A 51,877-nucleotide genomic window follows, 5' to 3' on the forward strand; every position below is an offset into this window, starting at 1 on the left:
GCACAAACTTGTATTGCTTGGCACCCACGCCGATCGTGACGATTTGTTGGCCGGCGTATATCTGCATGGCCGCGGGCTTCGAAATTACCAGCGTAGTGTTAATCGGCAGGCCCATCGCACCGAACTGCGCGTGCGCTGCTGTCGGAGCAAGGATCATGAGTGCGGCCACCCATGGCGCCATTCGGAAAATCACTCTCGTAGCGCATTTCATATTGGTACGCCGGACCGTGTTGCCGGCCGATCTTAGAATGTCCTTCCTCAATCCCGCGAGCGACCTAGAGGACCGTAACAATATATATACCCCTTATATATACCCCTTCGATCCTCTGTCGCACCAACCAAAATTCTGGGCACCGCCCGGGCAGTTTAGTCACGCGAACCCGCTCGACGGGAAGGCCTTTTGATTATCCGAACCGATCGGAGTACTGGAAAGGCTAACCGTGCCACTATGCGATGGTTTCCATGATGTCGGGACTATCGTGTTTGTAGAGCTGAGATGTCTATACGCCACTTCGCCGAGAGTCGGACGTTGACAGAATACCCTCGTGGGGCGCGTCGCTGGACTCTGCTCCTGCTCACGGTGCTTGCCGCGGTCCTCGCCGGCTATGAGTTTCAACTCGCTCCAATCCTGCCGCTGCTGCTGCCCTATCTGCACATGGGCCACATTCAGTACGGCTACTACATTACGTTCACGGTTCTGGTTGGAGGCATCTCGGCATTCTTCGGGGGGCCACTGGCCGATCGCTACGGGCGGGTCGTGATTCTTGATGCTTGTCTGGCGGTCATTACGGTCCTGGTCTTTGCGAACCTGCTTATCGTCGGCATCAAGTCGTTCGTAGCCATCCGGACCCTGATGGCTATCGTGGCCGGACTGATGGCCGGCGCAGGCGCGGCCCTGGTCCGCGACATGTCGCCGCGCCTTACCCGCGCCTTAGCTTTCGGCTTGCTCACGATCGGTCCGGTCGGATCCAACTACATGGGCAATTTTATCGCGGGTTTGACCCTTCCCATGTTCCACACCTGGCAATCGCAGATGTGGATCATGGGATTTCTCGCGATTGTCATGTACATGCCGATCGTTCTCTGGCTCAAGGATCTGAGTCCCGAGCTGCGCTTGAAGATCTATCAGACCGAGTTGGCGGCCCTTGAGGTTGCGGGCCGCCGCAGCCCAACCGCCGCGGAGCTGCCATCGAGCGCGCGCCAGGCCTTTGCCATGCTGCTCGGACACATCGAGCCCTGGTTGATGGTGGTTCCTTTTACCATCAGCCTCTCGCTGTACATCGCGATCCAGGCCTTCGGGCCGCTCATGTTCACCGAATCGTTCCATTACACTCCCGCGGACGCGGCGCGGATGAACTCCTATTTCTGGCTTGGAAATATGGGGGCCCTGATCGTGATTGGGGTAATTTCCGATCGCTTGCAAGTGCGCAGGCCCATCTCGACTATTGGCGCGGTGGGAGTCGCGCTGCTGCTGGCGTGGTGGATACCGAGATTCGGCGGGGAGTTACCCCGCCATCTGATGATCATGGTTGCGACCTTGCTCGGTTGCCTGTTGGCGATGATCGCGGTCCCGTGGGCGGCTCAATACTCCGAAACCCTTGAAGACACATCGCCAGGATTGCAAGCGACCGGGTGGGCGTTCTACGGACTCGTCAGCCGCGGCTGGGTCGCGATCTCCGCGCCGCTGATGATCGCCATCGCGGCGCGCTACGGATGGGCGAGCTGGATGAAATTTTCGCTGGGCGCGATGCTTCTGTACGCGGTGGCGACCATCTTCGCCAGCCGCCTGGCCGTCGAGACCCTGACCCCGGCCGAGGCTCGAGCCGGACTGGCAGGGCGCTGATTCGGCCGAACTCGTTTCGGTCCGTAGCTACTATCTCTGCACCGCCGGAATCACTTCTTCGGCAAACGCCTGAAACTCTTCGTCGACGAGAATCGGCCAGCGCACGTTGAAGATGAAGTGGGTCACGCCGATTGCGCGGTACTGCGCGATTTTGTCGAGGCATTCGTCCTTGCCTCCGACCATGATCCGGTCGCGTGCCTGCTCCGGCTGGATTTGGGCCATGCCCGCCACCATCCCGGAAATCATTTGTTGGCGCTCTTTGGGCGCCTTGTAGCATAGCGGCATCATGATGGTTTTTTCGATTTCGTCGGTGTCGCGACCTACCGTGTCGCCGTGGCGCTCGATAACCCCGATCAACCTTTTCATCTCGGCGGGATTCGCGTGCATGGTGTTCCACAGGTCGGCATGCTGTGCGACGATCTTGAGCAGGGATTTTTCTCCGCGTCCGCCGATCATCAAGGGGATATGCGGCTTCTGGAGCGGTTTGGGGTTACACACTGCATCGCTCACGCGATAGTGCTTGCCCGCAAAGGAGGTTCGTTCCTGCGTGAACATTCCTTTGATGATCTGGCATGACTCGTCGAGCGCCTCGAGACGCCCGCGGAGGTTTTTAAAGTCGATCCCGAAGCTCCCGTGCTCGAGTTCATACCATCCGCAGCCGAGCCCAAGATTGAGCCTGCCGCCGCTCACCTGGTCGAGAGTGGCCGCCATTTTTGCCGTTAGGCAGGGGTTGCGGTAGGTGTTGCTGTTGACGAGCGCACCGATGCGGGCGCGCTTGGTATGCTGGCTGAGGGCACTTAACAGGGTCCAGTTCTCCATGCAGGGACCGGCGGGGTCGGGGGTGAAGATCGGATAGAAATGGTCGAAAGCCCAGAGCGAGTCGTAGCCCCAGGCGTCGAGTTTGCTCCACACCTCGCGCATGCGGTCCCAGGTGACGTTCTGCTGTCCGGACTGAAACCCAAATCGAATCGGATGCTTGCTCATTTCTCTTGCCACCTCCGAAGACTAATCTGCAGTCCTGCGGCATCGCCAAAGGAGTCCAGGTGAGACGCCGATCCGGACACTAGTACAGGCAAGGTTGCCGCAGGGCAAATCCTCGTGAACGCAAATCGGGAAGGAGATTGGTGATGGTCGAAGAAGCTCTTGAAATTCGCACCCCCGACGGAACCTCCGACGCATTCCTGTATCGAGCCGACGATGGGGGGCGCCGGCCCGGAGTGATTCACCTGACCGACATCGGCGGCATCCGGCCTTCACATTGCAAGATGGCCCGTCGCCTCGCCGAGAAGGGCTACGCGGTTCTGCTGCCGAACGTTTTCTACCGCACCGGAAAACCTCCGATGTTCGACTTCACGCCTACCATGGGCGAGGAACGCACCATGAAGCGCTTTGCCGAACTGGCCACACCCATGACGCCTGAAGCTACGGAGCGCGACGCGTCTGCGTACGTCGATTTTCTGGCGGCGCAGCCCTCGGTCGGCTTGGGCACCATCGGAGTGGTGGGACACTGCTTCACCGGCGGTATGGCAATGAGGGCCGCGGCGGTACGCCCAGGAAAACTTGCGGCGGCAGCCTCATTCCATGGCGGTGGACTCTACACGAACGCACCGACCAGCCCCCATCTCGTGCTTCCGCGCATCCGGGCCGAGCTCTACTTCGGTCACGCGATCAACGACCAGAGCATGCCCGAGGAAGCCATCAAGAACCTCGAGCAGGCGCTGGCGCGGTGGGGCGGAAAGTATCAGAGCGAGACCTACGCCGGCGCTTATCATGGCTGGACCACGCCGGATACACCCGTCTACAACCAGCAGCAGGCCGACCGGGCCTTTGAAAAACTCGCCGAGCTGTTCGCGCGGACGCTCAAGTAGGTGGCCGCGCGGCGCGGCCCTGGCTGGTCGGGCGGCCATGGTTAGGTCCGACCAATCATAGGCGGCGCGCGCGGTCGAGGGTGGGCGCGATTCGTCTCACGACTTCGAGCGCTCGTCCGTTCGCCATCTTTATCGCATCGCGCTGCGAGAACAGGACCAGACGATCTGCACCGGCCTCCTGGTAGCCTTTGAGATTCTCCGATGAGACTCCGTCCTCGCCGGGGTCGACGAACGCGCTTATCTGCAGGGTATCGGGATTGCGACCGGCCTGGGCGACGACCTGCTTGAGCGCATCGATTTCCTTCTTGAGATTCTGCGGTTTGCCGGCGATCGGGGCCCAGCCATCGTAGCTGCGGGCTATGCGCGCGAACGCCTTGGACCCGCGTGCGCCCAACAGTATCGGAGGTCCGGGTTTCTGGACCGGCTTGGGGTCGCAACGGATTGCTGGGAACTGGACCAGGTCGCCCTGGTAGCTGGGCTCCGCCTGCGTCCACAACGCTCGCATCGCCTCGACCGTCTCGCGCAGCCGCTTCCAACGTTTTCCGAAGCGTGTTCCCATCGCCTCAGTCTCTTCGCGAAGCCATCCGCCGCCAATTCCCAGCACCACGCGGCCGCCCGAGATAACGTCCAAGGTCGCTATAGTCTTGGCGGTGATAATCGGCTCGCGTTCGGGGAGGAGACAGATCCCGGTTCCCAACTTGATTCTCTTCGTGACCGCCGCGGCGGCGCCGAGCGCCACGAAGGGATCCATCCAACGCCCGTAGTGTTCCGGGAGTTCCCCTCCGCCGGGCGGGATGGTTTTAAAAGCGATCGGAATGACCGGATGTTCGGGAATGAAAAGCGATTCAAAGCCGAGGTCCTCGACGGTGCGGGCTATTTCAGTGATGTCTCCCGTTTCCGCGGTTGCCGCAATCATCACGCCGATATCCATCGCGATATGTCTCCTTGTGCTCTCCCGACCGGGTCTCCAGCCCGCCGATCGTGTGAAAGCATTTCAGCACTCGATGACGTCTTTGCCAGGGTCTGTACGAAGGTAACTCGCGGATTGCGCCGCTCGAATCAGCTGGAGCCAGTGTCGCTACACCGTAAGCCCAGAGACGCGGTCCCAGCCGCTTCCGCAGCGCAATGTGCGGTCCCTCCAGACGATGCCTTTACGCCGAGCCAAGCGATTCTGCAATCACCTGAATTCGGTTGCCGGGTTCGTTCTTCGGTGCCATGGTTTCGCTTTAAGGGGCAGCGCTCTATGGAAACGCTCAAGGACAAGACTGCGATCGTCGGGATCGGGCATACCGAATACTCGCGGGATTCGCGACGCAGTGAGATGAGCCTGGCAGTCGAAGCGATCCGCAACGCGGTCGCCGACGCGGGCCTAAAACCGTCAGACATCGATGGAATCGCCAAGTTCAGCATGGACAACAACGACCACGTTTTCCTTGCGGCGAACCTCGGCATCCCCGCCTTACGCTTTTTCGCTGAGGCGCCGTGGGGTGGAGGGGGAGGGCCGGTAGGCTCGGTGTTGTTAGGCGCGATGGCGGTGGCGACTGGAATGGCGAACTGCGTGGTGGCGTTCCGCGCGATGAACGAACGGTCCGGGAGGGGTACTGGGCGCTTCGGACTTGCTGCGGTGCGCGAAGGCGCTCCCGGCGCCAGGGGCTATCTGGAGCCATACGGGTTTTTCAGTCCGGCGCAGGCGGTAGCGTTGAGCGCGCGCCGCCACATGCACTTATACGGAACCAAGAGCGAGCACTTCGGGGCGATCGCGCTCGCGTGCCGAGCCCATGCGCAGACCAATCCGAACGCCGTAATGCGGGGACGGCCGCTGACCCTCGAAGACCACCAGACCTCACGAATGATCGCCGATCCGTTACGGCTGCACGACTGCTGTCTGGAGACCGACGGCGGAGCCGCGGTCGTGATCACGAGCGCGGAACGCGCGCGTGACCTGCGACACAAACCCACCTACATCATGGCGGGCGCGTTTGGCGCCACCGATCGCAACACTCAAGCGGTGGTGAAATTTTTGGAGCATCCGCGTTCGGAATCGACCGTGGTGGCTGACGACCTGTTTCCGCGCGCCGGGATTGCCCACAAGGATATCGATATCTGCTTCCTCTACGACCACTTTACGCCGCTGGTCCTGATGGCCTTCGAGGAATTGGGATTTTGCAAGCGGGGTGAAGGAGGTCCATTCGTGTCGGATGGCAAGCTGCGATGGCCCAACGGCGCGCTGCCCTTCAATACCAGTGGCGGCAATCTCTCGGAGGGCTACATACATGGAATGCAAAACACTATCGAAGCGGTGCGCCAACTCCGGGGCGACGCGATCAATCAGGTAAAAGACGCCGAAATTGCCTTCATCGCATCGGGCAACGCCGTGCCGAACACCGCAATGATCGTGCGTCGATAGCGAAAGCTGAAAGAAGTTAGGGCGAATGGTCGCGGGGCGCGAGCGCGGACTAAACGAGGAATAATGAGCCGCGCATCGGAGTCAACACGGTGCTATCGCTGGCGATGTTGGAATCGTCGCCTAAAAGGTCGACCGCCTGACCGGTGGAGAAGTGCTAATGGACGCGAGATCGAATTTTCCTCGCCCGATTCCCGAATTCGACGCGCAGGAATTCTGGGCCGGCTGCAATCGCGGAGAACTGCTGATGCAGCGCTGCACGTCGTGCAAGAAGTTTCGCTGGCTCCCCCAGCCCATGTGCCCATCGTGTAATTCGCTCGAAAGCGAATGGGTCAAAGTCAGCGGCAAAGGAATCGTCTACTCATACACGATTATTGCGCACCCCGTTCATCCGGCCGCCGTCAGTCGCGTGCCATACAATGTCGCCCAGGTGCAACTCGATGAAGATCCGCAACTGATCCTGATAACGAACCTGGTTGGAGTCAGGAACGAAGACATCCGCGTCGGGATGCGCGTGCAGGTGACGTTCGAAGAGCATTCACCGGGCGTGCTGCTTCCGAAATTCGAGCGCGTCTCGAAATCCTGAAGGTGCGGCCGGCCGGCTCCTTCGGGAAACTAATGGGAGGAGGTCGGGCTGGGCGCCAGTGGCAGGGGTAGCGATAGCGGCTTGCCGCTTCGAGGCGCGGGTTTGGGGCCATCCCCCACGCAGATGAGGTCAAAGTTTTCGGGGGTCGGAGTTCCCGACTGCCAGGTCGCCAGGTACAGGAAGTTCGGCGCGCCGGAGCTCACCGCATTCGCGAAAGCCGGAACCTCGATGCTTTGTACGTTGGCGACGCAGTTTGGGCGGTTGACGAAGGTCGTCGAGTTCAACGTAAGTTCGTAGAGGCCATCGGTGGCCACGAAGACCGAGCTGACCCAGTTGCCGTCCTGCGCGATTATGGTCCCGTCGGAACCGATAAACGCCGAGGCCACCACGGTGACCGCGGCGTCGGACGGGCTGGTCACTACCGCCGCCGCAGCGGCGCCGGGCAACGCCAGAACCAGGGCAAGCAGCGGGATGACAGTCTTATTCACCGATTTTCCCTTCTGTGTGAGTCGCGGCCCTGTAGCATCGACCGCCAACCCAACGATCCTACCTATCATATACGCCGCCGGTCGCTGGGTCGGATGGGTTCGTCAAGGGTCGCATTGCCGGGCCACTTGTAACAGGTTGGCGATTGCGGGCTCAATCCCACAGTTATTGTGGGGTTTCGACCACCGGATGCAGTTTTTGCGATTTGATCCCTGCGCCAGATCCGCTCCCTCACAGCGTTGAAAACAGCGGATCACACCATCCGCCAAAACGACCGCGGATTCGACCCGCAAGTTCAACGATCGAACTAAGCCGCATGATCGCGAGCGCAACGCTTGACATCAGACCCTTTTCCGATCGAACCGTGAAGAGTTGAACGCCGGACCTGGAGGATGGCAAATGGCAGCACCCCGCTTTGGTCTCACCCTTCCAAACCGTGGCGTGATCATCGGCGCCACGACCGTCGAAGAGATGCTGGAGATGGCGCAATGGGCGGATGGAGCTGGCTGGGATTCGGTCTGGGTGGGAGATTCGATCTTCGCGAAACCGCGCCTGGATGCAATCGCCCTGCTCGGGGCGATTGCCGCGCGCACCAAACGGGTGAGGCTCGGTCCGGCGTGTTTTGCCAGTACGCCGCTGCGGAACCCGCTGCTGCTGGCTTATCAGTGGGCCAGCCTTGATTTCTTGTCCGGAGGACGCACCGTGTTTTCCGCCTGCAAGGGGCAGCCGCAGCCGGGCGGGGGGGAGTTCGATCGTGAGTTCAATGCGCTCGCGATAGACCCTCGCAGCCGCGTGCGGCGGATGGAGGAAGCGATAGAAATCCTACGACTCACGTCAACCCGTGAGCACGTCGACTACCAAGGCAAATATACACAGTTTCGCGATGTTACCGTGCTGCCGCGTCCGGTCCAGCAACCAATCCCGATCTGGGTAACGGCGAATCCGTCTCCGGTCACCGAGGCGACCGCGAAGGACTTCGAACGCAGCTACAAACGCGTCGCGCGCATGGGCGATGGGTGGATGACAACCGGCAAGACGCCCACGCAAGTGCGCGAAGGGATCCAGATGATCCGTAACTACGCTCAAGAACTCGGCCGCACCTTGGAAGCCAAGTTCGAAGTCTGCGTTTACTACAACATCAACGTGAATGAGGACCGCGACAAGGCCTTCGGAGAATCCAAGAAATTCCTCGACGACTACTACACGGTCGACTATCATCGCGACTTCCTCGAGCTGTGGGTCGCGATGGGTTCACCAGAACAGTGCGCCGACTCGATTCGAGGATTTCTCGACGCCGGCGCGACCACCATTACCCTGCGACCAACCGGCTATGACCAGCGCCACCAATTTAAGCGGATCACGGACGAGGTTTTCCCGCTCCTGACCTAGTGCAAAGTAAATTTCTACGTGCCGCGAATTAGTCGCGTCAAAAAAGCAAGGCATCCGCTACTGGTCGGGAGAGCCGTGCCCGGGGATTTCGATCATTTTCCTGCGCACTTAAGATCAATTCACGGGTACACCAAAAGTCGACGCCAGGCTGTTATCGAGCGCATGGTTAATGTCGTCGGAGGGGACGTTCTCGCCGCGCTGAAGCCTGCGCATTACGTCATTCAGCTCGTCGGCTTTGAGATTGTAGTAGTGATCGAGGCTGGGAGCCGAGCGCGTATAGAGTTGTGCGTTGAGACGATCGGATTGCTCGGCATTGCGCAAGAGTTGTGTAAGCGACAGGTTCGTGGTCGGTTGACGCCCTGTAGAACATGCCACCAAACCCATCAGGGCCATCGCACTCAACACGCCCTTGAGGACCGGGAGTGTCGACCTTTGCGGTGGGCTGAGTAGTGGCACGAATTTATGCCCTCGCAATTGCTGCTGTGGCGATTTTCCGTGCAGGGCGGCTGTGCGCCGACCACAACAAACGGTTGGGCCTCACTGGGCAACCATATCAGAGATGGCGGAGGTGGATGGTGACGGCCTTACCTCCACCCGAATAGGTGAAGCGGTCGTGGTCAAATGGGGGCGATCGAAAGTACCGGCAGTCTCATTGCTAACGCCCACGCCCTCCTTGGGAATGCCCACGAAAATTCGATCGAGTTTTCCGTTGGAATTCTCCTCGTGATAGACCGCAATGGCGTATTCACCGGCCGGGACCTGGTCGAAATCGCACTCCGCGATCCCGTCGTGTATGGGTCCACTGGTTGTCTTGATCGCTTTCGATGAATCCGCGGGAAATCCCTCAGCGCCATTGAACCGGGCGCACTTGACGTCGCCATCGGTGCTGTGAAGACCTACTACTTCGGCTTTGATCCGTTCGCCTGTCTCTTCGGTCGAGGTGGAAACCAAACCCGCCTGAGCTGCCGCGGATCCCAGTGCGAGGAACGCTCGCCTCATGATTGTGGTATATACCGCGCGACAGTTACGGGAGCACTAACCGAAAGCGACGGCGTGGGAGAGTCATGAATTCAGAACAATACGTGCGAACCCTTGAGGAGTTCTTTCAGGGTGAAGTAACCGGAGAGGCCTTGTTCCATACCCTGGCTGAGGCACTGGAGGACCCTGAGCGTCGCTACCAGATGCGCGTTCTGGAGCAGTTGGAGCGCGAAACGAAAGAACTCCTTCGAGGGGAATATCCGACCGCTGTGCGGAGATATTGCAGAGAGCGCGTCGGCACGCGCGACCGGCATTACGCAGGCAAAGGCCCTTGCGGCTATGCCGTGGGCCAAAGTGATGCACATCTTCGAGCGTGAAGTGAAGAAATTCGTCGCGCACTTTGAGGAAGTCGAGAAGGCCGGGCCCGCGCACGGCGCGAAACTACTCGCGGCGGTTACGGCACACGAACGTGCCTTGCTCTCGTTCTCAGAGCGCGCGAGCGCGGGTGCCGCCGGCGATCCCCTCGACCCGGTTATTTCTATGTTGAAGGTCGTACCCGCACGACTCGAATAGCAGTCGGCGCTGGTCGCTAGTGGGTATAGGGACGATGCATTGCGCAGGCGGGGTTGAGGCGCACTCCGAAGCCTGGGCGATCCGGCAGCTTGAGCCGGCCGTCGACCGGTACGGGCTCGTCGAGCAGCAGCGGAGTGAACATCGGAACCACCTCGTCGGCTTTGGGCGCCATCATCAGAAATTCCGAGAATGGGCTGCAGTGGCGCGTGATTACGAAATGGTAGCTGTACACTCCCGAGGCGTGCGGAACGACCAACACGCCTCGGCTTTCTGCGAGGGCCGAGATCTTGACAAGTTCCGTGAGGCCTCCACACCAGCCGACATCGGGCTGGATGATATCGCAGCACTCCATTTCAAGGAGCATCCGGAAGCCCCAGCGTGTCGCTTCATGCTCGCCGGTCGTAACCAGTAGGCCTCCCGGGACCGCCTTTTTGAGTTCGGCATAACCCCAATAGTCGTCGGGCGACAACGCTTCCTCGATCCATTTGAGCCCGTATTTGTGCGCCTGCTGCGCCAGGCGTATGGCATAGTTGAGGTCGAGGCTCATCCAACAATCGAGCATCAGCCAGAAGTCATCGCCGACCCGCGACCGCATCTCCGCCAGTTCTGCCAGATTCTGTTCAAAGCCGGCTTCACCCTCGGCGGGGCCGTGATGAAGCGGGAGTTTGCCACCGATGAAGCCGAGCGTCTTGGCGAGATCGGGGCGCGAACTGGTCGCGTAGAATGGCTGCTCGGAGCGAACCGGTCCGCCGAGCAGGTGATAGACGGGCTCGCCGCGGACCTTGCCGAGCAGATCCCAGAGCGCGAGATCGACGCCAGAAATGGCGTTAACTACCAGTCCTTTGCGACCGTAGTACTGGGTTGCGAAGTACATCTGGTCCCAGATGAGTTCGTAGTCTTTGGGATCGCGGCCCTCAAGGAAGCGTGCCAGGTGTTTTTCCACGATGTAGGCGGCCGGCTCACCGCCGGTGGTTATCGCAAATCCGACCGTGCCGTCGCTGGCCTCGATTTCAACCACCAGCGTGCCGAGGACGTTGATGCCAAAACTCTGACGGCTCTGGCGATATTCCGGGTAGCGGCTCATCGGGCTGGCGATGTGATCGTCGATCCAATGGCTGCTTCCCTGATCGTGATAGTCGCCGCCGCCACCGCGAACGACCAGCGCGCGAACCTGCTTGATAGTCAAACTCATCTGGATGCGTGAACCGGCGGCCTGCGCTCTTTCCACGGTCGCGCTTGTTCGAGCTGCGAGGCCAGACGAATGAGAGTCGCCTCATCGCCGAAGCGCGCGACCAATTGCACGCCGATTGGCAAGCCCGTTTCGCTCCAATGCATCGGCAGCGAAATCGCGGGGTGCCCGGTAGTGTTGAATACAGGGGTAAAGGGGCAGTAGGAGAACACCAGTCGCGTCCATTCCATCGCACTCATGCCTTTTTTGTCCTGATTTATTTCTCCGTGGGGCACGGGCGGCCTGGCGATGGTAGGCGTCACCAGCAGGTCGTAGTTCTCGAAGAAGGCTCCTACTTTGCGCGAGATCACGTTTCCATGCGCCATCGAGTTAAGCACATCGGTCGCGCTAAAGCGTTTGCCTTCCTCATAACAAGCCCAGGTCACGGCTTCGAGGTTATCCGGTCCCGGCTTGCGTCCCATCGTCTGTGCTGCGAAATCGGCCGACAGCACATTGAAGACCGCCCAGATGACGTGAACTTTTTCGAGGTATTCGTCCCAGTCGAAGCGTGGACGATCTTCGATCAGCGTGTGGCCGGCATCTTCAAGTAGCTTAACCGTCTCTTGCACAGCCTGTGCGCATTCGGGATGAATCTTCGCTCCTGAGGCGGGTGTAACCGTCCACGCGATTCGTAGTTTGCCGGGATCGGCGCGCACTTCGTCGCGAAATGGTCGCACCGGCGGCACCGGAAGTCCGGGCGCGCCAATGTCGGCACCGGCGACGCAATCGAGCAGCGCTGCGGTATCGCGTACCGTCCGCGTTACCGCGAACTCGATTGCCAGTCCGCACAGAGGATCAGCGGAATCGGGCCCCGTGGGTACTCGATCGCGCGTGGGTTTCAGCCCGACCAATCCGTTGCACGATGCCGGAATGCGGATCGAACCGCCGCCATCGTTGGCGTGTGCTACCGCGACTATTCCCGCGGCGACCGACGCGCCTGAACCGCCACTGGAGCCACCAGCACTGTGACCCTGCACCCATGGGTTGTGCACCGGCCCAAACAAGGTGGTTTCGGTGGTCGGATTGTAACCGAACTCCGGGGTTTGCGTGGTGCCAATGAGGACCAGACCGGAGCGCCTGAAGCGCGCCATCAACTCTGTGTCGGCGCTGGGGACGAAGCCTCGGGCGAGCCTGCTACCTTGGTCGCAGCGGACGTCTTTGGCATGGAGCACGAGCTCCTTGATGAGAAATGGAACCCCCGCAAACGGACCCCGCGGCACGCCTTTGCGAATCTCTGCATGTGCCAGGTCGGGAAGGGTCTGCAGCACCGCGTTGAGCCTCGGATTTACCTTTTCGACGGCTGCGAGGGCAGCCTCCACGAGTTCCTCGGAGGTGACCTCTTTCCCGGCCACGAGTTCGGCGAGTCCGAGTCCATCGCGCGACGAGTACTCTGCCAAAGAGATCATGTGCGGCGCCTCCTGCTCTCGACGGCTGCCCTAACACAAATCGGTAGCCGGGCCAAACTCTCGCAAGGTTGCTTGTCCGGAACTCATAGACGCGGAACCTCAGTGTGCAAGGTAGGTTCTCGCCGCCTACAATCAACCGTTGCAATCACCTTCTCGAGACGGTGTGGTGACCGACCTCGGATTGCGGGCAACACCAGTTCGGAATTGAGCATCTGCGGCTGCCGTCGCCGCTTCTTCGAAAGCGCCTGCCGGCGGGGAAGGCCGAGCGGCGCCTGCTCCTCTAGAGAGATTCGACATTGCCGCCGGAGTTGTGGCACACAGATTAGAACTGGGCCCACGACGACGAGGCTTCAGAAATACGAATTCAGTAGAGCACCACGACGATGATCGGACTCAAGGAACAGACAGTGCGCGGAGGAAAAAGCTTCGCAGAACTCCGTGCCATGCATAGGTGGAACATTCCGGCGGACTACAACGTCGCGATCGACTGCCTCGATCGTCACACCGATCTTCGTGACCGGGTCGCGCTGCTGTACGAAGACGACGAAGGCCACGCCGCGCGGTACACGTTCGCGCAGATGATCGAGGCGTCCAACCGGTTTGGCAACGCACTGCGCGGCCTCGGTATCGGCCGCGGCGACGTGGTTGCGGTTCACACACCCCAACGGCCGGAGACGGCGATCGCGCATATGGCCATCTATCGAATCGGCGCGATCGCGCTTCCCATCTCAAAGCTGTTCGGCCCCGACGCAATTCAGTACCGGCTCGAGAACAGTGCCGCGAAGGCAATCCTCATGGAGCCTGAGACGGTCGGCAAAATGGATGATGTGGATCGCAAGAGCCTTCCCAATTTCAAACACCTCATAGTTGCAGGCCAGGTCAAAGGCACGCTTAGTTTTGATGACCTCATGAGCAAGGGCGCACCGGGCCTCGCGATGGAAAAGTCGAGCGCAGAAGATCCGGTCCTGCTGATGTACACCTCCGGCACCACCGGAAACCCCAAGGGCGTACTGCATGTCGCCCGCTACGTACTGGGGCATAACGGCATCGACTACTCCTACAACTATTTGCGCGACGGCGATCTCTACTACAGCCCCGCGGATTGGGCGTGGGCGGGGGGATTGCTCGACGGATTGCTGGCGATTTGGCCGTATGGAATTCCGGTGCTCGCGTATCGCAGCAAGGCTCGCTTCGATCCGGAAGTGACCTTCCGACTGCTTGAGAAGTACGGTGCCTCGGTGGGCTTGTATCCTCCCACCGCACTTAAAGTCTTGCGCGAGATAAAGAATCCGCGCGAAAAGTACCGACAAATCAAACTCCGCTGCATCGTGAGCGGCGCCGAACCCGTAAGTCCCCAGCTCGCGAAATGGGTAGACGAGGAGCTGCAAGTCGAATTCAATCAGGGCTTTGGCCAGACCGAAGCCAACTACTTTATCGGCACCTGCAGCAGGGTCGAAAAGGCGCGTCTGGAGCCGTTGGGCAAACCCTATCCGGGCCACCACGTCGCGATCGTTTCGCCCGAAGGTGAAGTGTTGAAGGCGGGCATGACCGGCGAAATCGCGATTCGGCGCGACTCGCCAGTAGTGATGCGTGAGTACTGGAAAAACCCGAACGCGATGAGCGAAAAGTTCAAGGGCGAATGGTGCATGACCGGAGATCTCGGCCATATGGACGAAGAAGGCTACGTCTACTTCCAGGGACGCAACGACGATGTAATCAAAAGCTCCGGCTACCGGATCGGTCCCTCCGAAATCGAAGCCAAGATCATGGAGCACGCCTGCGTCGCATCGTGTGCGGTCATCGGTGTGCCGGATGCGCAGCGAGGCCAGGCGATCAAGGCATTCATCAAGTTGTTGCCTGGATTTTCGCCGTCCGAGAATCTGGTCGAAGAGATCCGGACCCACGTCAAGACCCGCCTGGCCGCGCACGAGGCGCCGCGCGAGTTTGAGTTCTTGGATGAATTTCCGTCCACGGTGACCGGAAAGATCATGCGGCGCGAACTGCGGGCGCGTGAGGATGCCAAGCGCTCAGGCCACGTTGGGAGTTGAATCAAAGGATCTGGCACCAACCATCCGGCGGACCTCCCAGGCGTTGGGTAAGCCCACCAGATCAAGCGGTATTCCCGATCTCGGCAATTCGAGACGCTGTCTGTGTTAGGTCGAAGTACCGAGAGGCTTGAGAGCCGAACTCAGTGAGGGGAGCCGCCGCGCACCGCGCTCAAAGCGAGCTTGTGGATGGCTTGCAATCATGTAACTGCCGAGTTACGTATTAAGAGATGAAAATTGACAACACCATCGCCGCGCTGGCCGATTCAACTCGCCGCGAACTGCTGCGACGACTCGCTTCCAGCCCCTGCCGGGCCAGCGCGCTTGCAAGAGGCTTTGCGATCAGCCGCCCGGCGGTCTGCAAACATACCCGAGTGCTTAAGAGGGCTGGCCTGATCCGAGCCAAGAAAAGTGGCCGCGAGCAGATTTACGAACTGGCACCGATGGGGCGTGACGCGGTCCGGCAGCTGATCGCCAAACTCGAAGAAGTGAGCGGCTTCTGGGACGTCGCGCTGGACGCGTTCAAGCGTTACGCGGAAGCGGAACCTCGCTAAGCATGCGCCTCTGGCGGCGGGTCGCCGCGCTGCTCGGCCGCAGACCAGAGTAAGCGCTACGAATACTCGTGGGTCTCTGCCCCAGAGACGTTCTCTCACCTTCCACCCAAACGCACCCTGTCTCCCGCCTAGAGCAAGGGCCGGTTTGCTCTGGGCTGGTGCAGTCTGTCATTTCTGCCCGGAGAAACGGAGATGCCTGACGATAGTATCGATGTGCTGGCTGCTGTGCGGGACCTGGCGCCTTCCATCAGCACCCGCTCGGCGGAAATCGAATCGGAGCGGCGATTGCCGCTCGATTTGCTCGACCAACTGATTGCGGCCGGGTGCTTCCGCATGCTCACGCCTCGCACCCACGGCGGTGTCGAGGTCGATTTGCCGCTCTCCATGGAGATCATCGAGACGATTGCGGCGGCCGACGGGGCGACGGGGTGGACGGTCATGATCGGGTCGGAGTCGCCGATGCTCCTCGCCCTGCTGCCGCGGTCTCGATTCGATCGAATCTACGCGAACACGCCCGAGGTGATCGTCGGCGGGGGCTTCGCACCCCGAGGGCAGGCGGGCGTGGGAGCGGGTGGGTATCTGGTGAATGGGCGGTGGGCGTTCGTGAGCGGCTGCCAACATTCGCGATTCCTGATTGGTAATTGCGTAGTTACCGAGAACGGCCGACCACGGCCCGGTTTGTTGCCCGGTTCCAACGAAATCCGCGCGATGCTGTTTCGCAGCGACCAGGTGACGATCCTCGACACCTGGGAGGTCACCGGCCTGCGCGGCACCGGCAGCCACGACATCGAGGTAAAGAACCTCCGAGTCCCATCCGATGATTCGCTGGACATCTTTATGGGGCAGTCGTGTGTGCCCGGCGCACTGTACAAGGCGCCGGTGGTGTCCTTCGCTCTGCATATCGGCGCCGTGGGTGTGGGAATCGCTATGCACGCGCTCGCTGACATCATCGCGCTGGTACAGACCAACAAGAAACGTCTCTACACCAGCTCCGCGATTGCTGACTCACCGCTGTTCCACTATCGACTCGCCCAGGCAGAGACGAGCTTGCGCGCCGCGCGCGGATTACTCATGGCGGAATCGCGCGCGGTGTGGCAATCGTCACTCGCCGGACGCTCGCCGACGCCGGCAGAGACGGCACGGGTGGTCGGCAGCGTGGCATGGGCGGCACAAACTGCCGCCTCGATAGTCGATACCTGCTACACGGCGGGCGGTGGCACCGCACCATACAATTCGTCTTCCCTGCAGCGCCATCTGCGCGACATTCACACCTTGACGCAGCACGCGGCAGTCAATGAAGCGATGTTGGCCCGTGCCGGCGCGTTTCTCGCCGGCAAGTCTCCCGACTTCACGTTCTGAGTGAGCGATTGCAGCTCACCGGCCCAAGCGCCGGTCCCGCGCTGGCGCGCTCCGCGGGGGGCTCTCAGGTCGTCGTCGCCGTCTTCAACAACTGTTTGGGGAACCGAACTGGGCCGAAATCCGGCTGGAAAGAGCCACCAGTAGGGCGCAGATCAGGAGGACGGACGAGCAACCGCTTTTTCCAAAGTGGAGAGCGCTTCTTCCAGGATCACCTGGTCGGTCAATGCGCCAAGAAAGGGATCGTCGCCAAGCCGGGTCATACGCTCGACGATGGTCTTGATGTTGTATGCCTGCGGATCGAGATCGGTGCCAACCTCGCTCCATTTGAGCGGCGCGGAAACTGGCGCGCCGTCTTGCGCCCTGAGACTGAAGGGGGCCGCGATGGTTTTTCCGTGTCCGAGTTGGAGGTAGTCGATATATACCTTGCCTTTGCGCGTGCTCGGATTCCGATTCATCGTCGCGATCTCCGGGATGCGTTCCACCACCACCCGTCCCACCAGCTCCGAGAACATCTTGGCCTGATCGTAGGTATATCTGGGCTTGAGTCCTACCACGACATGCAGGCCCATTTGGCCCGAAGTCTTGATGTACGGTCTCATCCCCAGCTCGCGCAAAGCCTTGGCGACTTCCTTTGCGACCAAGACGGCGTTGGGAGTGGTCGATCCCTTCGGATCGATATCAAACAGCAGCCAATCGGGCCGCTCGAGATGAATAATGCGTGAAGACCACATGTGGATGGTGATGGCCGCGAGATTGGCAATATACGCCAGCGCGTCTTCACTATCGATGATGAAGAAGCTGATTTCGCGATCCGCGTCTTCTGAGTAGATCTTTTCGGTACGAAGCCAGCGTGGAGCAAAAGCCGGCGCGTCCTTCTGATAAAAGTTCTTTCCGGCGATTCCATCGGGGTACCGGGTCAGCATTACCGGCCGATCCGCCAGGTAAGGCAGCATCCACTTCGAGATGGCGCGATAGTACTCGACCATCTCCCCCTTCGTGTACCCTTCCTTGGGCCAGAACACCTTGTCGGGATGAGTCGTTACCACCTTGCTGTTGTCATCGGCATGCCGTCGATGGTTACCGGCTTGCTCGCTTGGCTCAGCAGCCTCGCGAATCGCGCTGCCTGGCTCCGACAGGTCATCGCTTCCCGACGCCAGCGCCGTACCCTCTGCTTCATCGATTTGTTCGTACAGACATTGCCGCGGGTCTTTGTCCGGTTGCAGACCAAGAAACGCCGGATGCCGTATGCCGCCGTGGTCGGTGAACTCCCCGAAGCGAACCTCGCATACCATAGTTGGTTCGCAGAAATGCGCCTCGCGTGGCGGTGTGGGCTCGTCCGGGCCGGATTTGCGAAAGGGCGAAGTAGCTCGCGACAGCGGCTTGAGCAGCGCATGAATTTTCGCGAGCAGGTCGCGGCTGAATCCCGTGCCGACCTTGTCCATGAAGCGGAGTTCGCCACGGTCGTCATACATCCCGAGCAGTAGCGCGCCAAAATAGGTGCGAGTTCCCTCCGGGTCGGTGTATCCGCCGATAACGAACGAGCGAGTGAGCGGGCACTTGAGCTTCAGCCAATCCGCGCTGCGCACTCCCCGATACGGGGCCTCGCGCCGTTTCGCAATTATGCCCTCCAGGCCGGCTTTCGCGACCTCGTCATAGAATTCGCGGCCCCGAGCTACCACGTGGTCGCAATAGCGCAGCGGACCGTCACCGCGAATGAGCTGACCGAGCAGATTTTTGCGTTGCTCAAGCGGTAATTCGCGAAGGTCATAACCATCGAAGGCGAGCAGATCGAACAGGAAGTGGTGGACTGGGACGGAGAAACTGAGGCGCGCCACCTGACGGCGGTCATCAACGTGCATCCGGCGCTGAAGCAGCTGAAAGCTGGGTCTCCCGCTCTCATCGAGAGCAGCGATTTCGCCATCAACGACGAACCGGTCGAAGGGCAAGCTGTTGAAGGCCAGGGTTACTTCCGGATAACGCGCGGTTATCTCTCTGCCGCTGCGCGCGAACAGCCGCGTGTGCTCGCCATCGCGAATCGCCAGGGCTCTGACCCCGTCGTACTTCAGCTCGAATAACCACTGTTCGCCGTCCACGCGCTCTTCGCTCAGTTTCGCGAGCATCAGCGGAAAGGCGCGCGGTTCAAGCTTTTCCGTAAGCCGCGGCGCTTTGAGTTTGGCCAGCGTTTCGATCAGCACTTGCCCGACGCGGGAGCTATCCTCCAGTTCCGCGATGGTGAGCCCCGAAAGAACCGAGCGCGGGTGTTTCTCCAGGACGTCCTCGTTCTCAGCGAATTCGTCGCGCTTCTTGATGAGCAGCCACTGTTGCTTCTCGCCCGCGCGCTTGGCGTCGCGCGGGGTGGTGCGAACCAGGGTGAAAACCCCATGCAGTTTGTAGCCGCTCAGCACGAAGTCAATCTTGCCCTTGTCTACGGCTTCCGATGGGGTTCCGCTCGCCGGGTCGACCATCGTGTAGGTGCCGCGATCCCAGACGATGACTGCGCCCGCCCCGTAGTTGCCGTCGGGAATGATTCCCTCAAAGTCGCCGTATTCGAGGGGATGGTCCTCAACCATCATTGCCAGTCGTTTGTCGGCCGGGTTCAGAGCGGGTCCTTTGGGGACTGCCCAGGATCGCAGGACCCCGTCCATTTCCATCCTGAAGTCAAAATGCATCCGGCGTGCATCATGCTGCTGGATGATAAAAATGCCGCCTTTCGTGGGGCTTTTTGCCTGCGGAGGGCCGCCGAACGGTTCCGGCGTGCGATTGGCACTACGTTTGCTGCGATAGCGATCGAGTGGCACGGACAATTCCGCCGATCTATTGGTACCCTAGTTGAAGACGATACCCGGAGCTAAATACAATCCCGCCCTGCACACTTTACAGGGTTTCGTGGACTGAACGGAGGCTAACGCGATGCCGCCACGATCAATAGCCACTGCAAGTATCACCTTCGGACTCGTTTCGATTCCGGTGCGCTTGTTTCCTGCTACCAGCTCGAAGGCGATCAGCTTCAATCTGCTGCACGGAAAAGACAACAGCCGCATCCAGCAGAAGATTTATTGTCCGGTCGACGACGCGATAGTCGATCGCAGCGAGCTGGTCCGGGGTTACGAGATCGAGAAAGGACGTTACGTCACTTTCACCGACCAGGAGTTGAAGAACCTCGAGGCGCGCGGCGATCACGCGATCGAAATCAGCGAATTTATTCCGATCGAGGAAGTCGACCCGGTATTTTTTGAAAGCCCTTTTCTACTCGGATGTGAACCGACTTCGGCGCGCGCCTATCGGCTGCTGGCCAAAGCCATGGATGACACCCGGCAGGTCGCCGTCGCGCGGTACACGATGCGCGGGAAAGAACACGTCGTCCTGATCCGCAATTACCAAGATGGTCTCATGCTCCACACCATGCACTATGGTGACGAGGTGCGGGGCTTCGGCGAGATCGATCACGGAGCGGACGCGCCCGCGAAACCGGCCGAGGTCGACTTGGCCAAGCGGCTTATCGGTGATTTGACAGAGAAAAAGTTCGACATCGACAAGTACAAGGACGGTTACCGAGAACGAGTTATCGAGGCGGCGAGCCAGAAAGCCAACGGCCAGGAAATCACCGAGCCTCCCCCCGAGGTACAGCGCGGCAAGGTCATCGACCTCATGAGCGCACTTAAGGAATCGCTCAAGAAGCGTGGGGTCGAGGTCAAGGCCGACCGCGACGCCGAAGAACTGCGGGCCCCCGAGGAACCCGAAAAATCCCGTGCACCGAAAGAACGCGCACGCCGGCGCGCGCGCTAGAACTGGAGCCGGCCGCGAAGATCGTCGAACGGGATCATAACGTGTTCTCGGTACGGAGCGCGCAATTGTAGCCGCTCGTACCACGCCGTTACGTTGGGTACGGCGGGGTGCTCGATTTCGAGCTGGAAGTACCGGTAGAGCGCGGTGCCCGCCGGAATATCAGCCATGGTAAGCGAGTTTCCCGCCAGGCTGGACTTGCCCGCGAGCCGCCGATCGAGCAGCCGGAAGTGTTGGGCACAGCGCGCGACCAGCGCCTTGATCCTCGACCAATCGCGTTGCTCGGCAGGGGTTCGGTAGAAACCCCAAAACAGATCCATGAAGTCGGGTTGCAAAGTCGCGAGCGACCAATCCATCCAGCGGTCCGCGAACGAGCGCTGCGCGGGTTCCTCGATCCAAAATGAACCCCGGCCATACTTCGCGCTGAGATAGCGAAGGATGCTGTGCGATTCCCACACGGTAACCCCGCCGTCGTCGACGACCGGCACTCGGCCGTGCGGATTCATTTGCTGGAATTCGGGCCGGTCAAGTCCACCAAAAGAACCACCCGCATCGATGTGCTGGTGCTCCAGTCCCAGTTCGCCGACCAGCCACATTACCTTCTGAACATTGAACGAGTTGCGGCGGCCCCAGATCTTCAGCATCAAATTGCCGCCCTACTACCTAACGCCCTGGCACGCCGGCCCCAAGAATCCCTAGTGCTATTTTGTGTAACGTGGGATCACCGGCCGCGACCGATTGTCCACCATCCTGCGCCGAATCGCCCGCCCAGGTGGTCATCACCCCTCCGGCCGCCTCGACGATCGGCATCAGCGCCTGCAGATCGTATGCCTGGTTTTGTGACTCGATGACCAGGTCGATGAGACCGCTGGCAAGCATGCAGTACGCGTAACAATCGCCGCCGTAGCGAGTGAGGCGGGCGGTCCGCGCGATCGCGCGAAACGCCTCGCGTTCTGGCCCCTGGCGAAACATTGCGGGGTCGGTTGCGGAGACAATCGCATCTTCAATGCGGTCGCATTTGCGAACTCGCAGCGGACGCCTGGTCCCGCCATGCTCTAACTCCGCGCCCAAGCGTGAGCCGACGAACGTCTCGCCCGTATAGGGTTGGTGCATCACGCCGACGATCGGTCGGTCGCCATCGTTGAGCGCGATCAGCGTGCCCCAGTGCAGCAGTCCCAGGATGAACGCACGGGTGCCGTCGATTGGATCGATTACCCAGGTGAAGCGCTCGCTACCCGGTTTGAGTCCGTGTTCTTCGCCATGAATGCCGTGACCCGGATATCGGCGTGAGATCTCATTGCGAATAGCTTGCTCGGCATCGCGGTCGGCAATCGTCACCGGATCGAACAGGCCGGAGTCGGCCTTTTTGTTGGTGACATCCAGCGCGCCCCGAAAGTGGGGCAAAATGATGTTACTGGCAACTCTTGCGAGATGACGCGCGAACTCGATGAACTCCACGAGTTGACCATGTGCGACTCCTGACTCCGGCATAGCGTCCCCGCAGGCAACTAAGCGGCTACCGCTCATCATTCCCCAGACATGGTGACCAGAACACCCGCCGGGGACAAGACCGTGCGGGTGAAGGCTTGGTTACAAGAGAATCGCCAATTCAGCCATCCACCACGCGGGCGCAATGAGCTGTGCATTATGCCGAATTTCACTCATAGAGTTAGCGCGCGGAGCGGCTCTATACTTGCGGCGGGCGTCGCTACTCGATGCAAGACGAAAGCGCACCGAAGAGGGGAGCGGTCGAAGTCGTCAACTGGATGCTCAGCAGGGGACGGCACAATACCCATATGCGCGAATTCGGGGACGAGATGTGCCGGCGCATCGTGGCCGCCGGCATCCCGCTGTGGCGCGCATTCTGTTCGGTCGCGACCTTGCATCCGCAGGTCGTCGCCAGTGCCTATACGTGGCGACGCGAAGACCCGGGCGCGGTGCGAAGAACGGCGCCACATGCGTTTACCGAGAGCCCCGAGTGGACCAGCAGTCCAGTGGCCGAGCTCAAACGAACCGGTCGAAGCATCCGTCGGAAAATCTGCGATCCGCGATGCCCGCTCGACTACCCAATCGTCGAGGAACTCCGCGCTGCCGGCGGCACCGACTACGTAGCCATGCCGATGATTTGCTCGAGCGGCGAAATCAACACCATCTCCTGGGCGACCAACCGGGCCGGCGGATTCAGCGAGCCCGAGCTTGCGGATCTGACCGCGATCGCCGACGCGCTTGCCATCATTGTCGAGCTCCAGTCGACTCGCCGGGTGGCACGCTATCTCCTTGATACCTACGTAGGGCATCGTACCGGCGAGAGAGTCTTATCGGGCGCCATCACCCGTGGCAGCCAGGAAACGATCCACGCAGTTATCTGGTACTGCGACCTGCGTGGGTTCACCACGCTCACCGACTCGCTGGCCAAGGACCGAGTGATCGCTCTGTTGAACGAGTACTTCGAAATCGTGGTCGATGCGGTCGCAGCCGAGGGCGGTGAGGCGCTCAAATTCATCGGTGACGCGATGCTTGCGATCTTTGAGCTCGAGAGTCAGACCGAGGTTGCCGGACGGTGCAGGGCAGCCCTGCGGGCGGCCGCGGTCGTGCGGGCGAAGATCAGGGAGCGCAATCTGGCACGCCGAGATGCGGGCGAGTCCGAGATTCGCTTCGGGTTGGCATTGCATCTCGGTGAAGTCAGCTACGGCAACATTGGTGCCCCCAATCGCCTCGACTTCACCGTCGTTGGCCCCGCGGTCAATCATGCGTCGCGACTGCAAAAACTGGCCGGCGAACTTGGTCGTGAGCTCGTAACATCGGCGAGCTTTGCCCTTGCAAGTGGCGTGGAGATGGAGCACTTGGGTCGCCATCAATTGAAAGGGGTCCGCGAGGAGCAGGAGGTTTTTGCGCCAGCAATGGGAGAATTCGGGGGATGAAGCAGCTTCGCGCGAGTTGCGCTACCTAGATGTCGTTATTGCCTGTGTTCATTCGACTCTCCTGAAGGTGGTGGAGACGACTGGGACCGGTGGCGAGGGGAGAGGACGAGATGAAAAAACGAACCGATAGGCGTAAACGCCTCAACGGAGGGCACACGAGGACTGCGGCGACCGCGCCGAAGCGAAAAGCGTCGATTGCCCGGCCACATCTGGAACTCGCCGTTCTGGTGGGTACCCGCAAGTGCGCTCTTATCTACTATGGGGATTCGTCACGCAGGCGATGGCGGGTCGACGGCCCCCATTTTCTGGGACATATCATCGATCACATCGTGTTGGACCCTCGTGATCATAGAACCTTGCTCGCCGCCGCACGCACCGGACACCTTGGACCCACGATCTTTCGATCCCTGGACATGGGTAGGACCTGGACCGAGGCCACACGCCCGCCGATGTTCGGCAGGCCGCCCGAGGGTTTGGCGGAGCGCGCGGTCGACCATACCTGTTCCCTGACGCCGGCGCTGCCGGGCGAACCCGGGGTCTGGTATGCCGGCACCTCGCCCGCGGGAATCTTCCGCAGCGAGGATGGTGGGGCGACCTGGTCCGAGGTCGAAGGGTTCAATCGCAATCCGATGCTTTCCAAATGGGCGCCGCCGGAGAATGTGACGCCGGACAACCAAGTGTTCGGCGCGGTGTTGATCGATCCGCGCCAGGCTTCACACATGTACTACAGTTCCTCAGCGGCGGGCGTGCTTGAGACCAGCGACGGCGGCGGGAGCTGGCGACCGCTCAATCGTAACGTGGAAGCGAATTTCCTGCCTGATCCCTATCCCGAGTACGGGCAGGATACCCATTGTCTGGCGATGCATCCGCGCAATCCCGATCGGCTCTATCAGCAGAATCACTGTGGCATCTACCGGCTCGATCGACCCGACGAAGATTGGCTGCGAATCGGCCACAACATGCCGACTGCGGTCGGAGATGTCGGCTTTGGCATCGTGCTCGACCCGCGTAACGCCGACCGGGCGTGGGTATTTCCGATGGATGCGACCGCCACCTGGCCGCGCACCAGTCCTGATGGCAAACCCGCCGTCTACCAGACGCACGACGGCGGTGCCTCCTGGAAACGACAGGATCACGGCTTCCCGCGCGAGCACGCTTATTTCACGGTCTTAAGACAGGCGTTTGCCGGCGATGGCCTCGATCCGCTGGGTCTCTACTTCGGAACCACTTCGGGCGAATTATGGATTAGTAACGACGAAGGTGAAGGCTGGTCCCAAGCCGCAGCGCACCTGCAGCGCATCCTTTCAGTTGAAGCCGCGGTGCTCGGCTGATGCGCGTGATCATTCCAGGCCAGCTGCGCTCGTACACGCGCGGCGCGGCGGAGGTCGAAATGACCGGTGCCAGCCTGGTCGAAATTCTCGCCAACCTCGACGCGGTTTTTCCGGGAATCCGCTTTCGGATGATCGATGAGCTGGGTCGTATTCGCCCGCACATCAGAATTTTCGTTGCGCGCGAATTGGTTCGGACCATCGACGTGCCGCTGAAGCCGACGGATGAAGTTCAGATCGTCGGTGCACTGAGCGGCGGGTGAGCCGGTTCCCCGCCGTTATGCTGTGGTCGAGTCTGGACCGCGCGCCAAGTGACCACAGCATACGACCGTCTCGGTCGAAGACCATGCGTGGTCCGGATTCTGCGGCGCCAGACAACTGCCTCCGAGAGCACACCTCGAAGTTGAAATGAGAGCGAGACAGCCTGCGCTCCGTAGGACCTCACGGTCACCCTTCCCTGGAGCGTGCTTCTAGCACCTACCAGCGAAGTAATTGATGAGACCTGGACCTCCGCTTTATGTCAGCCCTCACGGCATCGTGTCGGCATGCGCCGAAACAATTCTCGATGCCGATGGAGGTTCCTATGAGCAAGGTTACGGAGGTTGTCGACAGCTATATCGCGGCCTGGAACGAAAGGGACTCAAGCCGCAGGCGAGAACTACTCGCGAAAACCTGGATCGAGAATGGCAGCTACATCGATCCGCATCGGGGCGGGACCGGCTACGAGCAGCTCGGTGCGATGATCCAGATGGTTCACGACGCGTTTCCCCCGGCGTACCGGTTCCGGCTCGCTAGCCGCGTCGACGAGTATGGTGATCGGGTACGCTTTCAATGGGAGGCGGGCGGAGCCAAGGATGCGCCGCTGCACTTCGTCGGAACGGACTTCGCCGTGCTGTGCGAGGATGGCCGCTTCCAGTCGGTAACCGGCTTCGTCGACGAATCGCCCCAGACTGCTGCGGTCAAGGCTGCCAGCTGATCTGACCCGCTGGCCCATCTCAGTCGGACGATTACCTCCGAGGTAATCGTCCGGCCGACGGGAGGTCTGCTAGCCTTAAAGGCATGGAAACCCATCAGAACGCATCGGCGATCGAATTCAACGGGGCCGGACCGCTACTGCGGCGCTGGCGCGAAACACGTCATCTAAGTCAACTCGAACTGGCGCTGGAGGCCGAGGTCTCCGCCCGTCATATCAGTTTCCTGGAGACGGGAAGGGCCACACCCAGCCGCGAGATGGTGCTGACGTTGGCCGAGGTATTGGAAGTTCCCTTGCGCGAACGTAACGTCCTGCTCCAGGCGGCTGGCTACGCGCCGGTCTACCGGGAAACCAACCTGGACGATCCCCGGATGAGCCACGTGCGCGCCGCGGTCGAGTTGATTCTCAAGCAGCACGAGCCGCACAGCGCAATCGCGTTCGATCGGCACCAGGACATCATCATGGCCAATAGCACGTTCACCGGCATGCTCAACGCGGTTCTGCCCGACGAGCCAATCAAGTTGGAGCCGCTCAAGGTGTCGGCGCCCCCTAGGTTGAACCTGCTGCGGCTGATGTTCGATCCGACCAAAATGCGAAAGCTGATTATCAATTGGGAACCAATTGCCAAATCGCTGCTCAATGAGGCATTTCGGAGCGCGGCATGGGCGCGCGACGAGGAGATGGAGAGGCTGCTCGCGGAGATCTTGTCCTACCCTGGTGTGCCGACACGCTGGCGCGAGCCCGACTTCGAGGCGCCACGCGCGCTGATTCTGCCGATCGAAATGGATGTGCGCGGAAAAGTGGCGCGCATGTTCAGTACCGTTACCACGGTCGGCAGACCGCAGGACGTGACCCTCGAGGAACTCCACATCGAGGCATTCTATCCGGCAGACGAAGAATCAAAGTCACTCTTCTACGCGCGCCAGTAGCGCGGTCACGCCTTCGTTTGCCCAAGCGCACGATATTCGGCTTCGAGTATGCCCATTACGATGGTGTCGTGATATTTGCGACCGAAGAAGCGTTGCTCGCGTAGAGCCCCTTCGCGCTTGAAGCCGCACCGCTCGTATGACGCGATCGCATGCGCATTGAAATCATAAACGTGTAGCCATAGACGGTGCAGGTTCAGCTTGTCGAAAGCGAGCCTCATGAGCACCAGCATCGCATCGGTGCCGTAGCCGCGGCCCCAGTACTGTTTGTCGCCGATCATTATGCCGAGAGCGGAATGGCGGTTTATCCAGTCGATGCCGTGCAGGCCCAAGGCACCGATGAAGCGGCCGTCCGCCAGGGTCTCGATCGCAAAGGTCTTCTCGGTCGAGGATTCGGACAGACCAAACTTCTCAATAAATTCGCGTTCGGCGATCGATGAAACCGGATACGAGAGCATGCCGCTGCCGAGAAATTGGGTGACCTCTTCGTCGTTAATCCATTTGATTACCGCGTCGAGATCGGACATCTCGTAGCCTCTCAGTCGCACCAGTTTACCGTCCATCGGTCGACTCCTTTCTTGGCCGCAAACAAAAAGGGCAGCCCCTTTTTGGAAGCTGCCCTTTAGGGGGTTAATCTGGTTACTTTCGTCAGTTCCCTTTGGGCAGCCCCAGTACCCGCTCGCCGATGATGTTGTGCTGGATCTCGCTCGTGCCGCCAGCGATCGTCAGTGCGCGCGATGCGAGCATGCGATACGACCATATGCCCCGGTCGACCGCGAAGGGCGCTTTGAATTCCAATTGCGCGTAGGGTCCGAGCAGTTCCATCGCGAACTTGCTCATCTTCAGATTGAGCTCACTGGTGCCCAGCTTCAACACCGAGCCTTCGGGTCCGGGCGGCAGGCCTTTCAGGCGCCGGGTGAGCTGGCGAAAGCCCGTGTACTTAAGTGCCAACGCCTCGCCCGCGAAGCCGGAAATTTTTTGGCGCACGCTGGAATCGTCCCACGCGGTCTTTCCGTTGCTCCGCACCGCCCGGGCCAAGTCCGCGAGTTCGCGGACCTGCCCCAGCAGATCGCGTCCGCCTCCGATACCGGAACGTTCGAACATCAAGGTAGTGATAGCGACCTGCCAGCCCTGATTCTTCTCACCGATCAGGTTCTTCTTGGGCACCTTGACGTCCTCGAAGAAGACCTCGTTGAAATTCGCATCGCCGGTAATCTGCACCAGCGGACGAACGGTTACCCCGGGCGAGTGCATGTCGACCAGCACATAGCTGATGCCCTTGTGCTTGGGAGCACTGGGATCGGTACGCACCAGCAGGATGCACCAGTCTGCGTGATGCGCATCGGAGGTCCAGACTTTCTGACCGTTGACGATGAAGTAGTCACCTTCCTCGATTGCGCGGGTCTGGAGTGATGCGACATCGGAACCCGAACCGGGTTCGGAATATCCCTGGCACCAGATCTCATCGCCCGAGAGGATCTTTGGAACGTAGCGTTTCTTTTGCTCCTCGGTACCCCAGTGAATTATCGTGGGGCCAACCAGCATGATGCCGAGACCATTGACGAGCTGCGGGGTATTCGCCGCTGCCATCTCCTCGTTATAGATGAGCTGCTGGGTTAGGGTGGCTCCGCGGCCCCCATATTCCTTCGGCCAGCTTAAGCCGACCCAGCCGCCCGAGTGCATCTTGCGATGCCACTGCAGACGGCGCTGCCAGTCATCCTTGCTTCCTTCGTGCATGAAGTCGGTGCGATCGTCTGCAGCCGAGCTCTGCGCGGGGCGATTCTTCTGAAGCCAGGCGCGTAATTCCTGGCGGAACGCCTCGTCTTCGGCGCTGAACCTGAAATCCATCCACTAGCCTCCAGTGATTAGGAGAACCGCGCGTCAAGGGCGCAATTTCGATGCCGACCCGCCGCCGAACCCCTATCGACTGCTATATAAACCGTGCTTCGAAACTGGCGCAAGGAGGCGGTCGCGGCGATGCGTCTCGTGACCAAGCGCGCATCGCGCGGGCTGGCAAAGCGGATGGATCGTTCTTGGCTATTTCGCGGTTTGCGCCATGCGAAGGTATACGCCGGGATCGGTACGTTCCATCTGGCGCTCGGGGAACTGCGGCGCGGTGAAGCCGAAGCGCTGGTACAGCCCGTGGGCATCTTTAGTGCCGAGCAGCCAGCGGCGTAGTTTCTGGAGATCGGGATGGTGCACGATCTCCGCCATCAGGGCTTTGGAAATGCCACGGCCGCGCCACGGAGCGAGCACGAAAACGTCGGCAATGTAAGCGAAAGTCGCGTAGTCGCTTACGACCCGCGCGAAAGCGATGTGCTGATCGCGACAGTACACGCCGAAACACAGCGAGTTCTGGATTGCGCGTTCGACGAGGTCGCGCGGAATTCCCTCGGCCCAATATGACTCGCGCAGAAAGCCATGAATGACCCCCACGTCGAGTCGGGCCGGGTCGGTACTGATCAGATAGTCATCGAAGATTCGTTCCACCAGTCTTGCCATTGCTGTCCCTCCTGGCGTCGGGCAGGAGATAGTTGGCGACATATTCGGGAACCTCGACGCCGCCTATCAGGCGATCGTCGGCGACCGCTGCGCCGGTTGCCATTTTCAAAGGAATGACCCCGGCCCAGATCGGGAGCGCGTAGTCCTCCGCTTCTTCACTCGGTCCGCCGGTACGGACCTTGGCCGACGCCTCGGTGATGGGGAGACTGAGCACGCTGGTCGCGGCCAGTTCTTTGGGGTGGGGCGGGCGTGCATCTTGCCATCTGCCCGGAGAGACGTGCTCCACCAGCGCATGCAGCGCGCGCAGCTTTGCGTCCTGGTCGGTCACTTCCTCGGCAGCTCCGAGAATTACCGCCGAGCGGTAGTTGATGGAGTGATGGAACGCGGAGCGCGCCAGGATCAGCCCATCGACGTGGGTCACGGTGACACACAGCGGAATGCCGCCGGCCGCGGTGCGCAACATCCGACTGGCGGCCGAGCCGTGGACGTAGAGCCGCTCCCCGATCCGCACGTGCAGGGTGGGAACCACGAACGGCGCATCGTTATGAACGAATCCGACATGACAGAAAAGGGCGCTGTCGATGATCTGGTAGACAATCTCCCGATCATAGGAGCCGCGCTGGGGCATGCGTTTGAGGCGGGTGCGTTCAGTCGGCTGCAGTGCTTCCATCTTCTGCTCCATTATGTAACAGTACAAACTGATGAACGTATCACCACATTACCAGATTCGGGGAAAATCAGGCAACCAGATCGCCGCCAGCATCGAGGAAGCGATCCGCAACGGAGGGATCGCCGCAGGCGCGCGGTTGCCCGCGATCCGGTCGCTGGCGGGGCACCTTGCGGTGAGCCCCACCACGGTGGCGGCCGCATACCAAACCCTGCGGGTACGCGGACTGTTGCATGGCAGCGGACGGCGCGGGACGGTGGTCAATCGGCGTCCACCGCTGGTAACCCCGACGATGCCGCGTCTGCCCGCGGGAGTGCGCAACCTGATGGACGGAAACCCCGATCGCAGGTTGCTGCCTTCGCTGAGCGACGCGATTCGACACCTCACGTGCCCTGCTCCCCTCTACGGCGGGGCTTCAGATCGGCCAGAACTGCTCGCCCTGGTGCGCGCGCAGTTTGAGGCGGACCACATCGCGGCTCAGGCAGTGGCGGTGGTGGGCGGGGCGATGGACGCCATCGAGCGCGTGCTGCAGGCCCATCTCAGGCCCGGTGACCTGGTTGGGGTAGAGGATCCCTGCTACCGGGGAACGCTCGATTTGATCTCGGCGCTGGGACTGGTCGCGGAACCGATCGCGATCGACGAGAACGGACCCCGGCCGGAAGCGCTGGCGGGCGCGCTCCACGCCGGCATTTCCGCGGTCATGGTTACGCCGCGTGGTCAGAACCCCACCGGCGCTGCGCTGGAGCGCAAACGGGTTTCCGCGCTGTCGGCAATCCTGGCGCGGTATCGCGAGGTCCTCCTTATCGAGGACGATTTCACGGGACCTATTTCCGGTGTCCGTGCTTTTTCCCTGACCGCGGGGCGGGAGCGCTGGGCGGTAGCGCGGTCGGTGTCGAAGTTTCTCGGACCCGACTTGCGCCTGGCCTTCATCGCGGGAGATCCGTTAACCGTCGCGCGCGTCCAGGGACGCCAACATCTTGGTCCGCGCTGGATCAGTCATATTCTGCAGGAGGCGGTCGTTGCGTTATGGTCCGATGTGAAGACCGCGCGCTTGATCAAGCGTGCCGCGGAGACCTACACGCTTCGGCGCGAGGCACTTATCCGGGCGCTGAAGGAGCATCGGATTGAAGCGCGGGGTCGCTCCGGGCTCAACGTCTGGGTGCCGGTTGTGGAGGAGACCAGCGCCGTGCAGTCACTCCTTAATGACGGATGGGCGGTCCTGGCCGGTGAATCGTTTCGACTGAAGGCACCTCCCGGACTACGCGTCATGACCGCGACCCTGGAAGTGGAGGAGGCACCGCGGCTTGCCCGTGCCATCGCCGCGGCGGTACGTTCGCGCTCCGCGTCGCACGTCGTGTGAAGTGGGCCTATCCTTTTGGCAAACCCAGCACCCGCTCGCCGATGATGTTGTGCTGGATCTGATTGGTTCCGGCCGCGATCGTGCCGCCGCGCGCCGCCAGCATCTTGAACAGCCAGTTACCCTTGTCGATCGCATAAGGCGCATGATGCTCGATTTGCGAGTAGGCGCCCAGCAGCTCCATGGCAAACATCTGGATGCGCAGGTTCAGTTCGGTACCACAGAGCTTCTGGATCGATCCTTCGGGGCCGGGCGGGAGACCCTTCAGCCGGCGTGTGAGCTGGCGAAACCCGGTGTACTTGAGCGCCTGCTGTTCGCAGTAGAACTCCGCGACCCGCTGTCGCACGCCGGCATCGTCCCAGGCCTTGCGCCCGTTGCGTTCAACCTTCTGTGCCAGCTTGACCAGCTCGTGGACCTGTCCACCGGTGCCGCCACCCGCGCCGTTGCGTTCGAACATCAGGGTGGTGATCGCGACTTGCCAGCCCTGGTTTAAGTTCCCGACGATGTTCTTCTTGGGCACCCGCACGTCTTCGAAGAAGACTTCGTTGAATCCGCGGGCTCCGGTCATTTGCACCAGCGGACGAACGGTGATGCCGGGACTTCGCATATCGACAAGGAGATAGCTGATGCCTTTGTGTTTCGGCGCCGCAGGGTCGGTGCGTACCAGCAAAAAGATCCAATCCGAGAACTGCGCGTTGGAAGTCCAGACCTTCTGCCCGTTCACGACGAAGTCATCGCCATCTTCCACCGCGCGGGTTTGCAGCGAGGCCAGGTCCGAGCCGGACCCCGGTTCGGAGTATCCCTGGCACCAGATTTCCTCTCCGGTAAGCACCTTGGGGATGTAACGCTTCTTCTGGTCCTCGGCGCCCCAGTGCATCAGGGTAGGTCCGATCAAGCTCACCCCCGATCCGATAAAGGGCAGTGGGGCGCGCACCCGCGCGAGTTCCTGATGGTAGACGATGGTCTGCAGGATGCCGAAGCCGCGGCCGCCGTATTCCTTGGGCCAATCGACACATGTCCAGCCTCCGGACGCGAGCTTCTTGAACCATTTGACCCGTCGGTTCCATTCGCCCTCGTCTTCCGCGAAGAAGTCGAGATCAGCGTCTTCACGTTCGGGCCGGTTCTTGTCGAGCCACGCGCGGAACTCCGCGCGAAACTTTTCGTCTTCGGGCGTGAAATTGAAATCCATCGATCGTCCCCGTTGTGTGTGCGGCCGCTTTTTCTTAAGCGTACGACCCGTTTGCGTGAATAAAGTTCGCACAGAAAGCGCCTGAAGCGCAAAGACTTAAGCGCCCGGTCCACCTCGTTTGACATCATCGCGGCAATCGCGGAAATTCAGGGCATCCCGCCATGCAAATCAGAATCGAACTTCCCGGCGACGTCTTCGATGCGCAGTTTCGGCCAGCGGATTTTCGCGAGCGGGTGCGCGAACTGGCCATTCTCGAGCTGGTGCGGGTCAAGCGCCTGCACGAGCACGAAGCGCAGGAGATGCTGGGAGTTACACGCTGGCAGCTCGTGGAGCGGATGAAAGCTTCCGGAATCTCTCCGACCGAGGAAGTGTTCGACAACATCCGCGATGAACTCACCCGGGCTATCGGGATCAGACGCGCCCGCGTCAAGAACGGCGAATCGCGTAAATAGCGACCGTCCGGAGGAGCTCTACCATGAAGGCCGCGGCTTTCAAGCAGCAAAACCAGATGGCGATCATCGAAGTGCCGCAACCGCATCCCGGTCCCGGCGAAGTCGTGCTCAAAGTCCACAACTGCGGAATCTGCGGCTCGGATCTTCATGCCTGCCAATATGGGATGGGTCTGGCACCGGACACAGTTATGGGCCACGAGTTTTGTGGCGAGATCTTCGAGCTCGGGCCGGGCGTGAAAGGATTCAGCGTGAGGGAACGCGTCACGGCGCTGCCGTTCATCTCATGCGGAGAGTGCGAGCCGTGTCGGCGGGATGATGGAATGCACTGTGGCGCGACGCGCGGGCTCGGTCTCGGTCAGCTGCCCGGCGCCTATGCTGAATACGTAATGTGCGGCGGGCAGAGCTTGCTCAAGCTGCCGGACAACGTCGATTCTCGGGCGGGGGCGCTGGTCGAGCCGCTTTCGGTGGGGCTTCACGGAGTGAACCGCGCGCAGCTTAGGTCCGGCGAGGGCGTGGTGGTGATGGGTGCGGGACCGATCGGGCTTTCGACCCTGGTCTGGGCCAAGGCCAAGGGGGCTGCTGCGGTCGTAGTTTCGGAGCTGGCTCCGGGACGCACGGAACTTGCCATGAAGCTTGGAGCCAGCGCCGTCGTGAACCCGACCACGGAGAACCCCGCGGACAGAATGCGCGCGCTGACCGGACGGGAGCCCGAAGTGGTTTTCGAATGTATCGGTGTGAAATCCACCCTCGATGCGGCGATCAGCACGGTTGGCCTGCATGGCCGCGTGGTGGTTCTGGGGGTCTGCATGGAGCCGGACCAGATCCGGCCGCTTACCTGCATCCTCAAGGAGATCGGGATCGAATTTATCGTCGGATACACGCGTGCCGAGTTCCAGGAAACCGTCGATGCGCTGGCGTCAAGGCGGATCGATCCCCGCCCGATGATTACCGACATCATTAGTGTCGATCGCGTGCCGGAGATGTTTGCGGCGCTGAAGAGCCCCGGGGCGCGCGCCAAGGTGATGGTCGAGTTCCCCCACTAGCCGCATAGACTGGTCTGTGCCACTCGCGCCATTTTTCAGGGTGACCGAGGAACCCCAGGAAGCGGCTAAGACTTTGCAAGCTTGCGAGCGGCCACGCGGCTGAAGGTCAGAAGTCTGCCGGCGTCGGCGAGGACAACCGGAGCGTCGGGGTTGTCCGGCTGGGTGCTTGATTTCCAGATTTCGGCCGCTTCCGGCATTTCTTCTGCGCAAACCACCTCAACCGTGCCGGTTTTCTCCCAGTGCCACCGCCACCACGCCGGCGAGTGAAAAGAGTGCCACTGCTGATTGAAGTAGAAGTCGCGCAGATATTCCGGAATCTCGTCGTTGCGCAACTCACGCGTGAGTCCGGGACACGCGATCGCCAGCTGGCCGGCGGGTTTGAGGAAGCGCACCAGCTTTTCCAGGTACAAATCGTCGGTGCCGAAGTAGTGGTATGCATCGACGCTCAGGATGGCGTCGAAGAATTCGTCAGGGTAGGGCAGCGCCCTGGCCTCGGCATGAATCGGGAAGACCTGCTCTTCGAGACCCGCCTGGCGAATTCGTTTCCAGTTGTCGGTTGCGGCAATCCACAAATCTGTCGCCCACACCTGCACGCCGAATTCCCGGGCCAGAAAAATCGAACTGATCGCCTTGCCGCAGCCGAGATCCATGACGCGCATTCCCATCGCGAGCTCTGTGCGCGCGCATAGCGACTCCATGAGCCACAACACGTGCGGGCCCATTAGATTGCCCGGCACCAGTTCCTCGTAGTTGGCGGATCGCGGAAACAGCGCGTTCATCAGGCCAGCCGCAGAAACTCTCGCAACGCGGCCAACGACTCAGACTCGCTGAGCGAGGGGGCGTGTCCGACCCCGGGAATCTCGGCGACGGTCACATCGGTGTGGGTGGTGCGCATCTGTCGCGCGGTAAGCGGCGCCAGGATGTCGCTCTGCGAGCCACGCACCACCAGAATCGGACAGCTGATCCGTGCGAACGGCACCCACAGGTCCAGCCGTTGCTGGGCGGCACCGCCCCGAGGTGGGCGACGAATCGATGGGTCCATTTTCCAGGTCAGTCCGCCCCGAGGGGCCGGCTTAACCGACCACTTGGCCCACTCGCGCAGAGCATCCTCGGGCATGTCGGCCATTCGTGGATAGACGCTCCGGTAATAGGCCGCGACTTCGCCGAGGTCCTTGAACGTGTCCGGCGCCTCGCTGACGTAGGACGAAATTCGCGCGCTTCCCGCCGAATCGATCTCCGGACCGATATCATTCAACACCAGGCGTTCAACCCGTTCAGGCCATCCCCCCGCGAACATCATCGAAATGACTCCACCCATCGAAGTCCCGATGAGCGAGATCCTGGCGATCTCGAGCGCTTCCAGAATGGCGCTCAGATCGTTGGCGTAGTGTTGATGCAAATATTCGCGAGCCGGTCCCCACGCGCTGTCGCCGCGGCCGCGCACATCAACCGAGAGCACGTGGTAGCGAGCGGAAAGGTGCGGCGCGAGCTCATCGAAGTTGTGCGCGTTGCCGGTAAATCCGTGGATGCAAACCAGCCACGGCAAGTGATCTCCGCCGTAATCGAGGTAGTGAAGCCGAAGGCCGTTTGCGTGAATGAACTTGTCTTCCGCCATCGTCATGCGGCGCCCCGCGACGAGTGTAGGCATAAGCGTGGCGTCGCGCCAATGACGAGCGCGGCTTGATGGTGGTATAGAGGAGTCGCCGAGGGAGGCGTGAAATGGCTGCGGAATTCAAAATCGAAGGCGAAGTCGACAAACGTTTTGAGAACGTACGCAAGGCGTTTGCCGAAAATTTCGAAAAACGGGGTGAGCTTGGCGCGGCGGTCACGATGGTCATCGACGGACGGCCGGTAGTTGATTTGTGGGGCGGTTATTTCGACAAGGCGAAAAATCGCCCTTGGAATCGCGACACGCTGGTAAACATCTACTCCACCACCAAGGGCCTGACGGCCACCTGTGCCCATCAGCTGATCGATCAGGGCAAGCTCGACCCTGACGAACCGGTGTCACGCTATTGGCCGGAGTTTGCCCAAGCCGGAAAAAAAGATCTCCCGGTCCGCTACCTACTCAGCCATCGTGCTGGCTTGCCCGCCATCCGGAAGGTCCTCGCCGAAGAGGCGTTGTTCGATTGGGATACCATGGCAGCGGCGCTGGCCGAACAAGAGCCGTGGTGGCAGCCAGGAACGAAACACGGCTATCACGCACTGACCATCGGGTGGTTGGTTGGAGAAGTCATTAGGAGGATTACCGGCAAGGGGTTGGGCAAATACTTCCGTGAGGAAATTGCCGAGCCGCTCAAGCTCGATTGTCATATCGGATTGGATGCGGCACACGACTCGCGAGTCAGTGACCTGCTTCCGGCGCCGCCACCCGGTCCCGACGAACCAAACTTGTTCGTCGAGGCGATGAAGGAACCGGAGGGGGCAACCGCCAAAGCGTTTCTGAATCCACCAGTCCTGACCAAGCCTAACCTGGTTAACACCCGTTCGTGGCGCGGAGCTGAACTCGGTGCCGCCAACGGGCACACCACCGCGAGATCCCTGGCCCGCCTGTACGGATCGCTGGCTCGCGGCGGTGAAATCGACGGCTACCGAATCGTCCGTCCCGAAGCGTTGGAGAGGTTCTATGCAGAACAATCCTACGGTCCCGATCAGGTGTTGATGCAGATGCCGACGCGCTTCTCGATGGGGTACATGCTGTCGCAGCCCGGCGCGATGTTCGGTCCCCACCGTAAAGCCTTCGGCCATCCGGGAGCGGGTGGCTCACTGGGCTTTGCCGACCCACAGGCCAAGGTCGGGTTTGGCTATACCATGAACCAGATGGCGAACGGGCTGCTTATCGACCCACGCGCATCCGCGCTGATCGATGCGTTTTACGCGGCCCTAGGGTGAGCGAGGCCAAGGCTCCGGCGAGCCATTGTCTCTCCGGGCTCGCAGAGCAGACGCCGGCGTTCATCGCCACTCCCCAAACGGACCCTACCGGTGCCCGGCGTGGTCGGGCGTTAGTGGGGTTGCGGCCGCAGTGTAGAATCTGATCCGGATGAAATTGCGAGGCGCAATCTCCGGCTTTGGTGAAGTTGCGGCGAAAGCGCATTTGGCGGGATGGCGCACGCGCGAAAACGTCAACCTTGGGGTGATTCACGATCCCCTCGCGGAACGTCGCCACGAAGCTATTCGACTGGTCAAAAACGTTCGCGTCTACGACGACCTTGAGCTGATGCTCGACGGCGAGGCGCCAGATTTTGTCGATATCGCGAGTCCACCAGCGCTACACAGCAGCGCCGCTCGCACGGCGCTGAACGCCGGAGCACATGTACTCGTGGAAAAACCCCTCGGCCTTTCGCTGGCTGAGTTCGACGAGGTTGCGGCGGTGGCGCGCGCCAAGCAGAGGGTCCTGATGTGCGTGCACAACTGGAAGTTTGCGCCCGCGTATTCTCTGGCGCGCGCTATGGTCGCTGAAGGGCGAATCGGTTCGGTCCAGTCTGTCTCCCTGGAGCGCCTGCGTGTCGAACCGGCGGGAAAGGGCGGACCCGGGGCGGCGTGGCGTAGGTCGGGAGCGTCGGGCGGCGGAATTCTCATCGATCACGGATGGCACGTCTTTTACCTGATGCAGTGGCTGATGGGTGGAGCGTCGCCGCGCGCGGTTACGGCAACTCTTTTCACCAACCCTGAGGGGGTCGAGGAAACCGCCGAGGTCCAGGTGACCTTCGGCGCCGGTCAGAGCGCGCGTGCCAACCTGTCGTGGCGCGCCGGACAGCGGCGAACCCATGCGACGATCGTTGGAACGAGCGGATCGCTCGAAATTGGTAGTGAACGGCTCCTTCTGACCGAGGGGCAGCGACCCTCCGAGGAGCTTTTGGTGCATGACATCCCGGACGACTCATATCATTCCGCCTGGTTTTCCGGAGTCGCGGGGGAGTTCGAAGGGGCGATTTCGGAAGGCCCCAATTCGAGCATTGCGCAGTCTAATCTGGTCGAGGCGCGGCGCGCTCTGGCCTTGATTGTCGCGGCACGAGTCTCCGCGAAAAACCGAGGCTCTCAAACAGATATTATCGCCTGACCATCGGTCAGGCGACGCGGTCGCGTCCTGGAGGAGCGCCTGACCGACCGGACGGGTTCATATTGACTTTGCATCAAATGACGTTAGAGTTACGATTGACCGACAGGTTAGCGACCGCTCTTCAATAAGTAATAGCTATGAGCACCCCAGAAACGAGGCCGGTCTCTCATGATTCGCGCAGCGCGCAGGACTCGCGGGATGAAATCCTGAAGGCGGCGATGCATCTGTTTGCTAACCGCGGGTTCCACGAGACTTCGATGTCGGAGGTCGCACGCGAGGCGCACGTCAGCAAGGCTCTGATCTTTTGGCACTTCAAGACCAAGGAAGAGCTGTTCGTTGCGGTGTTGAACCGCCTGCTCGAACCGTACTTCATCGATTTTGCCGAAGAGGCCGGGGTACTCGACGAGCGTGCGCAAATCAGGAAACTGGTCGAATTCTACCTGGACTTCGTGCGCGACAACGCCAGCTCGGTCCGGTTCTTCCTCGCACAGATGCTTCACGACCAGCGGTTCTCGGAGGGGCTTAACGAGCAGGTGCTGAAAATCTATTCGGGCTACCGAGGCATGTTGGTCGAGCTCATCGCCCGGGCGCAGCAGAAGCGGCTCTGTGCCCTCAGGTTTACGCCGCAAGCCGCTGCGGGATTCCTGCTTTCGGCGCTCAACGGGATCCTGATTGAGCATCTGTTCATGGCCAACAATCCGCTCGATTCGGAAGAGGCGGTGGCGATGGTTAGCGAGTGGCTGTTTGGCCAGGAAACCCCTTCGGGTGGCGGCAAGGCCGTCGCCTGATCTTCAGAATCGTCGCGGGAGAGATTGATGCGGGTACCCCTCAAACAAATGATCGATCTGGGTCGCTACATCGGCCGGAAAAAACGGGCTGGCGAGAAGTACTTTCCGATCGTGCTGATGCTGGAGCCGCTGCACGCCTGCAACCTGGCGTGCGTGGGATGCGGGAGAATCGTCGAATACAAGGACACTATCCGCGATATGATGCCGCTGGAGCAGGCGCTCGAGTCGGCCAACGAGTGCGGCGCACCCATCGTGTCGATCTGTGGCGGTGAACCGCTCATGTACAAGCACATTGCGCCGCTCACCACCCGGCTCATCGAGGAGCAGAAGCGTCACGTGATGATCTGCACCAACGCAATCCTGCTGGAGCGCTTCGTCAAGCAAGTTCCGCCGAGTCCATACTTAAGCTTCAACCTCCACATCGATGGCATGCGCGAAACCAACGATCGCGTGCTCGATCGGGAGGGGCATTTCGACATCGTCGTGAAGATGATCAAGATGCTCAAGAGCAAAGGCTATCGTGTACAGACCAATACCACGGTCTTTCGTGAAACCGGCGCGGAGGAGCTCGAAGACCTGGTTAAGATGCTCCAGGGACTCGGGGTGGACGGCATGCTGCTGTCTCCCGGTTATCACTACCAAGTGCTGACCAACGACGATCTCTACCTCAAGAAAGAGGATATGCCCTACAAGTTCGTCCGGGTCCGGAAGCTGGCCGACGACTACAAGATTATCAATACGCCGATCTATCTCGACTACCTGGTTGGTGAGCGCGATCTCACGTGCAGTCCATGGACCACCGTCACTCGCAACCCGCGGGGATGGAAGGGCCCCTGCTACCTGATCACCAACGGCCATTATCCGAGTTTTAAAGAGTTGCACGAAGCGACGGACTGGGAGTTCTATCGCAGCAAACAGGACATCCGCTGTCGCGACTGCAAATTGCATTCGGGCTTTGAGGGGACGGTGGCGCTGGAATTCGGAAAGAGTCTCAAGGATTCGTGGCGAATGGTTCGCCACTATATGTCCTGAACTAATGCTCATGGTGGGCCGTCGGAAACGGCGGCGCCGCTCTGCTCGCGCGGGGCACCCCGGCCTGGGCGACGGCAGCAGCTTTGTGATCGTTAGGAAAGTGTTTCAACTCGATCGCTATTTGAAGGAGCGCGCCGCGCTGGTGGAACGAGCGCTCGCTCAAGTCATCCCGGAGCCGGTCGGATCCGAGGCCCGCCTGCTTGAGGCGATGCGTTACAGTCTGCTTGGTGGAGGCAAACGGCTGCGCCCTATCCTAGCGCTGGCCGCTTGCGAAGCGGTTGGGGGCGGACCGGAGCGCGCGATCGGTTTCGCCTGCGCGGTCGAGATGATCCACGACTACTCGCTGATCCACGACGACCTACCCTGCATGGACAATGACGATCTGCGACACGGGCGGCCGACCAATCACCGCCGCTATGGCGAGGCGCTGGCAACCTTGTCGGGTGATGGGCTGCTGACCGACGCGTTCAGGGTGCTGGCAAGTTCGGCCAGCGACGGCGTTCCGTCTGCAATCTTGTTGCGGGCGATCGCGGACCTGGCAGCCGCCGCCGGCTCGGGGGGAATGGTTGGCGTACAGGTTATCGACCTGCAAAGTGAAGGGGCGCCGTTGTCACTGGACGAACTAAAGCTGCTGCACGCAAAAAAAACCGGGGCGCTGTTTCTTGCCTCAATTGTCGGCGGCGCACGGATTGGCGGCGGGTCAGAGCCACAACTTGTAAACCTCGATCATTACGCGCGCGCGCTGGGACTCGCCTTCCAGGTGGTTGACGACCTGCTGGATGTTGAGGCGAGCACCGAACAGATGGGCAAGCGGACCGGGAAAGACCAGGCCGCCGGCAAGGCGACCTTCCCGTCGCTGCTGGGTCTCGACAAGTCGCGGCAATTCGTGCGCCAGCTGGAGCAACAAGCACGGGAAGCTCTGAGCGGGTTTGGCCCCACCGCCGAACCGCTCCGCGCGATCGCGACTTTCGTGGTGGAGCGCAAGCAGTGAGCGCCGCCGCAGCATCGTTTCATTCTTTGCACCTGCGCCGCGCTGTCCTGGTCGCCCCGGGGCAGCTGGAAATTCGCGCTTTCATTCCACCGCGTCTCGCGGCGGGAGAAATTCTGGTGCAAGTCCGCTGCGCGTTGAGCTGTGGGACCGATCTGAAGGCGTGGCGCCGCGGCCATCCGCTCTGGAAAATGCCGATGCCGCTCGGACACGAATTCGCCGGCGTGGTGGCCGATGTCGGCGCAGGAGTGGGAGGCTTCGCCGCCGGCGATGAAATAATGGCTACGCCGACCGCGCCGTGCGGGGCCTGCTTTTATTGCGACCGGGGCCAGGAGAACCTCTGCGCCACCGCGATCGACAAGATGGTGCTGGGCGCCTACGGTGACATGCTGATTCTTCCGGCCCATATCGTTTCGAAGAACGTCTTCTCCAAGCCGCACGATTTGCCGTTTGAAGAGGCTGCCCTGCTGGAGCCGCTCTCGTGCGTGGTTCACGCGCAGGCGATGGCGATGCCCGAGCGGCACGAGCGGGTGCTGATTCTTGGCGCCGGCCCGTTCGGACTGCTGCACATGATGGCGCTGCGGGCTGCCGGGGTGCGCGAGGTCGCGGTCGCGGGACGCGGCGACGCACGCCTCCGGTGGGCGGGTGAAATGGGTGCCGACCGAGTGATCGACGTGCGGCGTCAAGATGCTGCCGCGGCCGCGGCCCAGCTCAACAGCGGGTTTGGTCCGGACCTGGTAATCGAGTGCACCGGCCAGGTCGATGGCTGGAGCGACGCGCTGGCGCGGACCCGGCGCGGCGGCCGGGTGGTGCTTTTCGGGGGATGCCCGCCGGGAACCTCGCTGACGGTTGACACGCGGCGCATGCACTACGATGGCCTGACCATGATTGCGCCCTTTCACTATCGGCTGCGCGACGTGCGGCGAAGCTTTGAACTTTTAAGCGAGCGCAGGCTCGGCGCTGAACGCCTGATCACTGCGCATCGCAGTCTGAACGACCTCGCCGACGTCTTTGCGATGATGGACCGCGGCACGGTCCTCAAGTGCGCGGTAGTCCCCTAGGCAACAAAATGAGTAAGCGCAGATGAGTGAGCTTGCAGAAGTGGTCTCCGAAACCCTGAGCGCGTCAGCCTACCCCCGCGAGGAGGCGCTGGCGAAGCTCGACTACGCGATCGAACGCGCGCAGCGCTCACTTATCGAAAAGCAGGACGCCGAGGGCTACTGGCACGCGCCGCTGGAAGCAAACGCGGAGATGAACGCCGAGTTCATCATCTTCAATCACTTCATGGACACGGTGGACGTCGAGCAGGAAGCGAAGCTCAAGAAGCTTTTGCTCGATCAACAGAACGCCGACGGCAGTTGGAGCCTGTTTCCGGAGGGACCAGGCCATCTTTCGACTTCGATCGAAGTGTACTTCGCCCTAAAGCTCGCCGGCATGCGTGCGGGCGACGAGCCCATGATGCAGGCGCGGCGCTGGATTTTGTCGCAAGGCGGAATCGAGAACTGCGGTACCCTGGCGCGCTTCTATCTAGCGGCGATGGATCAGGTTCCCTGGGACGCAACGGCGTCCGTGCCGGTCGAAGTAGCGCTGCTGCCGAACTGGTTTCCGTTCAACATGTACGAACTCTCGTCTTGGGCCCGGGGCACGACTTTCGCGCTCATGATTCTGCAGGCGACACGGCCAGTGGTCAAAGTAAGTTATCAGGAAGGAGTCCTCGAGCTGTACATCCAGCCGCCGCATTTCACCAGGTTCAAGCAGCCTCCCCCCAAGCGCGCGCTTTCGCTGCGCACCGTGTTCAACCTGATCGACAAAGTGCTGCGCATCTATGACCATCACAACCTCAAAGGGTTGCGCGCCCGAGCGCTTGCTTACGCCGAAAATTGGATCGTGGAACATCAGGACGCCAACGGCTCGTGGGGCGGGATCCAGCCGTGCTACCTGCTGAGCGCGATGGCCCTGAAAGCGCTCGGCTATCGCAATCATCATCCGGTGCTGAAAAAAGCGATCGACGCCTCCCGGGAGCTGGTCTGGGACCTCGGCGACGCCCTACTCGTCATGCCGTGTGTATCCCCCAACTGGGACACTGCGTTGGCGGCCAAGGCGCTCATCGACTCGGGCATCCCCGGAGATCACCCGGCGCTGCGCGGTGCCGCCCGCTGGCTGGTCGAACATCAGATTTTCAGGCGCGGCGACTGGTCGATAAAGCGGCCGTCTCTGGATCCGGGGGGATGGGCCTTTCAATTTTACAACGATTGGTATCCGGACGTGGATGATTCGGCCGTCATCCTGATGGTGATTGCGGAAGCCGCGTGCGACGACTCGGCGCGACGTGAACGTGCGATCACCTGCGGCGCCACCTGGGTCATGGGGATGCAATCGAAAGACGGCGGCTTTGCGGCCTTCGATGTTGACAACGATTCGCATTGGCTCAACAGCCTGCCGCTCGCCGACGTGGAAGCCGTGACCGACCCCTCCTGCGCCGATTTAACCGGCCGTGTGCTCGAGATGATGGCGGCCGTCGGCTACCAGCAGGACCATCCGGTCGCGCGCCGCTCAATCGAGTGGTTGCGCCGCAACCAGCAGGCGGATGGTGCGTGGTGGGGACGGTGGGGCGTTGCATATGTCTACGGCACCTTCTCCGCTCTGTCGGGTTTGCACGCCATCGGGTACGACATGAAACAGCCTTGGATCCAGCGTGCGGTCGATTGGCTTAAGTCCAAGCAGAATCCAGACGGGGGATGGGGCGAAAGCCCGCTTGCCGACCGGGATCCCTCCTGGCACGGTCGCGGCACCAGCACCGCATCGCAAACGGCATGGGGGATTATCGGTTTACTGGCCGGCGAAGATGGGGCAGGCGAGCAGGTGCTGCGCGGAGTGCAGTGGCTGGTCGAGCGCCAGAACGAGAACGGCGCTTGGGAAGAAAACGAGTTCACCGGCACTGGGTTCCCCGGACATTTTTATCTGCGCTACTGGCTATACTCGCACTACTTCCCGTTGATGGCATTGGGGCGCTTCCGCGCACGGATGAAGGAGACGGTGTCCAAATAAAGCCGGTCGCCGCGCGATGAAGACCCTTTCTATACTATGTTCGACCGGATCCGTTGGGGTAACCACGCTCGAGGTGGTGAGCCGCTTTCCGGATCGCTTTCGGGTTGTTGCCCTGGCCGCGGGCCACAACCTCGACCTGCTGCTGGAGCAGATTGTCAGGTTCGATCCGGAATTGGTCTCGGTTGCGACCGTCGACCTGGCGGGCGAACTTCGCGCGCGCCTGGGAACCCGGAAAGTTGAAATCGTTCATGGTCTCGACGGGGCCTGCACGGTTGCGACGCATCGCGACGCCCAGCTCGTGGTGTCAGCGCTGGTGGGCGCGTTGGGATTGCGCCCGACCTTGGCTGCTATCCAGTCCGGCAAAGATATCGCCTTTGCAAACAAGGAAGTTCTGGTAATCGCGGGAGAACTGGTAACCCGTGCCGTCCGCGAACGCGGGGTACGCCTGTTGCCGGTCGACAGCGAGCACAACGCCATCTTTCAGTGTCTGGCAGGGCGGGACCGCGAAGGACTCAAACGAATCATCCTTACCGCGTCGGGCGGGCCTTTTCGCGACCTGCCCGCCGAGCGGTTTGCGTCCATCACGGTCGAGCAGGCGCTCAACCATCCGACCTGGAGAATGGGCAGCAAGATCACGATCGATTCCGCTACCCTGATGAACAAGGGACTGGAGGTTATCGAAGCGCGCTGGCTGTTCGGGTTACAGCCGGACGAGATTTCGATCGTGATTCATCCGCAGAGCGTCATCCATTCGATGGTAGAGATGATCGACGGCTCGGTGATTGCAGAAATGGCGATTCCTGACATGGCGATTCCGGTTGCATACGCGCTCGCATATCCGGACCGGTTGCCGATGCCGCATCTGAAGACCCTTTCATTAGCCGAGTGCGCTCGACTCACCTTCGAGGAGCCCGATTTCGGCCGCTTTCCCTGTCTGGCACTCGCATTCGAGGCGCTCAGGGCAGGCAGCACGATGCCCGCGTGCCTCAATGCCGCCAACGAGGAGTTGGTGGCAGGCTTCCTCAGCGGGCGCACGCGCTTCGTCGACATTCCCCGCCATCTCGAATCGATAATGGCGCTGCATCCAAATTCATCAGCCCGCACACTGGAAGACCTCCTGGAGACCGATGCATGGGCGCGGGCCCAAGCCCGCCGCCTGATGGGAGTTCATTCCCAGGCCGCCTGACGCGGTCGGCTTATGAGTGGGATCGGGATGGGAGCTTCGCCGGGCACGAAACCAGAAGCGTCGGTCGCAAGCACCATTCCGGCGACTACTGACTCCGCTTCGCTCGAGGCCGCCTACCAGTTCTGCGCGCGTCTGGCCAGGTCACACTACGAAAACTTCACGATTGCTTCGTGGCTGATGCCCGCGGCAATGCGCAAGCATATGTATGCCATCTACGCGTACGCGCGGATCGCCGACGACTTTGCCGACGAAGACCACGACCCGCGCAAGCTTGACGAATGGGAGCGCCAACTCAACCTGGCGTATGCGGGCTCGCCCCGCCACCCGGTCTTCGTTGCGCTGGCTGACACTGTTGACCGCTTCGACATACCACGCGAGCCGTTTGCCGACTTGTTGGTGGCGTTCCGCTCCGACCTCCATTTCGACGGCTTCGAAGCGATCGAGGATTTGCTTGGCTACTCGCGTTACTCGGCGAATCCGGTGGGGCGGCTGGTTCTGTATCTGTTTGGGTATCGCGACCCGGAGCGACAGCGTCTCTCGGATCTGATCTGCAGCGGACTTCAGCTTGCCAACTTCTGGCAGGATGTTGCGGTCGATTTGCAAAAGGGCCGAATTTATCTTCCGCGCCGCGACATGGCGCAATTCGGTGTGCGTGCCGAAGATCTAGCTTCGGGTGCGGTGGATGAGAAATTCATCGCGCTCCTCCGGCACGAAGTGGCCGGAGCCCGCGCGATGCTGGTCGCCGGCGGCGAGCTCTCGCGACTCATAGATCGGCGCCTGCGACGCGACATCCTGATGTTCGCGGGTGGAGGCCTGGCAATTTTGCGCGCGATCGAAGGCGTCGGGTTCGATGTATTCCACCGCCGACCCAAGCTTTCCAAAGGCGACTACCTGAAACTGACATGGAATGCGGTGCGGGGCAGACTTGAATCCTGACTCGAACGGCGACCGGCAGGCCCAGGCCGCCGGTTCATTGGAGACAGATTATCGACGCTGCGGCGACATAACGCGGCAGTCTTCGTCGAATTTTTACTACGCCTTTATGCTGCTGCCCCTCGAGCGTCGGCGTTCGCTCTATGCAGTCTACGCCTTCTGTCGCTTCGTGGACGACGTTGCAGACGATGAGTCGATTCGCGAGCCGGCGCGACTGCTCTCGCGCTGGCGCGAGGAACTCGCGCGCGTCTACGGGGATGGCACACCGACCCGTGCGATCTCTCGCGCGCTGGCCGACACGGTCCAGCGATTTTCGGTTCCGCGGCGCTGCTTCGAGGAACTGATCGCGGGCATGGAGATGGATCTCTCGCGCAAGCGCTACGCGACCTTCGACGAACTGCGCCGCTACTGCTATCGGGCGGCCGCGGTAGTGGGCCTCATCTGCATAGAGATTTTTGGCTACACGAACCCCGACGCCAAGCTGTACGCGGAGAATCTCGGCATCGCCTGCCAGCTCACCAATATTCTGCGCGACGTGAAAGAAGATGCCACCAAGGGTCGGATTTACCTTCCGCTCGAAGATCTCGCCCGGTTCTCGGTCACCGAGACGGAAATTCTCGAGGGCGTTTACAGCGATGGGTTTGTTCGCCTGATGGAATTCGAGGCGCACCGCGCGCGGGAATATTACCAGCGCGCTCAAGAATCGCTTCCCCCGGAAGACCGTTCGACGCTGCTTACCGCCGAGGCGATGCGCCTGATCTACGGCTCGCTGCTCGATCGAATCGTAAGTTCCAACTACCGGGTGCTCGATCGCCGCCTGAGCCTATCGGCAACGCACAAGCTCTACCTGGTCGGGCGCGCATGGGCGACCTCCCGTCTTGGCGCGCTGCGCGGGTAGGGTTACTACTACCTGGGTAATGATCGATTCCAAGGATGTCGTCGTAGTCGGCGGCGGGTTCGGCGGATTGAGCGCCGGGGTCGCTCTGGCCGAGCGTGGGTTCCGCGTCGCGTTGCTGGAACGCAAACCCGAGCTCGGTGGACGCGCCTATTCCTTCGAAGACCCTGATACCGGCGACTTTGTCGACAACGGGCAGCACGTTCTGATGGGCTGCTACACGGAGACGCTGGATTTTCTGCGCAGGATTGGCTCCGGCGATAATCTGGTCTTCCAGAAGGATCTGGAAATCGAAATGCTCGCCGGCCCGGGCCGCAGCGCCACCCTGCGCACGGCGCACCTGCCGGGACCGTTGCACATGAGCGCGGCGCTCATGCGCTATCGTCATCTGAGTCTTAAGGAGCGCTACGCGGCAGCTCGGGGAGGTCTCAAGCTCCTCAAGATGCGCCGTCGTGACCGCGGCGCGCTGGAGAAAATGACCGTCACCGAGCTGATGAATCAGCTCGGACAGAGCGAGAATGCGCGTCGCGCTTTCTGGTATCCGCTGTCGGTGGCGACCCTCAACGATGAACCTGAAGTATCGTCGGCCGGGTTGTTGGCCGAGGTGTTGATGCGCGCGTTCTTCTCGCGGCGCTCGGCTTCCGCCTTCGTCTATTCGCGAGTCGGCCTGAGCGAATTGTATTGCCGCGCAGCACGCAGCTTCGTCGAGCGAGCGGGGGGCGTCATCGCCCGACGCGCGATCGTGGAGGGGCTCGAGGTTGATGGTAGCGGAGTTGTGGAGCGCATCCGCCTCCGCGACGGCTCCAAGCTGGAAGCGGCGAACTTTATCGTCGCCGCACAGGCCGAGCACCTGGTCCGGATGCTGCCGGAGAACGTGGTCGCGGATCCGTTTTTTCAGCGAATTAACCAGCTCGCGACCTCGCCGATCATTTGCGTGCACGCGTGGTTCGATCGCGAGGTAACGCGCTCGGCGTTCGTCGGCTTCATCGGCACGACCACTCAGTGGCTGTTCAACAAGCGCCGGATCTTCGAGCGACACGGGGAACGGCATCCGGGCTATCTGAGTTTCGTCATCAGCGGGGCGCGCCGACTGGTGGATCTGCCGAACGACGACCTGCTCGATCTGGTGTTGAACGACCTGAGCACGATGATTCCGGCAGCGCGCAGCGCCAAGGTCAGCAAGGCGATCGTACTGAAAGAGAAACAGGCGACCATGGCGCCCACCACGGACTCGCATCGGCTACGGCCCGGCGTTACGACCCCATTAAAAAATCTCTTCCTGGCGGGCGATTGGATCCAGACCGGCTTGCCCGCGACGATCGAGAGCGCGGTCATTTCCGGCCGCGCGGCCGCGGCGGCGGTAGCGGCACGATCGTGACCGCGGGGGGCCGATCGGTGCCGCGGCTGGCACTCGTTACGGGGGGAAACGGGTTTGTCGGGTGCCATGTGGTGCGCGCGCTGCTGACGCGGGGGGATCGGGTCAGGGTGCTGATTCGACCCGGAGCCGATCGTGCGGCGCTTGAGGGCCTCGAGGTGGAACTGGCGATCGGCGACCTTCGCGATCGCGAAGCAGTCGATCGCGCGGTCGCCGGATGCGACCAGGTTTATCATGTGGCGGCCGACTATCGCCTGTGGGTTCCCGAACCGGCTGCGATGTATGCGGCCAACGTGGACGGCACCTGCAACGTGATCGAGGCATCACGACACGCACGGGTCGAACGGATGGTCCACTGCAGCACGGTGGGCACGCTCGGCATTCCCCCCGGCGGAGCCGGAACGGAGGACACTCCGGTTTCGATCGAAAAGATGGTGGGGCCGTACAAGCGGTCGAAATTCATCGCGGAACAGGTCGCGCTCGAGGCGGCGCGCGCGGGGGCGCCGGTCGTGGTAGTGAATCCGTCGACCCCGATCGGGCCGCTGGATCTGAAACCCACGCCGACCGGCCGAATCATTGTCGATTTCCTCAATCGGAGAATGCCCGCGTACGTCGACACCGGCCTCAACCTGGTTGACGTCTCCGACGTGGCGCAGGGTCACCTGCTGGCGGCTGAGCGCGGGCGGATCGGCGAGAAATACATCCTGGGCGGCGAGAATCTGACGCTGAGGGAGTTGCTTGAGCGGCTCGCGCGCATCTCCGGATTGCCTGCGCCGCGGGTACGGCTGCCCTACGCGGTCGCCTTTGGTTTCGCGCTGGGCGCAGAAGCGGTCTCGCGGGTGCTGACCCATCGGGCACCGCGCGCGAGTGTCACCGAGGTCAGGATGTCTCGCAAGCACATGTTCTTCGATTCAGCGAAGGCCCGTGGCGAGCTGGGGTACTCGCCGCGGCGAGTGGAGACTGCGCTTGCGGCGGCAGTCGAGTTTTTCCGCAAAACCGGGCTAGCGCGCGACGCCGCTTAGTCATGGGCTTCGCGCGTCTGCTGCTCTTGACCGTCGCGCTTCGCCCTTACGTATTCGTTTTTCTGGCCAGCTTCCTGATCATTTCGATTGTCAATTTTGGAGTGCGTACGACACTGCTGTTTACCGCGCTGACCTACGCAGTGTCATTAACGTGCGAGTGGTCTTCGGTACACAACGGGTTTCCATTTGGCTTGTATCACTACCTCGACGCGACGCGAGACCGGGAACTCTGGGTCATCGGCGTCCCGTTCATGGATTCGCTGTCCTTCACCTTTCTGGCCTTCGCCAGCTACACCGTCGCGTTGCTGGTGACTGCTCCCCTTTACCGGAGCGGATGGGACCTCCGTCTGCTCGACACCTGGAAAATCCGGCGCTCGCCACGAGTGTGGCTCATGGCGTCGCTGTTCATGGTGATGATCGATTTCGTGGTCGACCCGCTAAGCGTGCTCGGCGACCGGTGGTTCCTGGGCAAGATCTTCTGGTACGACCCGCCCGGACCGCACTTCGGGGTACCAATCAGCAATTACCTCGGATGGTACCTGGTCGCGGCGGTAACGATCGCAATCTTTGTAGTGCTGGATCGGCTGCTGAATCGCCACGCGCGGCCGTTGGGCGGTCGTCCATCGTTTCCCTCCCGCGCGTTGCTCGGACCTGCGCTCTACCTCGGAATAGCCTGCTTCGGAATCACGATGTTGTTTCGAATCGGCGCGACCGAGATCGGGTGGGCTAGCGTATTCATCTATCTTCCCTTCCTGACTCTTGTGATCCACATTGTGACCCGTACCGAGTCTTATGGCGGGCCGGAAACAATCGAAGATCACCTGCGGGATTTTCCTTACGACAACGGAATCATCGGAGCGGAACGGGGACCCGGACCGTCGCCCATCTCACGGCGAGGTATCGCGTAACCGACTGAAAAAATTGTTGGCAGCGGCCGGGAAGCGTGTGCCATTTGGACAACCTCCTCCTCGAGCGCTTGGCTGGCAGTCCTAGGCTCGACTGACGCTTCCGCCTGGATCTGAGCTATGTTCCGCGGAGGCGGAGGATGCTCTCATGGAAAACCCGAGCCTTCAGTTGCTAATCGATCGCGCGGAAATCAGCGACTGCCAACTGCGGTATGCGACCGGCCTCGATATGCGCGATTGGAAGTGTTTCCGATCGTGCTTCGCTGATGAAATAGAAGTGGATTTTTCATCCGTCTTTGGCGGCGACGGGCCGCGCAAGGTCAGCGCCGACCGGTGGACCGAGGCGGCGCGCCGCACCATCGGCGGCTTGCAGGCAACCCAGCATATGATCACCAATCACGTGATCACCGTCGATGGCGATAAGGCCTTGTGCATTGCCTACGTGCAGGCACAACATTATCTACCCAACGATCAGGGTGACAGCACCCAGACGATGGGTGGTTATTACACGAATCATTTCATCCGCACCGCGCAGGGCTGGAGAATCAAATCGTGCAAACTCACGCTGACTTGGAACAAGGGTAACTGGGGCATTTTTGAGCTCGCGCGCCAGCGTCTGAAAGCGGCCGAAGGTCGCTAGCGGCAGCACTGCCGCAACCCGAGGAGGACCGACTATGGCAACCACGGATCTCGAGAAGCGCATCACCATTCTCGAAGACATCGAAGCGATCAAGAAGCTCAAGGCGCGCTATTGCGCCGTTTGCGACGACGATCACAACCCGGATGAGATCACCAAGCTGTTCGCGGATGATGGCGTCTGGGAAGGCGATGGCATCGGCGCGCATAAGGGCCATGCCGCGATCCGCAAGCTGTTCGAAGGGTTTCGCGATCGAATCAGCTTCTCGCAGCACAACGTGATGAATCCGAGAATCGAGGTCGACGGCGATCGCGCCCGCGGCATCTGGTATTTCCTGGGGCCATTCACTTTCCGTAAAGGAAATCGCGCGAGATGGCTCGCGGCTCGCTACGAAGACGACTATGTCAAGGTGAACGGCGAGTGGAAATTCCAGCACCTGCGCGCGATCGGGCGGATGTCGGCTCCGTACGAGACCGGGTGGGCGAACCAGGAGGCTGGTTCGGCCGGGAAACCGATTTCCCGCGCCTGAAAGCTTCCTGTCACCGAACTTCAGCGGCTGACAGCGGCTCCGACGACAGATAGATCTGGTCTTCGCCTCAGCCGAAAAGCGGACGTTGATGCCGAGACTCGCCTCACCACGTCGATTTATAGAGGTCGGTTATCGCTCCGCTCTGTATGACCCGATCTCGGGAAACGTCACGGCAGAGCCAAACACGCTCATGCTCGACTGCAACGTATTGCAGCTTCGGGAAGCCCAGCGCTGTAGCAAGGTCCGAGTCAACGCTTGCCAGGGCAGTTCTTAAGCGATCACCAGGAAGAGAAGCAGCCAAAAGTGCGAATTCGTCCTCGGGCAGAGGTATTCGGTGCTAGTTGAGGCTCCAGAGAGGCGCGGCCGCTCAATGGCGAGCCTCCGATGATAATATGTGGGCGATGGGAGGCTGCAGGCAGGGTTAACTCGCCGCGGCGTCCTTTTCGATCGCGATGGCCGTCGCGCGCGTTACGGTCACCACCAGCTCGTCCCCTGCTTTCAGGTGTTTGAGAACCCTGGGATCCCGCGCCTTAACGTTCTCGGTCGATCCATCCGGACCCTTGATGGTCACGGTGCCCTTTTCAGCATCGATATCGGTAACGGTCACCAGGACCGTGGC

At 61.1% G+C, this 51,877-nt stretch carries 53 protein-coding genes; 33 read left to right on the plus strand and 20 right to left on the minus strand.

Annotated elements, in window-relative coordinates:
• A partial coding sequence (locus VGI36_13610) for a hypothetical protein (protein ID HEY2486182.1) occupies positions 1 to 181 on the minus strand: 181 nt, incomplete at its 3' end.
• 348 nt (positions 182 to 529) lie between these two features.
• On the opposite strand from VGI36_13610, the gene VGI36_13615 reads away from it, so the two are divergent.
• Positions 530 to 1,843 carry an MFS transporter gene (locus VGI36_13615; protein HEY2486183.1) on the plus strand — a complete coding sequence of 438 codons (1,314 nt, stop codon included), beginning with the start codon at positions 530 to 532 and terminating at the stop codon, positions 1,841 to 1,843.
• A gap of 30 nt (positions 1,844 to 1,873) precedes the next feature.
• Here the strand turns inward: VGI36_13615 and VGI36_13620 are convergent, their stop codons facing one another.
• Positions 1,874 to 2,827 carry an LLM class F420-dependent oxidoreductase gene (locus VGI36_13620; protein HEY2486184.1) on the minus strand — a complete coding sequence of 318 codons (954 nt, stop codon included), beginning with the start codon at positions 2,825 to 2,827 and terminating at the stop codon, positions 1,874 to 1,876.
• Between the two features lie 143 nt (positions 2,828 to 2,970).
• Between VGI36_13620 and VGI36_13625 the strand changes: the two genes are divergently transcribed.
• A complete protein-coding gene (locus VGI36_13625) occupies positions 2,971 to 3,711 on the plus strand; it encodes a dienelactone hydrolase family protein (protein ID HEY2486185.1) in 741 nt (246 codons plus the stop codon).
• Positions 3,712 to 3,766: 55 nt separating this feature from the next.
• Here the strand turns inward: VGI36_13625 and VGI36_13630 are convergent, their stop codons facing one another.
• Positions 3,767 to 4,642 (minus strand): LLM class F420-dependent oxidoreductase, encoded by an 876-nt coding sequence (locus tag VGI36_13630; GenBank protein ID HEY2486186.1) that lies wholly within the window; start codon positions 4,640 to 4,642, stop codon positions 3,767 to 3,769.
• Positions 4,643 to 4,954: 312 nt separating this feature from the next.
• On the opposite strand from VGI36_13630, the gene VGI36_13635 reads away from it, so the two are divergent.
• Positions 4,955 to 6,118, plus strand: coding sequence for a hypothetical protein (locus VGI36_13635; GenBank protein ID HEY2486187.1), 1,164 nt, complete (start codon positions 4,955 to 4,957; stop codon positions 6,116 to 6,118).
• Positions 6,119 to 6,275: 157 nt separating this feature from the next.
• The gene (locus VGI36_13640; protein ID HEY2486188.1) at positions 6,276 to 6,701 is read left to right on the plus strand and encodes an OB-fold domain-containing protein; all 426 of its coding nucleotides are present in this window, start codon (positions 6,276 to 6,278) and stop codon (positions 6,699 to 6,701) included.
• A 29-nt stretch (positions 6,702 to 6,730) separates the two neighbouring features.
• Here the strand turns inward: VGI36_13640 and VGI36_13645 are convergent, their stop codons facing one another.
• Complete coding sequence (locus VGI36_13645; GenBank protein ID HEY2486189.1) at positions 6,731 to 7,189, minus strand: hypothetical protein; 459 nt, start codon at positions 7,187 to 7,189, stop codon at positions 6,731 to 6,733.
• Positions 7,190 to 7,586: 397 nt separating this feature from the next.
• Between VGI36_13645 and VGI36_13650 the strand changes: the two genes are divergently transcribed.
• Positions 7,587 to 8,576: an LLM class flavin-dependent oxidoreductase gene (locus tag VGI36_13650; protein ID HEY2486190.1), complete on the plus strand. Its 990-nt coding sequence runs from the start codon at positions 7,587 to 7,589 to the stop codon at positions 8,574 to 8,576.
• Between the two features lie 114 nt (positions 8,577 to 8,690).
• Here the strand turns inward: VGI36_13650 and VGI36_13655 are convergent, their stop codons facing one another.
• From VGI36_13655 to VGI36_13665, 3 genes are all read right to left on the minus strand, one after another.
• Positions 8,691 to 9,032 carry a hypothetical protein gene (locus VGI36_13655; protein HEY2486191.1) on the minus strand — a complete coding sequence of 114 codons (342 nt, stop codon included), beginning with the start codon at positions 9,030 to 9,032 and terminating at the stop codon, positions 8,691 to 8,693.
• Positions 9,033 to 9,113: 81 nt separating this feature from the next.
• Positions 9,114 to 9,575: a DUF2141 domain-containing protein gene (locus VGI36_13660; protein ID HEY2486192.1), complete on the minus strand. Its 462-nt coding sequence runs from the start codon at positions 9,573 to 9,575 to the stop codon at positions 9,114 to 9,116.
• Positions 9,576 to 9,646: 71 nt separating this feature from the next.
• Positions 9,647 to 9,907 carry a hypothetical protein gene (locus tag VGI36_13665; GenBank protein HEY2486193.1) on the minus strand — a complete coding sequence of 87 codons (261 nt, stop codon included), beginning with the start codon at positions 9,905 to 9,907 and terminating at the stop codon, positions 9,647 to 9,649.
• On the opposite strand from VGI36_13665, the gene VGI36_13670 reads away from it, so the two are divergent.
• A complete protein-coding gene (locus VGI36_13670) occupies positions 9,894 to 10,127 on the plus strand; it encodes a hypothetical protein (GenBank protein ID HEY2486194.1) in 234 nt (77 codons plus the stop codon). The two genes, VGI36_13665 and VGI36_13670, sit on opposite strands and share 14 nt — an antisense overlap.
• A gap of 16 nt (positions 10,128 to 10,143) precedes the next feature.
• Here VGI36_13670 and rhmD read toward each other — a convergent pair whose 3' ends face one another.
• Both rhmD and VGI36_13680 read right to left on the minus strand, forming a co-directional pair.
• Positions 10,144 to 11,319: an L-rhamnonate dehydratase gene (gene rhmD, locus VGI36_13675; GenBank protein ID HEY2486195.1), complete on the minus strand. Its 1,176-nt coding sequence runs from the start codon at positions 11,317 to 11,319 to the stop codon at positions 10,144 to 10,146.
• Positions 11,316 to 12,761 carry an amidase gene (locus tag VGI36_13680; protein HEY2486196.1) on the minus strand — a complete coding sequence of 482 codons (1,446 nt, stop codon included), beginning with the start codon at positions 12,759 to 12,761 and terminating at the stop codon, positions 11,316 to 11,318. The genes rhmD and VGI36_13680 overlap by 4 nt, the downstream gene beginning before the upstream one ends.
• Positions 12,762 to 13,144: 383 nt before the next feature.
• Between VGI36_13680 and VGI36_13685 the strand changes: the two genes are divergently transcribed.
• The 3 genes from VGI36_13685 (at position 13,145) to VGI36_13695 (ending at position 16,719) form a co-directional block, all read left to right on the plus strand.
• The gene (locus VGI36_13685) at positions 13,145 to 14,809 is read left to right on the plus strand and encodes an AMP-binding protein (protein ID HEY2486197.1); all 1,665 of its coding nucleotides are present in this window, start codon (positions 13,145 to 13,147) and stop codon (positions 14,807 to 14,809) included.
• 227 nt (positions 14,810 to 15,036) lie between these two features.
• Positions 15,037 to 15,360: a metalloregulator ArsR/SmtB family transcription factor gene (locus tag VGI36_13690; protein HEY2486198.1), complete on the plus strand. Its 324-nt coding sequence runs from the start codon at positions 15,037 to 15,039 to the stop codon at positions 15,358 to 15,360.
• Between the two features lie 192 nt (positions 15,361 to 15,552).
• Positions 15,553 to 16,719 (plus strand): acyl-CoA dehydrogenase family protein, encoded by a 1,167-nt coding sequence (locus tag VGI36_13695; protein ID HEY2486199.1) that lies wholly within the window; start codon positions 15,553 to 15,555, stop codon positions 16,717 to 16,719.
• Positions 16,720 to 16,871: 152 nt separating this feature from the next.
• Here the strand turns inward: VGI36_13695 and ligD are convergent, their stop codons facing one another.
• Positions 16,872 to 19,517: a DNA ligase D gene (gene ligD / locus VGI36_13700; protein ID HEY2486200.1), complete on the minus strand. Its 2,646-nt coding sequence runs from the start codon at positions 19,515 to 19,517 to the stop codon at positions 16,872 to 16,874.
• A 112-nt stretch (positions 19,518 to 19,629) separates the two neighbouring features.
• On the opposite strand from ligD, the gene VGI36_13705 reads away from it, so the two are divergent.
• Entirely contained in the window at positions 19,630 to 20,505 is an 876-nt protein-coding gene (locus VGI36_13705; GenBank protein HEY2486201.1) for a Ku protein, read from the plus strand.
• Here VGI36_13705 and VGI36_13710 read toward each other — a convergent pair.
• Positions 20,502 to 21,146, minus strand: a complete 645-nt coding sequence (locus tag VGI36_13710; GenBank protein ID HEY2486202.1) for a glutathione S-transferase — start codon at positions 21,144 to 21,146, stop codon at positions 20,502 to 20,504. The two genes, VGI36_13705 and VGI36_13710, sit on opposite strands and share 4 nt — an antisense overlap.
• Positions 21,147 to 21,165: 19 nt before the next feature.
• A complete protein-coding gene (gene hisN / locus VGI36_13715; GenBank protein ID HEY2486203.1) occupies positions 21,166 to 21,993 on the minus strand; it encodes a histidinol-phosphatase in 828 nt (275 codons plus the stop codon).
• A 224-nt stretch (positions 21,994 to 22,217) separates the two neighbouring features.
• Between hisN and VGI36_13720 the strand changes: the two genes are divergently transcribed.
• The 5 genes from VGI36_13720 (at position 22,218) to VGI36_13740 (ending at position 26,653) form a co-directional block, all read left to right on the plus strand.
• On the plus strand, positions 22,218 to 23,423 hold the full coding sequence (locus tag VGI36_13720) for an adenylate/guanylate cyclase domain-containing protein (protein ID HEY2486204.1): 1,206 nt from the start codon (positions 22,218 to 22,220) through the stop codon (positions 23,421 to 23,423).
• A 110-nt stretch (positions 23,424 to 23,533) separates the two neighbouring features.
• Positions 23,534 to 24,754: a hypothetical protein gene (locus VGI36_13725; protein HEY2486205.1), complete on the plus strand. Its 1,221-nt coding sequence runs from the start codon at positions 23,534 to 23,536 to the stop codon at positions 24,752 to 24,754.
• On the plus strand, positions 24,754 to 25,014 hold the full coding sequence (locus tag VGI36_13730) for a MoaD/ThiS family protein (protein ID HEY2486206.1): 261 nt from the start codon (positions 24,754 to 24,756) through the stop codon (positions 25,012 to 25,014). The genes VGI36_13725 and VGI36_13730 overlap by 1 nt, the downstream gene beginning before the upstream one ends.
• 320 nt (positions 25,015 to 25,334) lie before the next feature.
• A complete protein-coding gene (locus VGI36_13735; protein ID HEY2486207.1) occupies positions 25,335 to 25,727 on the plus strand; it encodes a nuclear transport factor 2 family protein in 393 nt (130 codons plus the stop codon).
• Between the two features lie 83 nt (positions 25,728 to 25,810).
• On the plus strand, positions 25,811 to 26,653 hold the full coding sequence (locus tag VGI36_13740) for a helix-turn-helix transcriptional regulator (protein HEY2486208.1): 843 nt from the start codon (positions 25,811 to 25,813) through the stop codon (positions 26,651 to 26,653).
• A gap of 5 nt (positions 26,654 to 26,658) precedes the next feature.
• Here the strand turns inward: VGI36_13740 and VGI36_13745 are convergent, their stop codons facing one another.
• The 4 genes from VGI36_13745 to VGI36_13760 form a co-directional block, all read right to left on the minus strand.
• Entirely contained in the window at positions 26,659 to 27,213 is a 555-nt protein-coding gene (locus tag VGI36_13745; GenBank protein ID HEY2486209.1) for a GNAT family protein, read from the minus strand.
• Positions 27,214 to 27,298: 85 nt separating this feature from the next.
• Positions 27,299 to 28,498: an acyl-CoA dehydrogenase gene (locus VGI36_13750; GenBank protein ID HEY2486210.1), complete on the minus strand. Its 1,200-nt coding sequence runs from the start codon at positions 28,496 to 28,498 to the stop codon at positions 27,299 to 27,301.
• Between the two features lie 189 nt (positions 28,499 to 28,687).
• Positions 28,688 to 29,152, minus strand: coding sequence for a GNAT family N-acetyltransferase (locus tag VGI36_13755; GenBank protein HEY2486211.1), 465 nt, complete (start codon positions 29,150 to 29,152; stop codon positions 28,688 to 28,690).
• On the minus strand, positions 29,121 to 29,822 hold the full coding sequence (locus VGI36_13760) for a pyridoxamine 5'-phosphate oxidase family protein (protein HEY2486212.1): 702 nt from the start codon (positions 29,820 to 29,822) through the stop codon (positions 29,121 to 29,123). The genes VGI36_13755 and VGI36_13760 overlap by 32 nt, the downstream gene beginning before the upstream one ends.
• A 31-nt stretch (positions 29,823 to 29,853) precedes the next feature.
• Between VGI36_13760 and VGI36_13765 the strand changes: the two genes are divergently transcribed.
• Entirely contained in the window at positions 29,854 to 31,179 is a 1,326-nt protein-coding gene (locus VGI36_13765; protein ID HEY2486213.1) for an aminotransferase class I/II-fold pyridoxal phosphate-dependent enzyme, read from the plus strand.
• Between the two features lie 7 nt (positions 31,180 to 31,186).
• On the opposite strand, the gene VGI36_13770 is transcribed toward VGI36_13765, so the two are convergent.
• The gene (locus tag VGI36_13770; protein ID HEY2486214.1) at positions 31,187 to 32,365 is read right to left on the minus strand and encodes an acyl-CoA dehydrogenase family protein; all 1,179 of its coding nucleotides are present in this window, start codon (positions 32,363 to 32,365) and stop codon (positions 31,187 to 31,189) included.
• A gap of 161 nt (positions 32,366 to 32,526) precedes the next feature.
• Between VGI36_13770 and VGI36_13775 the strand changes: the two genes are divergently transcribed.
• Positions 32,527 to 32,817 (plus strand): UPF0175 family protein, encoded by a 291-nt coding sequence (locus tag VGI36_13775; protein HEY2486215.1) that lies wholly within the window; start codon positions 32,527 to 32,529, stop codon positions 32,815 to 32,817.
• A gap of 23 nt (positions 32,818 to 32,840) precedes the next feature.
• The gene (locus tag VGI36_13780) at positions 32,841 to 33,860 is read left to right on the plus strand and encodes a zinc-binding dehydrogenase (protein ID HEY2486216.1); all 1,020 of its coding nucleotides are present in this window, start codon (positions 32,841 to 32,843) and stop codon (positions 33,858 to 33,860) included.
• A gap of 65 nt (positions 33,861 to 33,925) precedes the next feature.
• Here the strand turns inward: VGI36_13780 and VGI36_13785 are convergent, their stop codons facing one another.
• The gene (locus VGI36_13785) at positions 33,926 to 34,639 is read right to left on the minus strand and encodes a methyltransferase domain-containing protein (protein HEY2486217.1); all 714 of its coding nucleotides are present in this window, start codon (positions 34,637 to 34,639) and stop codon (positions 33,926 to 33,928) included.
• A complete protein-coding gene (locus tag VGI36_13790; GenBank protein HEY2486218.1) occupies positions 34,639 to 35,508 on the minus strand; it encodes an alpha/beta hydrolase in 870 nt (289 codons plus the stop codon). Before VGI36_13790 ends, VGI36_13785 begins: the two co-directional genes overlap by 1 nt.
• 71 nt (positions 35,509 to 35,579) lie before the next feature.
• Here VGI36_13790 and VGI36_13795 point away from each other — a divergent pair, with 71 nt between their 5' ends.
• From VGI36_13795 to VGI36_13865, 15 genes are all read left to right on the plus strand, one after another.
• Positions 35,580 to 36,752, plus strand: a complete 1,173-nt coding sequence (locus VGI36_13795) for a serine hydrolase domain-containing protein (protein HEY2486219.1) — start codon at positions 35,580 to 35,582, stop codon at positions 36,750 to 36,752.
• 148 nt (positions 36,753 to 36,900) lie between these two features.
• Complete coding sequence (locus tag VGI36_13800) at positions 36,901 to 37,920, plus strand: Gfo/Idh/MocA family oxidoreductase (GenBank protein HEY2486220.1); 1,020 nt, start codon at positions 36,901 to 36,903, stop codon at positions 37,918 to 37,920.
• A 137-nt stretch (positions 37,921 to 38,057) separates the two neighbouring features.
• Positions 38,058 to 38,708 (plus strand): TetR/AcrR family transcriptional regulator, encoded by a 651-nt coding sequence (locus tag VGI36_13805; GenBank protein HEY2486221.1) that lies wholly within the window; start codon positions 38,058 to 38,060, stop codon positions 38,706 to 38,708.
• A gap of 27 nt (positions 38,709 to 38,735) precedes the next feature.
• Positions 38,736 to 39,740 carry an adenosyl-hopene transferase HpnH gene (gene hpnH, locus VGI36_13810; protein HEY2486222.1) on the plus strand — a complete coding sequence of 335 codons (1,005 nt, stop codon included), beginning with the start codon at positions 38,736 to 38,738 and terminating at the stop codon, positions 39,738 to 39,740.
• Positions 39,741 to 39,825: 85 nt separating this feature from the next.
• On the plus strand, positions 39,826 to 40,731 hold the full coding sequence (locus VGI36_13815) for a farnesyl diphosphate synthase (protein ID HEY2486223.1): 906 nt from the start codon (positions 39,826 to 39,828) through the stop codon (positions 40,729 to 40,731).
• Positions 40,728 to 41,789 (plus strand): alcohol dehydrogenase catalytic domain-containing protein, encoded by a 1,062-nt coding sequence (locus tag VGI36_13820; GenBank protein ID HEY2486224.1) that lies wholly within the window; start codon positions 40,728 to 40,730, stop codon positions 41,787 to 41,789. Before VGI36_13815 ends, VGI36_13820 begins: the two co-directional genes overlap by 4 nt.
• A 22-nt stretch (positions 41,790 to 41,811) precedes the next feature.
• A complete protein-coding gene (gene shc / locus VGI36_13825; GenBank protein HEY2486225.1) occupies positions 41,812 to 43,776 on the plus strand; it encodes a squalene--hopene cyclase in 1,965 nt (654 codons plus the stop codon).
• Between the two features lie 16 nt (positions 43,777 to 43,792).
• Complete coding sequence (locus VGI36_13830) at positions 43,793 to 44,962, plus strand: 1-deoxy-D-xylulose-5-phosphate reductoisomerase (GenBank protein ID HEY2486226.1); 1,170 nt, start codon at positions 43,793 to 43,795, stop codon at positions 44,960 to 44,962.
• A 12-nt stretch (positions 44,963 to 44,974) separates the two neighbouring features.
• A complete protein-coding gene (gene hpnC, locus VGI36_13835; protein ID HEY2486227.1) occupies positions 44,975 to 45,898 on the plus strand; it encodes a squalene synthase HpnC in 924 nt (307 codons plus the stop codon).
• Positions 45,888 to 46,793 (plus strand): presqualene diphosphate synthase HpnD, encoded by a 906-nt coding sequence (gene hpnD, locus VGI36_13840; GenBank protein ID HEY2486228.1) that lies wholly within the window; start codon positions 45,888 to 45,890, stop codon positions 46,791 to 46,793. The genes hpnC and hpnD overlap by 11 nt, the downstream gene beginning before the upstream one ends.
• Positions 46,774 to 48,168, plus strand: a complete 1,395-nt coding sequence (gene hpnE / locus VGI36_13845) for a hydroxysqualene dehydroxylase HpnE (protein ID HEY2486229.1) — start codon at positions 46,774 to 46,776, stop codon at positions 48,166 to 48,168. The genes hpnD and hpnE overlap by 20 nt, the downstream gene beginning before the upstream one ends.
• 17 nt (positions 48,169 to 48,185) lie before the next feature.
• Positions 48,186 to 49,187, plus strand: coding sequence for a hopanoid-associated sugar epimerase (gene hpnA, locus VGI36_13850; GenBank protein HEY2486230.1), 1,002 nt, complete (start codon positions 48,186 to 48,188; stop codon positions 49,185 to 49,187).
• 2 nt (positions 49,188 to 49,189) lie between these two features.
• Entirely contained in the window at positions 49,190 to 50,095 is a 906-nt protein-coding gene (locus tag VGI36_13855) for a carotenoid biosynthesis protein (GenBank protein HEY2486231.1), read from the plus strand.
• A gap of 145 nt (positions 50,096 to 50,240) precedes the next feature.
• On the plus strand, positions 50,241 to 50,732 hold the full coding sequence (locus VGI36_13860; GenBank protein ID HEY2486232.1) for a nuclear transport factor 2 family protein: 492 nt from the start codon (positions 50,241 to 50,243) through the stop codon (positions 50,730 to 50,732).
• 34 nt (positions 50,733 to 50,766) lie between these two features.
• Complete coding sequence (locus VGI36_13865; protein HEY2486233.1) at positions 50,767 to 51,258, plus strand: nuclear transport factor 2 family protein; 492 nt, start codon at positions 50,767 to 50,769, stop codon at positions 51,256 to 51,258.
• Between the two features lie 421 nt (positions 51,259 to 51,679).
• Here the strand turns inward: VGI36_13865 and VGI36_13870 are convergent.
• Positions 51,680 to 51,877: hypothetical protein (locus tag VGI36_13870; protein ID HEY2486234.1), on the minus strand; the 198-nt coding region annotated here is incomplete at its 5' end.

This window comes from Candidatus Binataceae bacterium (genome assembly GCA_036495685.1).
GTDB lineage: Bacteria > Desulfobacterota > Binatia > Binatales > Binataceae > JAFAHS01.

Excerpts from the sequence above, each read along its gene's own strand:
- VGI36_13620 (HEY2486184.1), bottom strand. The coding sequence starts at position 2,827 with ATGAGCAAGCATCCGATTCGATTTGGGTTTCAGTCCGGACAGCAGAAC.
- VGI36_13625 (HEY2486185.1), top strand. The coding sequence starts at position 2,971 with ATGGTCGAAGAAGCTCTTGAAATTCGCACCCCCGACGGAACCTCCGAC.
- VGI36_13630 (HEY2486186.1), bottom strand. The coding sequence starts at position 4,642 with ATGGATATCGGCGTGATGATTGCGGCAACCGCGGAAACGGGAGACATC.
- VGI36_13635 (HEY2486187.1), top strand. The coding sequence starts at position 4,955 with ATGGAAACGCTCAAGGACAAGACTGCGATCGTCGGGATCGGGCATACC.
- VGI36_13640 (HEY2486188.1), top strand. The coding sequence starts at position 6,276 with ATGGACGCGAGATCGAATTTTCCTCGCCCGATTCCCGAATTCGACGCG.
- VGI36_13650 (HEY2486190.1), top strand. The coding sequence starts at position 7,587 with ATGGCAGCACCCCGCTTTGGTCTCACCCTTCCAAACCGTGGCGTGATC.
- VGI36_13660 (HEY2486192.1), bottom strand. The coding sequence starts at position 9,575 with ATGAGGCGAGCGTTCCTCGCACTGGGATCCGCGGCAGCTCAGGCGGGT.
- VGI36_13670 (HEY2486194.1), top strand. The coding sequence starts at position 9,894 with ATGCCGTGGGCCAAAGTGATGCACATCTTCGAGCGTGAAGTGAAGAAA.
- rhmD (HEY2486195.1), bottom strand. The coding sequence starts at position 11,319 with ATGAGTTTGACTATCAAGCAGGTTCGCGCGCTGGTCGTTCGCGGTGGC.
- VGI36_13680 (HEY2486196.1), bottom strand. The coding sequence starts at position 12,761 with ATGATCTCTTTGGCAGAGTACTCGTCGCGCGATGGACTCGGACTCGCC.
- VGI36_13685 (HEY2486197.1), top strand. The coding sequence starts at position 13,145 with ATGATCGGACTCAAGGAACAGACAGTGCGCGGAGGAAAAAGCTTCGCA.
- VGI36_13690 (HEY2486198.1), top strand. The coding sequence starts at position 15,037 with ATGAAAATTGACAACACCATCGCCGCGCTGGCCGATTCAACTCGCCGC.
- VGI36_13695 (HEY2486199.1), top strand. The coding sequence starts at position 15,553 with ATGCCTGACGATAGTATCGATGTGCTGGCTGCTGTGCGGGACCTGGCG.
- VGI36_13705 (HEY2486201.1), top strand. The coding sequence starts at position 19,630 with ATGCCGCCACGATCAATAGCCACTGCAAGTATCACCTTCGGACTCGTT.
- VGI36_13710 (HEY2486202.1), bottom strand. The coding sequence starts at position 21,146 with ATGCTGAAGATCTGGGGCCGCCGCAACTCGTTCAATGTTCAGAAGGTA.
- hisN (HEY2486203.1), bottom strand. The coding sequence starts at position 21,993 with ATGCCGGAGTCAGGAGTCGCACATGGTCAACTCGTGGAGTTCATCGAG.
- VGI36_13720 (HEY2486204.1), top strand. The coding sequence starts at position 22,218 with ATGCAAGACGAAAGCGCACCGAAGAGGGGAGCGGTCGAAGTCGTCAAC.
- VGI36_13725 (HEY2486205.1), top strand. The coding sequence starts at position 23,534 with ATGAAAAAACGAACCGATAGGCGTAAACGCCTCAACGGAGGGCACACG.
- VGI36_13730 (HEY2486206.1), top strand. The coding sequence starts at position 24,754 with ATGCGCGTGATCATTCCAGGCCAGCTGCGCTCGTACACGCGCGGCGCG.
- VGI36_13735 (HEY2486207.1), top strand. The coding sequence starts at position 25,335 with ATGAGCAAGGTTACGGAGGTTGTCGACAGCTATATCGCGGCCTGGAAC.
- VGI36_13740 (HEY2486208.1), top strand. The coding sequence starts at position 25,811 with ATGGAAACCCATCAGAACGCATCGGCGATCGAATTCAACGGGGCCGGA.
- VGI36_13745 (HEY2486209.1), bottom strand. The coding sequence starts at position 27,213 with ATGGACGGTAAACTGGTGCGACTGAGAGGCTACGAGATGTCCGATCTC.
- VGI36_13750 (HEY2486210.1), bottom strand. The coding sequence starts at position 28,498 with ATGGATTTCAGGTTCAGCGCCGAAGACGAGGCGTTCCGCCAGGAATTA.
- VGI36_13755 (HEY2486211.1), bottom strand. The coding sequence starts at position 29,152 with ATGGCAAGACTGGTGGAACGAATCTTCGATGACTATCTGATCAGTACC.
- VGI36_13760 (HEY2486212.1), bottom strand. The coding sequence starts at position 29,822 with ATGGAAGCACTGCAGCCGACTGAACGCACCCGCCTCAAACGCATGCCC.
- VGI36_13765 (HEY2486213.1), top strand. The coding sequence starts at position 29,854 with ATGAACGTATCACCACATTACCAGATTCGGGGAAAATCAGGCAACCAG.
- VGI36_13770 (HEY2486214.1), bottom strand. The coding sequence starts at position 32,365 with ATGGATTTCAATTTCACGCCCGAAGACGAAAAGTTTCGCGCGGAGTTC.
- VGI36_13775 (HEY2486215.1), top strand. The coding sequence starts at position 32,527 with ATGCAAATCAGAATCGAACTTCCCGGCGACGTCTTCGATGCGCAGTTT.
- VGI36_13780 (HEY2486216.1), top strand. The coding sequence starts at position 32,841 with ATGAAGGCCGCGGCTTTCAAGCAGCAAAACCAGATGGCGATCATCGAA.
- VGI36_13785 (HEY2486217.1), bottom strand. The coding sequence starts at position 34,639 with ATGAACGCGCTGTTTCCGCGATCCGCCAACTACGAGGAACTGGTGCCG.
- VGI36_13790 (HEY2486218.1), bottom strand. The coding sequence starts at position 35,508 with ATGCCTACACTCGTCGCGGGGCGCCGCATGACGATGGCGGAAGACAAG.
- VGI36_13795 (HEY2486219.1), top strand. The coding sequence starts at position 35,580 with ATGGCTGCGGAATTCAAAATCGAAGGCGAAGTCGACAAACGTTTTGAG.
- VGI36_13800 (HEY2486220.1), top strand. The coding sequence starts at position 36,901 with ATGAAATTGCGAGGCGCAATCTCCGGCTTTGGTGAAGTTGCGGCGAAA.
- VGI36_13805 (HEY2486221.1), top strand. The coding sequence starts at position 38,058 with ATGAGCACCCCAGAAACGAGGCCGGTCTCTCATGATTCGCGCAGCGCG.
- hpnH (HEY2486222.1), top strand. The coding sequence starts at position 38,736 with ATGCGGGTACCCCTCAAACAAATGATCGATCTGGGTCGCTACATCGGC.
- shc (HEY2486225.1), top strand. The coding sequence starts at position 41,812 with ATGAGTGAGCTTGCAGAAGTGGTCTCCGAAACCCTGAGCGCGTCAGCC.
- VGI36_13830 (HEY2486226.1), top strand. The coding sequence starts at position 43,793 with ATGAAGACCCTTTCTATACTATGTTCGACCGGATCCGTTGGGGTAACC.
- hpnC (HEY2486227.1), top strand. The coding sequence starts at position 44,975 with ATGAGTGGGATCGGGATGGGAGCTTCGCCGGGCACGAAACCAGAAGCG.
- VGI36_13855 (HEY2486231.1), top strand. The coding sequence starts at position 49,190 with ATGGGCTTCGCGCGTCTGCTGCTCTTGACCGTCGCGCTTCGCCCTTAC.
- VGI36_13860 (HEY2486232.1), top strand. The coding sequence starts at position 50,241 with ATGGAAAACCCGAGCCTTCAGTTGCTAATCGATCGCGCGGAAATCAGC.
- VGI36_13865 (HEY2486233.1), top strand. The coding sequence starts at position 50,767 with ATGGCAACCACGGATCTCGAGAAGCGCATCACCATTCTCGAAGACATC.